The organism is Streptomyces marokkonensis, from assembly GCF_008312835.1.
GTDB classification, from domain to species: domain Bacteria; phylum Actinomycetota; class Actinomycetes; order Streptomycetales; family Streptomycetaceae; genus Streptomyces; species Streptomyces marokkonensis_A.
The window spans coordinates 114,255-171,002 of record NZ_VSKS01000017.1 but is presented as its reverse complement, the minus strand read 5'-3'; the positions used below and the strand labels follow the sequence as shown (position 1 = coordinate 171,002).

50 protein-coding genes and 5 pseudogenes (2 of these 55 running past the window's edge) are annotated in these 56,748 nt (G+C 70.5%); 33 read left to right on the top strand and 22 right to left on the bottom strand.

Annotated elements, in window-relative coordinates; genetic code table 11:
- A protein-coding gene (locus F1615_RS26360) for an Rrf2 family transcriptional regulator (protein WP_149551544.1) crosses the window boundary here: on the top strand, positions 1-230 show its 3' portion. Its footprint begins 205 nt before the window's first position; only the last 230 of its 435 coding nucleotides appear in the window; its start codon lies beyond the left edge, outside the window; its stop codon occupies positions 228-230.
- Positions 231-435: 205 nt separating this feature from the next.
- A complete protein-coding gene (locus tag F1615_RS26355; protein WP_425385660.1) occupies positions 436-1,068 on the top strand; it encodes a transposase in 633 nt (210 codons plus the stop codon).
- Positions 1,069-1,204: 136 nt separating this feature from the next.
- Here the strand turns inward: F1615_RS26355 and F1615_RS26350 are convergent, their stop codons facing one another.
- A complete protein-coding gene (locus F1615_RS26350; protein ID WP_149551542.1) occupies positions 1,205-2,269 on the bottom strand; it encodes a twin-arginine translocation signal domain-containing protein in 1,065 nt (354 codons plus the stop codon).
- Positions 2,270-2,938: 669 nt separating this feature from the next.
- Here F1615_RS26350 and F1615_RS36995 point away from each other — a divergent pair.
- Positions 2,939-3,095: pseudogene (locus F1615_RS36995) on the top strand (RidA family protein); the annotation flags it as partial.
- A 21-nt stretch (positions 3,096-3,116) separates the two neighbouring features.
- Here F1615_RS36995 and F1615_RS36990 read toward each other — a convergent pair.
- Positions 3,117-3,815, bottom strand: a complete 699-nt coding sequence (locus F1615_RS36990) for a DUF427 domain-containing protein (RefSeq protein ID WP_341873463.1) — start codon at positions 3,813-3,815, stop codon at positions 3,117-3,119.
- A 769-nt stretch (positions 3,816-4,584) separates the two neighbouring features.
- Between F1615_RS36990 and F1615_RS26330 the strand changes: the two genes are divergently transcribed.
- Together F1615_RS26330 and F1615_RS26325 are read left to right on the top strand one after the other, a co-directional pair.
- Positions 4,585-5,574 carry an aldo/keto reductase gene (locus F1615_RS26330; protein ID WP_149551540.1) on the top strand — a complete coding sequence of 330 codons (990 nt, stop codon included), beginning with the start codon at positions 4,585-4,587 and terminating at the stop codon, positions 5,572-5,574.
- 303 nt (positions 5,575-5,877) lie between these two features.
- A complete protein-coding gene (locus F1615_RS26325) occupies positions 5,878-6,534 on the top strand; it encodes a hypothetical protein (protein ID WP_149551539.1) in 657 nt (218 codons plus the stop codon).
- Positions 6,535-6,536: 2 nt separating this feature from the next.
- On the opposite strand, the pseudogene F1615_RS36480 reads toward F1615_RS26325, so the two are convergent.
- The 3 genes and pseudogenes from F1615_RS36480 to F1615_RS35720 form a co-directional block, all read right to left on the bottom strand.
- Positions 6,537-6,773 (bottom strand): annotated as a pseudogene (locus F1615_RS36480) (hypothetical protein); the annotation flags it as partial.
- 111 nt (positions 6,774-6,884) lie between these two features.
- Complete coding sequence (locus F1615_RS26315) at positions 6,885-7,502, bottom strand: dirigent protein (protein WP_149551538.1); 618 nt, start codon at positions 7,500-7,502, stop codon at positions 6,885-6,887.
- A 481-nt stretch (positions 7,503-7,983) separates the two neighbouring features.
- On the bottom strand, positions 7,984-8,151 hold the full coding sequence (locus F1615_RS35720) for a hypothetical protein (protein WP_167533858.1): 168 nt from the start codon (positions 8,149-8,151) through the stop codon (positions 7,984-7,986).
- Between the two features lie 244 nt (positions 8,152-8,395).
- Between F1615_RS35720 and F1615_RS37175 the strand changes: the two are divergent.
- Positions 8,396-8,551, top strand: a pseudogene (locus tag F1615_RS37175) (DUF6336 family protein); the annotation flags it as partial.
- Positions 8,552-8,644: 93 nt separating this feature from the next.
- Here F1615_RS37175 and F1615_RS26310 read toward each other — a convergent pair.
- Positions 8,645-9,643 (bottom strand): ArsR/SmtB family transcription factor, encoded by a 999-nt coding sequence (locus tag F1615_RS26310; RefSeq protein ID WP_149551537.1) that lies wholly within the window; start codon positions 9,641-9,643, stop codon positions 8,645-8,647.
- A 149-nt stretch (positions 9,644-9,792) separates the two neighbouring features.
- Between F1615_RS26310 and F1615_RS26305 the strand changes: the two genes are divergently transcribed.
- The 3 genes and pseudogenes from F1615_RS26305 to F1615_RS26295 form a co-directional block, all read left to right on the top strand.
- Entirely contained in the window at positions 9,793-10,176 is a 384-nt protein-coding gene (locus F1615_RS26305; RefSeq protein WP_167533857.1) for an SH3 domain-containing protein, read from the top strand.
- Between the two features lie 240 nt (positions 10,177-10,416).
- On the top strand, positions 10,417-10,818 hold the full coding sequence (locus F1615_RS37170; protein WP_149551536.1) for a peptidoglycan-binding domain-containing protein: 402 nt from the start codon (positions 10,417-10,419) through the stop codon (positions 10,816-10,818).
- A gap of 104 nt (positions 10,819-10,922) precedes the next feature.
- A pseudogene (locus tag F1615_RS26295) lies at positions 10,923-11,298 on the top strand (transposase); the annotation flags it as partial.
- A 72-nt stretch (positions 11,299-11,370) separates the two neighbouring features.
- Here the strand turns inward: F1615_RS26295 and F1615_RS26290 are convergent.
- A complete protein-coding gene (locus F1615_RS26290) occupies positions 11,371-12,477 on the bottom strand; it encodes a hypothetical protein (RefSeq protein WP_149551535.1) in 1,107 nt (368 codons plus the stop codon).
- Between the two features lie 386 nt (positions 12,478-12,863).
- Between F1615_RS26290 and F1615_RS26285 the strand changes: the two genes are divergently transcribed.
- A complete protein-coding gene (locus tag F1615_RS26285; RefSeq protein WP_244328856.1) occupies positions 12,864-13,466 on the top strand; it encodes a DUF6000 family protein in 603 nt (200 codons plus the stop codon).
- A gap of 62 nt (positions 13,467-13,528) precedes the next feature.
- Here the strand turns inward: F1615_RS26285 and F1615_RS36475 are convergent, their stop codons facing one another.
- From F1615_RS36475 to F1615_RS26245, 7 genes are all read right to left on the bottom strand, one after another.
- On the bottom strand, positions 13,529-13,828 hold the full coding sequence (locus tag F1615_RS36475; RefSeq protein ID WP_244328863.1) for a hypothetical protein: 300 nt from the start codon (positions 13,826-13,828) through the stop codon (positions 13,529-13,531).
- A 460-nt stretch (positions 13,829-14,288) separates the two neighbouring features.
- Positions 14,289-15,998 carry an amidohydrolase gene (locus F1615_RS26270; protein WP_149551534.1) on the bottom strand — a complete coding sequence of 570 codons (1,710 nt, stop codon included), beginning with the start codon at positions 15,996-15,998 and terminating at the stop codon, positions 14,289-14,291.
- Positions 15,999-16,344: 346 nt separating this feature from the next.
- Positions 16,345-17,322 carry an alpha/beta hydrolase gene (locus F1615_RS26265; protein ID WP_149551533.1) on the bottom strand — a complete coding sequence of 326 codons (978 nt, stop codon included), beginning with the start codon at positions 17,320-17,322 and terminating at the stop codon, positions 16,345-16,347.
- A gap of 46 nt (positions 17,323-17,368) precedes the next feature.
- The gene (locus tag F1615_RS26260) at positions 17,369-18,439 is read right to left on the bottom strand and encodes a phosphotriesterase family protein (protein WP_149551532.1); all 1,071 of its coding nucleotides are present in this window, start codon (positions 18,437-18,439) and stop codon (positions 17,369-17,371) included.
- Positions 18,436-19,554 carry a phosphotriesterase gene (locus F1615_RS26255; RefSeq protein WP_149551531.1) on the bottom strand — a complete coding sequence of 373 codons (1,119 nt, stop codon included), beginning with the start codon at positions 19,552-19,554 and terminating at the stop codon, positions 18,436-18,438. The genes F1615_RS26260 and F1615_RS26255 overlap by 4 nt, the downstream gene beginning before the upstream one ends.
- 93 nt (positions 19,555-19,647) lie before the next feature.
- Entirely contained in the window at positions 19,648-20,322 is a 675-nt protein-coding gene (locus tag F1615_RS26250; protein ID WP_149551530.1) for a GntR family transcriptional regulator, read from the bottom strand.
- A 61-nt stretch (positions 20,323-20,383) separates the two neighbouring features.
- Positions 20,384-21,124 carry an alpha/beta fold hydrolase gene (locus F1615_RS26245; protein ID WP_149551529.1) on the bottom strand — a complete coding sequence of 247 codons (741 nt, stop codon included), beginning with the start codon at positions 21,122-21,124 and terminating at the stop codon, positions 20,384-20,386.
- Positions 21,125-21,389: 265 nt separating this feature from the next.
- Between F1615_RS26245 and F1615_RS26240 the strand changes: the two genes are divergently transcribed.
- The 4 genes from F1615_RS26240 to hpaD all read left to right on the top strand — a co-directional run bounded on the left by F1615_RS26240 (position 21,390) and on the right by hpaD (position 26,393).
- On the top strand, positions 21,390-22,826 hold the full coding sequence (locus tag F1615_RS26240) for a fumarylacetoacetate hydrolase family protein (protein WP_149551528.1): 1,437 nt from the start codon (positions 21,390-21,392) through the stop codon (positions 22,824-22,826).
- A gap of 77 nt (positions 22,827-22,903) precedes the next feature.
- A complete protein-coding gene (gene dapA, locus F1615_RS26235; RefSeq protein ID WP_149551527.1) occupies positions 22,904-23,824 on the top strand; it encodes a 4-hydroxy-tetrahydrodipicolinate synthase in 921 nt (306 codons plus the stop codon).
- 23 nt (positions 23,825-23,847) lie between these two features.
- The gene (gene hpaE, locus F1615_RS26230; protein WP_149551526.1) at positions 23,848-25,347 is read left to right on the top strand and encodes a 5-carboxymethyl-2-hydroxymuconate semialdehyde dehydrogenase; all 1,500 of its coding nucleotides are present in this window, start codon (positions 23,848-23,850) and stop codon (positions 25,345-25,347) included.
- A 20-nt stretch (positions 25,348-25,367) separates the two neighbouring features.
- Entirely contained in the window at positions 25,368-26,393 is a 1,026-nt protein-coding gene (hpaD, locus tag F1615_RS26225) for a 3,4-dihydroxyphenylacetate 2,3-dioxygenase (protein ID WP_149551525.1), read from the top strand.
- Positions 26,394-26,861: 468 nt separating this feature from the next.
- Here the strand turns inward: hpaD and F1615_RS26220 are convergent, their stop codons facing one another.
- Genes F1615_RS26220 through F1615_RS26205 form a run of 4 tightly spaced genes read right to left on the bottom strand, consistent with a single transcriptional unit; the run spans position 26,862 to position 31,315 of the window.
- Positions 26,862-28,106 (bottom strand): multidrug effflux MFS transporter, encoded by a 1,245-nt coding sequence (locus tag F1615_RS26220; RefSeq protein WP_149551524.1) that lies wholly within the window; start codon positions 28,104-28,106, stop codon positions 26,862-26,864.
- 29 nt (positions 28,107-28,135) lie between these two features.
- A complete protein-coding gene (locus F1615_RS26215) occupies positions 28,136-29,173 on the bottom strand; it encodes an alpha/beta hydrolase (protein ID WP_149551523.1) in 1,038 nt (345 codons plus the stop codon).
- Positions 29,174-29,216: 43 nt separating this feature from the next.
- Positions 29,217-30,179: an aldo/keto reductase gene (locus F1615_RS26210; RefSeq protein WP_149551522.1), complete on the bottom strand. Its 963-nt coding sequence runs from the start codon at positions 30,177-30,179 to the stop codon at positions 29,217-29,219.
- Between the two features lie 26 nt (positions 30,180-30,205).
- Positions 30,206-31,315: a zinc-binding dehydrogenase gene (locus F1615_RS26205; protein ID WP_208818412.1), complete on the bottom strand. Its 1,110-nt coding sequence runs from the start codon at positions 31,313-31,315 to the stop codon at positions 30,206-30,208.
- Positions 31,316-31,415: 100 nt separating this feature from the next.
- Here F1615_RS26205 and F1615_RS26200 point away from each other — a divergent pair, with 100 nt between their 5' ends.
- Positions 31,416-32,819 carry an amidohydrolase gene (locus F1615_RS26200; protein WP_149551521.1) on the top strand — a complete coding sequence of 468 codons (1,404 nt, stop codon included), beginning with the start codon at positions 31,416-31,418 and terminating at the stop codon, positions 32,817-32,819.
- 104 nt (positions 32,820-32,923) lie between these two features.
- On the opposite strand, the gene F1615_RS26195 is transcribed toward F1615_RS26200, so the two are convergent.
- Complete coding sequence (locus F1615_RS26195; protein WP_244328855.1) at positions 32,924-33,667, bottom strand: SDR family NAD(P)-dependent oxidoreductase; 744 nt, start codon at positions 33,665-33,667, stop codon at positions 32,924-32,926.
- 87 nt (positions 33,668-33,754) lie between these two features.
- Between F1615_RS26195 and F1615_RS26190 the strand changes: the two genes are divergently transcribed.
- The 9 genes from F1615_RS26190 to F1615_RS26150 all read left to right on the top strand — a co-directional run bounded on the left by F1615_RS26190 (position 33,755) and on the right by F1615_RS26150 (position 43,834).
- Positions 33,755-34,723, top strand: coding sequence for an aldo/keto reductase (locus tag F1615_RS26190; protein WP_244328854.1), 969 nt, complete (start codon positions 33,755-33,757; stop codon positions 34,721-34,723).
- 58 nt (positions 34,724-34,781) lie between these two features.
- Positions 34,782-35,771, top strand: coding sequence for a methyltransferase (locus F1615_RS26185; protein ID WP_149551520.1), 990 nt, complete (start codon positions 34,782-34,784; stop codon positions 35,769-35,771).
- Positions 35,772-36,041: 270 nt separating this feature from the next.
- Entirely contained in the window at positions 36,042-37,553 is a 1,512-nt protein-coding gene (locus F1615_RS26180; protein WP_149551519.1) for an ABC transporter substrate-binding protein, read from the top strand.
- 54 nt (positions 37,554-37,607) lie between these two features.
- A complete protein-coding gene (locus F1615_RS26175; RefSeq protein ID WP_149551518.1) occupies positions 37,608-38,549 on the top strand; it encodes an ABC transporter permease in 942 nt (313 codons plus the stop codon).
- Positions 38,546-40,348, top strand: a complete 1,803-nt coding sequence (locus F1615_RS26170; RefSeq protein WP_149551517.1) for a dipeptide/oligopeptide/nickel ABC transporter permease/ATP-binding protein — start codon at positions 38,546-38,548, stop codon at positions 40,346-40,348. Before F1615_RS26175 ends, F1615_RS26170 begins: the two co-directional genes overlap by 4 nt.
- Positions 40,345-41,217, top strand: a complete 873-nt coding sequence (locus F1615_RS26165; RefSeq protein WP_149551516.1) for an ATP-binding cassette domain-containing protein — start codon at positions 40,345-40,347, stop codon at positions 41,215-41,217. The genes F1615_RS26170 and F1615_RS26165 overlap by 4 nt, the downstream gene beginning before the upstream one ends.
- Before the next feature lie 8 nt (positions 41,218-41,225).
- Entirely contained in the window at positions 41,226-41,816 is a 591-nt protein-coding gene (locus tag F1615_RS26160; RefSeq protein WP_149551515.1) for a TetR/AcrR family transcriptional regulator, read from the top strand.
- Between the two features lie 148 nt (positions 41,817-41,964).
- On the top strand, positions 41,965-43,413 hold the full coding sequence (locus F1615_RS26155) for an aldehyde dehydrogenase family protein (protein WP_208818411.1): 1,449 nt from the start codon (positions 41,965-41,967) through the stop codon (positions 43,411-43,413).
- Positions 43,414-43,450: 37 nt separating this feature from the next.
- Positions 43,451-43,834 carry a nuclear transport factor 2 family protein gene (locus F1615_RS26150; protein WP_149551514.1) on the top strand — a complete coding sequence of 128 codons (384 nt, stop codon included), beginning with the start codon at positions 43,451-43,453 and terminating at the stop codon, positions 43,832-43,834.
- Between the two features lie 139 nt (positions 43,835-43,973).
- Here the strand turns inward: F1615_RS26150 and F1615_RS26145 are convergent, their stop codons facing one another.
- Complete coding sequence (locus tag F1615_RS26145; protein WP_149551513.1) at positions 43,974-45,329, bottom strand: glutamine synthetase family protein; 1,356 nt, start codon at positions 45,327-45,329, stop codon at positions 43,974-43,976.
- A 621-nt stretch (positions 45,330-45,950) separates the two neighbouring features.
- On the opposite strand from F1615_RS26145, the gene F1615_RS26140 reads away from it, so the two are divergent.
- From F1615_RS26140 to F1615_RS26110, 7 genes are all read left to right on the top strand, one after another.
- Positions 45,951-46,757: an acetoacetate decarboxylase family protein gene (locus F1615_RS26140; protein WP_149551512.1), complete on the top strand. Its 807-nt coding sequence runs from the start codon at positions 45,951-45,953 to the stop codon at positions 46,755-46,757.
- Between the two features lie 43 nt (positions 46,758-46,800).
- A complete protein-coding gene (locus F1615_RS26135) occupies positions 46,801-48,264 on the top strand; it encodes an aldehyde dehydrogenase (protein ID WP_149551511.1) in 1,464 nt (487 codons plus the stop codon).
- Positions 48,257-49,183, top strand: coding sequence for a 3,4-dihydroxyphenylacetate 2,3-dioxygenase (locus F1615_RS26130; RefSeq protein ID WP_149551510.1), 927 nt, complete (start codon positions 48,257-48,259; stop codon positions 49,181-49,183). The genes F1615_RS26135 and F1615_RS26130 overlap by 8 nt, the downstream gene beginning before the upstream one ends.
- 11 nt (positions 49,184-49,194) lie before the next feature.
- A complete protein-coding gene (locus F1615_RS26125; protein WP_149551509.1) occupies positions 49,195-50,040 on the top strand; it encodes a fumarylacetoacetate hydrolase family protein in 846 nt (281 codons plus the stop codon).
- Between the two features lie 28 nt (positions 50,041-50,068).
- A complete protein-coding gene (locus F1615_RS26120) occupies positions 50,069-50,692 on the top strand; it encodes a TetR/AcrR family transcriptional regulator (RefSeq protein ID WP_149551508.1) in 624 nt (207 codons plus the stop codon).
- Positions 50,693-50,776: 84 nt separating this feature from the next.
- Positions 50,777-52,285 (top strand): aldehyde dehydrogenase, encoded by a 1,509-nt coding sequence (locus tag F1615_RS26115; RefSeq protein WP_149551507.1) that lies wholly within the window; start codon positions 50,777-50,779, stop codon positions 52,283-52,285.
- Entirely contained in the window at positions 52,282-53,013 is a 732-nt protein-coding gene (locus F1615_RS26110) for a gamma-glutamyl-gamma-aminobutyrate hydrolase family protein (protein WP_244328853.1), read from the top strand. Before F1615_RS26115 ends, F1615_RS26110 begins: the two co-directional genes overlap by 4 nt.
- Before the next feature lie 20 nt (positions 53,014-53,033).
- On the opposite strand, the gene F1615_RS26105 is transcribed toward F1615_RS26110, so the two are convergent.
- Positions 53,034-53,606, bottom strand: a complete 573-nt coding sequence (locus F1615_RS26105; protein ID WP_149551506.1) for a MarR family winged helix-turn-helix transcriptional regulator — start codon at positions 53,604-53,606, stop codon at positions 53,034-53,036.
- 166 nt (positions 53,607-53,772) lie between these two features.
- Positions 53,773-55,065: an MFS transporter gene (locus tag F1615_RS26100; protein WP_208818417.1), complete on the bottom strand. Its 1,293-nt coding sequence runs from the start codon at positions 55,063-55,065 to the stop codon at positions 53,773-53,775.
- Between the two features lie 476 nt (positions 55,066-55,541).
- Here F1615_RS26100 and F1615_RS26090 point away from each other — a divergent pair.
- Both F1615_RS26090 and F1615_RS26085 read left to right on the top strand, forming a co-directional pair.
- A pseudogene (locus F1615_RS26090) lies at positions 55,542-55,808 on the top strand (glycoside hydrolase family 3 protein); the annotation flags it as partial.
- A 698-nt stretch (positions 55,809-56,506) separates the two neighbouring features.
- Positions 56,507-56,748 carry the start of a lytic polysaccharide monooxygenase gene (locus F1615_RS26085; protein WP_149551505.1) on the top strand. 481 nt of this gene lie beyond the right edge of the window, so only the first 242 of its 723 coding nucleotides appear in the window; it begins with the start codon at positions 56,507-56,509; its stop codon lies beyond the right edge, outside the window.

The following is a 56,748-nucleotide window of genomic DNA, read 5'->3' as shown; positions in this document are numbered from 1 at the left end:
TGGCACGCGAGCTGGAGTCGATGACCCTGCTCGACGTGTACGAGGCAGTGGAACCCGGCCCGCTGTTCGCAATGCACCGCACCACCCCGGACCAGGGATGCGTGGTGGGTCACGGCATCCAGCCGGCAATGCAGAGCATCTACGAGGGCATCGAGGAGACCGTGAGACGCGAGCTGGCCCGCGTCACGCTCGCGAACGTACTCCGGGACGTACTCGCGGCACCTCGCTAGCCTCTCCGTTACGCCCTGACATCACCAGGATCCCCATCTAAGCCCAGGCCGGCGAACAGCCTGGCAACCAGTCACGCCGAAGACTTTGTTGCGGTATCAGACCGTGTCCTACGAGCTCGTAACTTGATCTTGTTGCAGTGCCCTGGTCCGGCGTGACCGATGTGACGATTCCGCCGTTCGGGAGGATGTGAGCACCCGGCCATGGATCGTGGACGACGACTTGTGGGCGCTGATCGAGCCGCTGCTGCCACCCTGGCCGGAGAAGTCGCCGGGCCCACGGCCGGTGGCGGACCGGCTGTGTCTGCAGGGCATCCTGTACGTCCTGCACAACGACACAGCCTGGCAACTCCTGCCGCTGGAGCTGGGATTCGGTTCCGGGCAGACCTGTTGGCGGCGCCTGGAGCGGTGGCAGCAGGCCGGGGTCTTCGACCAACTGCACCGCATCCTGCTCGCCGAGCTGAACGACGGACGCGGCACCCCGCTCAAGGTCATCACCACCGCGGCAAACGTCAACGACGTCACCCAGACCCTCGCCCTGGTCGACGGCATCCCGCCCGTGGCCGGACGGCGCGGGCACCCGCGCCGCCGCCCCGACTCGCTCCTCGGTGACAAGGGCTACGACTCCAACCCCAACCGCCGAGAGCTGCGCAAGCGGCGGATCTTGCCGGTCATCTCCCGCAAGGGCGCCCCGAACATCAAGGGCTTGGGCAAGCTCCGCTACGTCGTCGAGCAGACCTTCGCCCTGCTCCACCAGTTCAAACGCCTTGCCGTCCGTAGGGAACGCCGAACCGAACTCCACGATGCCTTCGTCTCGTTGGCCTGTAGCCTCATCTGCTAGAGAGACCCCTCAAGAAGGCCCGCCCATGATCGTGTTACGAGCTCTATGGAGCGCCTTGAGGGCCGGCATCGGGGTGTCGGGGTCACGCGTGGGCGGGGGTTGCGGGTGATGCGGAGGTTGGTCTCGAGGTGCGGTGTCAGACGAGGAGGTCCTTGTAGTAGAAGCTGGCCTTCTTGTCGGTTTCGGTCAGCGATTGCATGGAGCCGAAGCCGATGTGGAGGCGGGCGGCCGCGGGGTTCGTGATGTCGGGGATCTGGACGGCCAGTCCTTCGGGTTCGCGGTAGAAGAGGCTTTCGCCCGCCTTGCTGAGGCGTCGTTCGTAGACGGTGCCGGTGTTCCAGTCGACGGAGGTCAGGTAGGTGTTGCTGGTGCTGGTCCGGTTGCCGTTCGCGTCGTACGTGTAGGCGGTGCCGTCGAGGGTGTACAGGTACTGGCCCAGGCTGGTGTAGCCCTGGAAGGTGGGGCCGGTCAGGACGGCGGGCTGGGTGATGGTGGCCAGCGGGGTGAAGGTGCCGGTCTTGAAGGTGGCGAGGTCGTACAGGCTGTACTTCCAGGTGCCGCCGATGCGGTGCCGGACGGCCAGGCGGTTGTTGACGGGATCGATTGCGGCGGTGTTGTGGTCGGAGCCGGGGACCGGGTCGAATCGAGTGACTTGGAAGGAATCCGGCTGGAGCACGGCCCCGTTGGCGAACTTGAAGCGTGCGATCTTCGTTCCGTAGCCGGTGTTCTGGCTGTCGGGCACGGAGTCGGTCTCGGTCCACAGGTAGGCGCTGTTGCCGGAGGGCTCCACACCGATCGACACGCCGTGGCCGAAGCCCTTGAGGTACATGCGGCCGATGATGGATCCCCGCCAGTCCAGGCGGGTGATGCACAGGTCGCCGTTGGTGGACCGCTCGGTGCCGGTGTAGGCCCGGCTCTCCCCGGACAGGATGCGCCCGCCTTGCACCAACTGGGCCGTGTAGAGGTGTTTGTTGGTGTTGTCGAAGCCGAAGGACTGCAGGATCCGTGTCTCGCTCAGCAGGATCTCGCGGAACCACTGGTCCGAGTCGTCGGTGAGATCGAAGCGCTTGGAGGCGGGTACGGCGGCGGCCGCGGTGGCCGCTTGGCTGAGGACCAGGGATCCGGTCAGGGCACCGGCCGTCAGTGCACCGCCCCGTTTGAGTAGCTGCCGTCGGCTCAGGCCGAACGTCTCGCCCATCATGTGACTTCGGGACCTCTCCTCGGGCTACTGCGGACACGAATGTGTGCGCGCTGTGATGCAACGCAGGATTGAACCACTTCCTGCGCACTGCGCGCCACAGGGTGTCTGTGCAGGCCACACACCGTGTGCGGTCTGGCAGGCAAACGTGATGCATGCCACAGATGTAAGGAGGGTGTGAAGGCGGACCGTCATCCGTTTTGTAGGGCTGTTCGCCGGTCGCCGGCAGCCGGCGGGGGAGTGCCACGGCCTGTTCGTTGTACCGTTACGCCGGGGTAGGCCCCGGCCTCGCTCGGTGGGGGTGGTTCGTGCGTCTTACGCGCAGACATCGCAAGAGCGCTCCGTGGGCACTGGTCATGACCATGGCGGCCTCGTTGCTGGCCGGCCCGGTCGCTGAAGCGACGGCAGCGGTTGACGCGGCGAAGCCCAAGCCGCCCGTGGACGTCCCCGTCCAGCAGGCGGGGGCCTTCCCGCCGGCAATGAGGCGGAGCCGACGCAGACCAAGCCGGTGCGCCCGAAGTGGCCCAGGGCGGCGCAGGCGCGGATTGCCCTGTCGGGGCTGCAGCCCGGTACAGCGGCACCGGTTGTCGCGTCCGGCGGCGGTGACGTCGCCGTGCGCGTCGGCCCGGCCCCGGCGGCCTCCCTCGCCCAGGCCCAGTCGACGCTACTGACCCCCGCAAGATCGATGCGTTCGTGGCGGAGGTCGGGCAGGTGGCGGAGGATATCGGGCTGACGTTGCCGCATCCGCCCTCTTCACTGATCGGGGTCGACGACCCTGTTCGAGCCCGACGTCTTGGTCGAGGTGGAGGCGACCGCGATCCACGACTGAGCGGCTCTCACTGTCGCCGCCTCACCACAGTTGGGTGCCCGGGGCACCCTTGAACGGCCCCCGCACCTCCGCGGTGATCCAGCCGCCGTAGAAGTCCCCCTCCTGCGCCGTGACCTCCTCTCCGTCGACCGTGCAGCGGTCCATGCGGCTCGGGTAGAAGGCGAAGAAGTCGGCGAGGGGTGCGTAGCCGGGCTCGGGACGGGGATAGCTCCAAGCGGCACGAGCGCGCACGTCGTTTCCCACGATGACGTCCCAGTACCGGGCCGACCCCTTCCATTCGCACCAGGTCCGGCCCGCGACCGCCGGAAACAGAAGCTCCGTACGGACGTCCTGCGGAGGGATGTAGAACACGGGGGGATGGCTGGTCTCCAGTACCCGGACGGCCCTGCGTGTCTCGGCCACCACCTGTCCGCCGCACTCCACCCGCACGTCACGGTCGTCCTGCCGCATGACGGGCGGCCGCGGGTAGTCCCAGACCGACTCGGGCGTCCGCGGGGTGAAACGCGGCACGGGCTCTTCCAGCGGGTCCAGATACACCTCGTCCTCGTAGCACCAGGCCCATTCCCGGTCGCGTGCCAGGGTGCGTGCCACCGGGTGTGCACTGGAGTCGAAGTGGGCCGTGGCGTGAGCACCGCGAAAGCTGTCGCTGCAGCCCACGTGGCCGCAGGTCAGGCACAGCAGCAGGTCGGCCGGTGCGCGTTCGTGCGCCGCGCAGGACACACATGTCTCACTCAGCGGGGGTGGGTCCGCCGTCCAGGTGTGGGAGCAGGGATTCCCTGAGGGCCTTCCGCCATCCGGCCGGGGTGTCCATCTCGTCATCGGTGATCACCGGCCTTCGACATCACGCTTCTCGGCAGCACTGCGCCCCGGCTCACGCCCGTGTCGGTCACGCTCTCTCCTCTCCGGTCCTTGTTCTCCACACTGTTTCGCCCTGACACCGCGCAGGGGATGCAGGCCACCGCACTCCGTCCCCAGCGGCGGCCCTCCACGCCGGAGGCATGCGCCACCTGGAAGTGACCACGCTCAATATCGCCTGGGAGGGAACCAGCAGCCAGGCGGTCGATCCCGGGTGGGTGCCCACCCGTATGGGAGGGCGGGCGCACCGGACGATCTGACAGCCGGACACCGGACCCCAGACGTGGCCGGCGGTCGCCGGCGGCGTCGTCCCGCGCACGGGCGGCTGCTGGTACCACCGGGGTCCCCGGGCGCCGCATCCCGCACGCGAGGACCAACGGTTTCAGGCTCGTCTCCTCCAGGCCCTGGAGCGTCACACGGGTGTGGTGCCCGACCAGGAGCCCGGTCCTCCTCACATCTCACTTGCCATGGAGTGAGCTCGAAGTCATAGCGTCGAGGACACAACGGCGCACGAGGCCGTCTCAGCGCCCGTTCCTGCCAGGGATGCCGGGTGGTGGCATCTGTACCTGAACGGGCGGGTCATTTCGTGTCGCCCAAAGGGCGATCAAGCGTGCAGGGAAGGATGGAACACGACATGCAGAAGCGTAGTCTGCGGGAAGTGCAGGTATCGGCCATCGGCCTGGGGTGCATGGGCATGTCGTCCTTCTACGGAACCGCCGACGAGAAGGAGGGCATCGCGACGATCCGGCACGCCCTCGACCTCGGCGTGAACTTCCTCGACACCGCGCAGATGTACGGCCCGCTCACCAACGAGTCCCTCGTCGGCGAGGCGATCCGGGGGCGGCGCGACGAGTATGTGATCGCGACGAAGTTCAACTACCGGATGGACGACGCCGTACCGGGCGACATCAGCACGGTCGGCCCGCAGGACGGGTCGGCCGAACACGTCCGCAGCTCCGTCCACGGCTCCCTGCAGCGTCTGGGAACCGACCACATCGACCTGTACTACCAGCACCGGGTCGACCCGAACGTGCCCATCGAGGAGACGGTGGGCGCGCTGGGCGAACTGGTCGCCGAGGGCAAGGTGCGCTACATCGGTCTGAGCGAGGCGAGCGCCCGGACCATCCGGCGTGCGCACGCCGTGCACCCGGTCACGGCTGTGCAGAGCGAGTACTCGCTGTGGTCGCGGGACGTAGAGGCCGAGGTGCTGCCCGCCTGCCGGGAGCTGGGCATCGGCTTCGTACCGTACTCGCCCCTCGGCCGCGGCTTCCTCGCCGGGCGGTTCACCTCGCCCGACGACCTGGACGCCAGCGACTGGCGCCGCCAGAACCCGCGCTTCCAGGACGCCAATCTGGAGGCGAACTTGCGGTTGGCGGCGAAGGTGAAGGAGATCGCCACCGAGAAGGACGTGACGCCGGCTCAGCTGGCCATCGCGTGGGTGCTGGCCCAGGGCGAGGACCTGGTGCCGATCCCGGGCACCAAGCGCCGCACCTACCTGAAGCAGAACGCCGCCGCCGTCGACATCGACCTGACCAAGGACGACTTGGCCCGCATCGAGGCGGAGCTGCCCGAGGCGGCCGGTGAGCGCTACGACGAGGCAGGCATGCGGTCCGTCAACCGGTAGCTGGAGGGGACGCACACACCACACAAGGGCTCCGTTGGGAACGCGGGGGTGGTCGTCCATCTCATGAGCGCCGGACCGCACGCGGCGAGGCGCCGACCGCGGACCGGATCGGCCGACATCAGCGGGGCAGCCGCTGGAGAGCGACCCTGAGGGCTTTCTTGCGGCGATCGGCGGCGAGGGCGATGAGTCCACTGAGCCGGTCTGTACCTAGCTGGTGCTGTGACCGCGAACCTTCGCCGGGCTGCCCGGGCCGGTGATCAGAAAAGGACGGGTGCCGCCCTCCGGCCGCGGTACGGTTTTGCCATGTCCCGATCAGCCGAAATTGCCCTGTCTCAGCCCCCTGTCACCGCGGACGACCTCGACCTTGCCGTGCAAATCGCCGTGGCAGTCCTTCGCGAGGCGCCCCCAGCCGCGTGGGAAGGCAAGGCCGGTTCGCTGGAATGGGACTGCTGGGAAACCGTTGAGCACCTCAGCGACGACCTCTTCGCCTACGCTGCGCAACTGGGCCCCAAGACGCCGCCCTTGGATGGCGAGGTTCCCTTCGTATGGGAGAGTCGACGTCCCGGCGGCCCAGCGAACGCCATTCATGCGAACCGCAAGGCGGGGCCCGTCGGCCTGCTACAGGTCCTGGAAGCGAGCGGCGCGCTGCTGGTCGCCATGGTGCGCACGACGCCTTCGCAGACCCGCGCTCACCATGTCTTCGGCGTCTCGGACCCCGAGGGCTTTGCCGCGATGGGGATCGTGGAGACCCTGGTGCACACGCACGACCTGGCACAGGGTCTCGGTCTCGCGTGGAGCCCGCCTGCCGATCTGTGCTCTCGGGTGCTCGCTCGGCTGTTTCCGGACGCGCCGTCGTCCGCGGATCCCTGGCCCACCCTCTTGTGGGCCACCGGACGCGCCGAACTACCCGGACACCCCCGTCTCACCACATGGCGCTGGGACGGCGCACCCCGGGCATAGGCTCAGGCGTCTCCGCCACAGAGGAGAGGTTCGGTCGGGGTGCCTGGGCAGGCTGCTGCTGAGATCGGTCGGCCACCCCAGCGGATGCCTTTCTCGCTTCGGATGCGGACAGGTTCCTTGCGCTCGGCGGCCAGGACGTCGCGGCGACGGGCGTTGGCGTTGCGCCGGCGCTGGTAGGCGTGCAAGGCCCGGGTCTGCACGGTGTGGTTGGAGTTGGCGATGGTGAACTTCCTCAGCGGGAAGGACGACCAGGAAAGGCGTGTGACGGGACTGTCCGATGCCTGGTGCAGAGGTTGCAACGGTTGTTCCCGTCAGCACGTCGCGGGCGGCGTCGGGGCCACTCGACGCGGCTACTTGCCGGGGAAGGACGGACTCACGGGCGTCGGCGCCTCGGCCGGGCCGCGACCGTCCTCGGGCTTGTGAGGCCGCACGTCGGAGAGTTCGAACGTGAGTTGCCAGGTCGCCGGCGTCAACACCCGCTGCATCACCTGACCATGAGCCGTACGGAACTCCCCGGTGCCTCCGGTGATCGCGTTGACGACCGGAGCCGGTACGGGAATTCCGGCTTGCTCACCCTGAACGGTGATCTGACCTTCCGGCAGCACCGCGGTCGACGCGCACTGTCCCGCGTTGCGTTCGAGGTCTGTGATGACACAGAACCCACCGATGCGCCCGACGATGCGTTCCTCGCGTCCCTCGGTCGACGTCAGGTTCCCGCTGAAGACGAACTGGTCGCCGACACTGCGGCCCGTCGCCCCCAGATCGAGCTCTTCGCCGACGTGCAGCCGAGCTTCTACGTGGATGGTGCGGCTCTTCGCCGAGGAGCCGTCGTCAGGGCGGGGTGCCGCAGCCGGAGCGGTCTCCGAGGGGACCACGTCGGCCGACGCGGGCCCGATGAGGGTGAGCCCGGCAGAACAGCCGAGAACCGCAACGGCGAAGTATGTGAAGGGTCGGCCGGCGAAGCCCATGGTCGCCTCCGTGTTTGTGGGAATGAACAGGGTCAGTGCCGCCAGGCTTCGTCCGAAGTCGACGCAGCCGGACGGTGGCATGTTCGGTCGGTTGACGGGGGGAGGGACACCCGGGCGGTTCCCGGGGCCGTGGGCGAGAACGTACGAGAAGTCCCGCGGCATCACCGGGAATCCTCGTCACGCTCACCCTGCTGGTGACGCATCTCGTCCGAGTTCATTCATGACGGGCCCTCCGTCTGGCGGAAACGTTAATGGCGGCCGTGGCGACGTGCTCAGCAGAAGGACGGCAACGGGGCCATTGGGGTGCATTTCCCTGGGTGAAGGGGAGAGGCCTTGCGTGTGGCGGGTCCGTCGGGGCACGCGGACGAACACCGCCCTCGCCCGGGACCGGTGAGACCTCACAGGCTCGCCTCTGCCCTGCCCGGTGGAGCAGCTCCTCGTGCGCGTGACGAGGGACGGGTGACCTCCCAGGCCGCCTTGATCATCCGAGGACGTCGGCCACCGCGATATCCGGATCGGCCGCGTCCAAGTCCATCGCATGGGCTTCGGTCACGAACCTCGCGATGGCCCGGCAGGCCGTTGTGCTCCGCGGCAGGTCGAGATCGCCGACGATGGCCGTCGCCGGCGAATCCGCCTGGCGCAGCCTCATCGACTCCTCGTACTCCTGCAGGCCCGGCGCGCTCTGCGGGGGGCGAAGGCGCTGTTCGGTGTCAGCCCGGACGTTGGTGTGCGGCTTCGGTGGGTGGTTTCCTCGCCGGGGTCGGGTTTCGGGTTACAGGGGCAGTCCGGGGCGGTCGGAGGCGGTGTGATCCCGGCGCCATTGGCTGGGCTACGGTGCCGCGTATGCGCACCGAGGGCGCGATCATCCGACCCCTGCTTCGGATCGGGACCTGGTGGCGCGCGGGGCCCTCTATGGGCTGGTCGCCGTGCCCCTGCTCGGGGCGGCCGCCCGGTTCGTCGGCGACCACGACGACCGGACGACGTTCCTCGCCGTCGCTGGAGGGTTCGCCGCCGCCGTGGCCGTGGTCGGAATCCTCATCGGGCTCCTCTTCTGGCGGGCCTGGGGGAGACATCCGGCGCTGTCACGACTGGCGCACCGTCAGGGGCCAGGCCGGGCCCGTCGGCTCCTTGCCCCACCCCACCTATCGGCTCTTTGCCAGCCGGGATCCTTCGGGGGTTCGGCGGTAGAGCACGGATCGGCCGGCGCGGGTGCGGGTGACGAGGCCGGCCCGGTGCAGGACGCCGAGGTGGTACGAGACCGTGGCGGGGCTGAGGAAGTGACGTGCCGCCAGCTGTGCGGTGGAGGCCGGTTGCGTCAGTGCGGCGAGCAGTCCGGCGCGGGTGGGTCCGAGGAGTTGGGCCATCTCGGCGGAAGGCGCTACGGGGGTGATAGCGCCGCCGATGGCCTTGTCACGTACGGGATAGACGAGCATGGGGGGCCGGTCCTCGTCACGAGTGGGGTCCACGGCCACGCCCGGCCGAGGCATGACCACTGACGGCACGACAACGACCATGGACACCGGCAGCGCGATCCGCAACCGGCTCTCGACATGCAGAGTTCCCTCGGCCCACTTGATGTCGGGATGCAAGGAGTTGAAGAGTCTCCCTGCTCCGTGCCCGGTCAGCACTCCGGCGCACCGGCTGATCTCCGCATCGAGGACGGCCTTGGCGGCCTCCCAGTGCGGGGCGAAGGCCAGCTCCCAGTAACGCCGCATCTCCTGCGCCGCTTGCCGGGCCACGTGCGCACCGCCCCGCGCCATGGCCCGCCGCACCCCCTCCGGAAGCTCGGAACCAGAAAGGCCGTTGCACGGCCGTCCGACGCGTAACGCCTCCAGCTCGCTCAGAACGCGCTCGGGTGGGGTGCACCGGACCTGCTCCAGTTCCTCCTCCACGGTGGGTGAGGGTCCGGACGGATAGGGGTTGAGGAAGTCGGGCACGTATCCGGGCCCGTCCAGGGCCAGTTCGGACAGCAGCGGCAGCCGAGCCCGGCGCAGCACGCGTCGTGCACGGGCGACCCAGGGATCGGCGTCGGGGGCCGGTTGCAGGCCCCAGGGCAGCAGCGTGGCGACGACCTCGTGCAACGGCGAGATGGCGAAGCGTGAGTGGGCGAGCCCGGCGGCGTCGACGGTGAGCTCGATCATGACCCTCCCGCTGTCCGGTCGCGCCGGTCCCGTGGCCGTCCCTTCGAACCTGCTCGAATCGTGGCATGAAACGTCGCGCTGGTGGGCCTGATGGGCGCAGGCTGAGGCACGCAGTTCCGTGGTTGATGGAGTCGTCGAGGGGATGGGGCATGCGAGTAGCACGACGGGCGGTACTGGCGGCCTTGGCGGTCGGAGCGCTCATCGTTCCAGCGGGGCCGGCCGTGGGGACGGCGTCGGCCAATGCGGAGTCGGCGAGGGCGGCCTGTGGCGGGGCACCTCCCGACGAGGACAGCAGCAGCTGGCCGAGGATGCCGGCGGGCACCTCTGCGAACGAGCGCTACGGTCCCAGCACCCAGTGCGGCATCAAGGGCTGGGCGGACAACCAGGATCAGTTGGACTATCACTGCTGGGCGTCGGGCGAGAACGGGAGCTGGACGTACCTCAGGAACAACTCCGACGGTTCGACCGGGTGGGTGAAGGACACCCTGCTGCCCGGCGGCGGTGCTGTCTTTGCGGCTCAATGCTGGGCCTGACCAGGGCGTCACGGCGATCGGATGACGTAACAAGGGGGTGCTCCCGTCGCCTGACGGGGGCCTGTTTCTGAACCGTTCATCAGCAGGTCAGAGGGCGCCAGTCAGAAACAGGGCGCTGCGGGGGAGTCAGAAACGACCCAGGAGTCTTAGCTGAAAAGCCAACCGCAAGGTAGAGGTCTCTTGCGGCTGGCGCGTTTCAAGTGTCATGCGCATGAAGAGTTCTATTTCCATGGAGGTAGCATGAAGATACGCGGCACGGTTCAGAGCCTGGTCCTCGTCGCTGCGTTGGCGGCCACGGGTGTTGCCGTTCCTGCGGGTACGGCTTCTGCAGCACCGCATTGTTCGAAGTGGTACTACGCTTACAACATCATCTTGCCGGCGGCGTCAACCAACTCGCTCGACTGCACCATGGGACGCGGCTCATACAGTAACGCGGTCCGGGCCCTGCAATCCAACCTGAACTTGTGTTACAACGCGGGTCTCAAAGTAGATGGGGACTTCGGAGGAGCCACTGAGACCGCCCTGAAGGCTGCGCAGCGGAAGGACGGTACGGCTGCCGATGGAGTGTACGGGCCTGCCACTCGCAGGGCGATGACCTGGTTCAGGGACAGCGCGGGGTGTGTAGAGGACTTCTTCCGCTGAGCCGCTCCGGCTATTGAGCGTCTTCTCCGCCGGGTGGGGGACCGCTCTCAGCGTCTTCATGGCCACGGACCGACTCCCAAGAGAACTCGCTCACCACTGACCACCGCACCAACCACCAGGTCGTCATCGACGCCGACACCCGACTCGTCGTCGCGGTCGGCGGACCCCTGCCCGGGAACCGCAACGACTGCAAGGCGTGGGAGGAATCCGGCGCCGAGGTCGCCATCGGTAAGACCACATCGCCGACGGTGGCTATCCCGGTACCGGACTTGTCATGCCCCACAGGCGGCGCAAGGGCGAAGCCCTGCCCGGCTGGAAGGAAGCCCCAACATGTCCCACAAGCAAGTCCGCGCCCGAGTCGAGCACGGCTTCGCCCGGAGGAAAACCTGGAAGATCCTCCGCGACTGTCGCTTCAAAGGTGACGGCGTCCACTACGCCATGCTCGGCATCGCGCGTGTGCACAACCTTGCCCTCGTCGGGAAGGCGGGCGGTGGGCGGCCAGCAACGAACAGCCACGCCAAGCCGACCCAAGAACCGTTTGCGGGCCGGCCCTTAGAAAGGGCCGGCCGAGGTGCTCTGTGTGAGGTTCTCGAGGGTCGTGCGCAGCCACGGGCTGCGCACGGCTGGTAGCCGGACCAGGGTGTGTTGGAATGTTCCCCAGTCGGCCCGGAACAGGTCGTTGGGGAGCAGGGGGAGCGGGTCGTCGCGGAGTATGTCTTGGGCCATGCGGCCTGACGGGGGAAGCGGCAAGTTCGGTTCGGGAGAGACCAGCCACAGCCACACCCCCAGCGGCAGCGGCACCAGGTATGCCGGCGCGGTCGGGCCGGCGGGGGTCCAGGTCTGGCCTGTCTGGGGATGGACTGGTACGAGGAGGATGTCGGCGCTCGCGTCCGGGGAGGGGTGTCCCGGTCCGGCCAGGACGGCGCGCCGCTTCGGGGTGCCTGCGGGCAGCAGGACGTCGAGCGCGCGTTGGAACACGTCCGCGGCCAGACCGTCGGGGGCCTGCACCGGCTGTCCTTGGGAGGCGACCAGCAAGTGGGCGAGCGCCTGGCCGGCCGCGGCCTCCCACTGCGGACTCCACGACCAGTAGTGGTTCGCCCCCAGCCATCCTCCCCACGTGGCAATCGGCTCGAACGGGGGCGTTTTCTCCGCCTTCTCCGCCAGCTCCACCCAGGAGAGGGGCGCAGGATGGATACCGTCGACGGGGACGCGGTGCACCGCGCCCGGGCTGAGTCGCACTGCCTGCCAGAGCGAGCAGTCGTCGATCCTGGTCGCCACGGGGAGGTCGCATGCCTCACAAGCCATGTTGGGCCCGTCGGCCCCGTCGAGGCCGCAGCAGGCACCGCCGCGCTTCTCAGGGATCAGCCGGGTTCCGCGGATATCGCCGGGCGCCATGACACTTGCCCCGGGCGTGCTGTCCGACAGGGCGTAGACCGGCGCGTAGATGCCGCGTGCCTCCGCCTCGCCCGGATTGAGTTCATCCCACATCCGCCACGGCCCTCCCCAGGGGTCCGGGTCCACGGCAAACGTCCCGGACTCCATGAGCACCGGAAGCTGGGCCCCGTTTCCGTACTTCTGGCGGGCATGGACCGGCAGTGAGACCCGGGACAGCGAGGTGGTCAACTCGGCGCCGCACCCCGCACACACGAAAACGAACAAATGTCCTCCGATGGGGAAACAGGGGCATCTTCGCAGCTCGCCGGCAGCCGGCCAGCCTGTTTTCTCATTCGTTGCGGGAGCGGCACCTGTCACCGTCGTGGAGCATCAACGCGCCGCGAGCAAGTACCGGCGGTCGCCTCCGACCGCGGCAAGCGACTCACTCAGTGGTCGAATGTCCGGTGTGCCGTGGCGCCCCCCGAAACGGTGAACATAGGCTGCCCATTCTTCGGCTCTGGCTCAACTTCTGTGGAGCAGTAACGCTGCGTGCTTCCGAAACCCCGCTCACCCGACCCGGATCCCAGGTGGCGTCCTCCCGTCCTGGGATCACCGCAGGCGCATTCCGCCCCACGCCCTCAGCTGCGTGCTTGTTGCGAGAGGATGGAGTGGTGATCCGCCACGACCCCGAGATGCAGGCCCTCTTCCGCCGGTATTGCGCCCCCGCGCGCCGCTACCTGAAGCTCGGCGGAGCGGTACTTCATATGCCGCGCGAGGAGTACGAGCCGTTCGTTCATGCCCTGGCCGCTGATGCGAAGGCTGCTTCCGACGCCGAGCTCACCGTCCTCTTCGAAGGCAGCTGGCGAGAGCGGCGGACCGCGGCGTGGCTGGCGGCCGTCTCGCGCCGTGACCACTTCCGCGAGCGTCTGGGAGCGCTGTTGCTGGAGAGCGAGGTCTGCTGCGCGGGTGGGGCCTACTGCGTGGCGCTGGCGAGTTTCGGCACCGCACGGGACGCCGACTTGCTCGCCGCTTACCTGGATCGCTACCTGCGTCGGCCCGACCTCGCCTACGACCAGCCGATAGCCATGGGTGCCCTGGCGTACACGGACTCCGTCCTGCACGGCGACCGGGCCGGCCACTTCCTCCAGGAGGGCGGCCTGTGGCCGCAGTGGTTCCAGGGCGCGCCCCACATGCACGGCGATGACGGCATCTCCAGCTACCTGGGCGGCATTCGCCTCGCCTGCGCCGTCATCGACGAATGCGCCGACACCTGACCTCACTGGCTTTGTTCACTTCGAAGGCTCTGGCTGAACGTCTGTGACGTGGCCACCCTCCGTCACGCCAGTGGGACGCGCCTGCCGAGAAGTTGGAAACCTGCCCGCCCGAGCATCTGGCGCTTGAGCATCTTGATCCGGTTGACATGACCTTCGACCACGCCCGAGCTCCAGGGCAGGGTCAATCCTGCGGTGACGGCGTCGAGCCAAGCCGGGAGGCGCTCGCCCTGGCGCGGTCGGTGAGCATGGTCGCGAAGGCCGGACGTGTCGGGTGAGGGCGTCGAGTTCGGGCACTGGTTGCGGACGGTCTTGAGACGGAGCTGTTCGGGCTCGGTGAGGGTTTCCGGCGGCTGAAGATCCACCCGGAGACCGTTCCGGAGGGCATGGCACTGACCGACCAGGAGAACACCGTGCGCACCGCGCCGCTCTTGGTCCCGTTCGTCATTCAGCGCGAGGGGGAGGATGCCGCCCCTGACAACCTGCTGCTGACCCCGATCGGAGGGCCGGGCCCGCTGCCGGTTGCGCTACGCCGACGAGGACCCCCGCGACCGCGGCCTGCGCGGCGTGCTGTGGGCCCGCTGCTCCTTCGGCGCGGTCGACGACTGCGGCAAGCCCACGGGCAAACCGCGGTGGCGAATGACGCATCCCCTTCGGCAGCTGGGAGCGATGCAGGCGATGGGCCGCCAGGTCTGCGCCGGCCGCGTGCGGACGCCGCTCGGTACATCTTCCTCTCAGACCCGGACACGGTGGACCCCGTTGGGCCGGAGCGATCGAAACCGGCGCCATACCGCCGCGCGTACGGCAGGCCCGCGGCGCGGCAGGTCACCGGGAGACGCCGTCGCGTTGGAACACGATGTGCCCGTCGAAGACGGTGAGGTCGATGGGCAGGTCGGGGATGTCGTGCGGGTCGGTGGCGCGCAGGTCGCCGCCGAGGACGCACAGGTCGGCGACCTTGCCCGGTTCGATGGTGCCTTTCCACGCCTCGGCGAAGTCCTGCCGGGCGGGGTTGGCCGTGTAGGCGCGCAGTGCCGTCTCCAGCGGGACACGCTGGTCGGGTCCGCTCACCCGGCCGGTGGCCTTGGACTCGCGCAGCATCATGGCGGCGACGCCCTGACGCCAGTTGGGTGCGGTGATCGGTGCGTCGGAGCCGACGCAGACCGCGATGCCCGCCTCGGCCGCGGAACGCACCGGCCACTGGTAGTCCGACCGCTCGCTGCCGACCACGGCGTCCATCAGGTCCGCGATGGTCCACTTGATGGCCGGGTTCATGTTGATGCCGTATCCGTGCGCGGCGAGCTTCGCGAGGCTCTGCGCGGAGGCGAAGTCACCGTGGATGACGTAGTGGCGGGCGTCCGGACGCGGGTGCGCACGGTCGGCGGCGACGAAGGCGTCGACCACGGCGTCGATCGCCCGGTCGCCGGTGACGTGCACCCCCAGCTGGTAACCGGCCGTGTGGGCCACTCGTATCATCTCGGTGAGTTCGGCCTGCTTCAGGCGGGCGTCGGCCCCGTGCACGCAGAGCGCTCCGTGACCGCCGCCCGGGTACGGGTCGTGCATCCAGGCGGTCTCGTTCGGGGGTACACCGTCGGCGAACACCTTGACACCGATGACGGCCAGTCTCCTGGCATCCACGTCGTCCGGTACGGCGAGTCCCTCCAGGCCGGCGGTCACATCGGCTGCCGAGCCGCCCATCGGAGCGGGCAGCAACAACACACGTACCCGCGACGCCAGTTGGTCCGCGCGGGCCAGCTCGATGTAGGCGTGGAGCGTTCCGGTGTCGAGTCCCCCGCCGAGGATCTCGGCACCACCGGGGCCGAGTCCCGGCTCCGTGTAGCTGGTGATGCCTTCCGCGTGCAGCGCCGCCACGGCCGTTCGGATCGCCTCTTTGCGCTGGGCCACGGTCGCGGGCGCGACGAGTCCTTGCACGAGCGCCTGTGCCGTCTCCTTCAGGATGCCGGTGGGTTCGCCTGCGGTGTCGGTCTCGATCACTCCGCCCGCCGGGGACTCGGTGCCGCGCGCGATTCCGGCGAGCTCGAGGGCCCTGGAGTTCGCCCACACCATGTGGCCGGAGAAGTCGGTCAGGCAGACCGGGTGATCGGGGGAGGCGGTGTCCAGGTCGCTCCGGTGCGGACGGCGGGCCGGATCGGCCAGGCATTCTGCCAGGTAGCCGACGTCCCACCCGAGACCGGTGATCCATTCCCCGCGGGGTGTCCCGGCCGCGGTCCGTCGAACCGCTTCGGCGATGTCGGCGATGGACCGCACGGCCGGGTGACCGATGTCCAGCGCGAACGGCGGTCTGGTCAGCGCCCATGCCGCGGCGTGCAGATGGGAGTCGTTGATTCCGGGCAGCACGGTCCGGCCGGCCAGGTCGATCAGCTGTGTGTCCGGTCCCGCAAGTGCCGTGATCTCCGCGTCGCTGCCCACGGCGATGATCCGGCCGGCCCGCACGGCGACCGCCTGGGCGACGGTGAACGCGTCGTCGACGGTCAGTACGTCGCCGCCGGTCAGGATGAGGTCCGCTGTCTTCGGCATGGATGACCTTTCTGGCTGGTGAACGGCAGGAATGGGATGGTGGGAGGGCGTGCCCGGCATGGGGGGAGCCGGAGCGGCACGGCCGTGGTGGTTTCCGGGGCCGTGTCCGGCCGCACGCCCTCCGATCGCCGTGATGGGTGATCGCTGGACATGGCAGGGGAGGGCGGAGGCCCGGTGGTGGTCCGGGCGCGTCCCACTCGGGGCCGAACTGTGTGTTCAGGCGGCCGGCCCGACGACGGGTTCCGTGTCGCGGTGCGGCGCCGACCCGGACACGGGACGAAGGGGACCCGTCTGTCGGAACGGTGGCGCTGCCCCCTGCCAAGGGTGGCAGGGGCGGCGTGCGCGGTCAGAGACCGAGGACGCGGCGGAGCCAGGACAGGCGGGCCGCCAGAGCGGCCCGTGTCACCTCGTGGTCCGGGGCGAAGACGTCGAAGCCGTGGAAGGCCCCTTGCCAGATATGCAGTTCGGCCTGCCCGCCCGCCGCCCAGACACGGGACGCGTAGTCCACGTCCTCGTCGCGGAACAGCTCGGCGCTGCCCGCTTCGACGAACGCGGGCGGAAGGCCCGACAGATCACGCGCCCGCGCGGGGGCGGCGTAGGCGGACACATCGGCCGTGGGGTCGCCCGCCTTCTCCCCGAGCAGCGCCCGCCACGCGAGGAGATTCGTCGCCCGCTGCCAGGTGCCGCTGCCGTCGTACTGATGGCTCGAGACCGTGGTGTTGCCGTCGTCGAGCATCGGGCACAGCAGCAGCTGCCCGGCCAGGAACGGTGCCCCCCGGTCACGTGCCATCAGTGCGACTCCTGCCGAGAGACCGCCCCCGGCGCTGCCTCCCATGACGACGATGCGGCGGGGATCGACACCGAGCTCGGCGGCGTTGTCCGCCATCCACCGCACACCGGCGTAGCAGTCCTCCACCGGTGCGGGATCGGGGTTCTCGGGGGCTAGGCGGTACTCGACATTGACGGCCACGACACCGAGTTCCTCGACGAGATCGGCGAGGCGAGGCGTGTCCTGGTGGCGGTGACCGCTGATCATGCCGCCGCCGTGAATGTTGTAGAGCCCGGGAACCGGCGCCTTCTGGTGCCGTGGGCGCAGCACCGTGATGTCGAGGTCCGGGGCGCCGGCGGGGCCGGGAATCGTACGTTCCTCGGCGTCGATCGCACGGTCGCCGATGACGCCGGCGACCGGGGGGAGGGGGATGAGCGCCGCGGAGTCGCGTATCGCCGCGATGGACTCGAGGGAGGGCTCGGACTCCTCACCGCGGGGCATGGCGCCGAGCACCGCGCTCAGTGCCGGATCGAAGGGGACGGGGGTGACGCGCATGGTTCTCCCTCATGGGGGGATCGGACGAGTGCGGACGGGCCGGTGATCATTGCGGTGCGGCGAAGGCGAGCGCTCGCGCGGGATTGTCGATCATGATCGTGTGGAGGGCCTCCTCGCTCACCCCGAGACGGCGCAGGGCGGGCAGGAAGTACCGCGGGATGTAGTCGTATCCCTGGCCGCCGTACCGCTTGAGCTGGATCTTCTGGCACACGTCGTGGCCGAGCAGGATCTGGTGCGCGTGACCCCGCTCGATCAGTTCCGCGATGCCCCGGGCGATCTTGTGGTCGCTGGTGAGGACGAGGTGACCCCATGGACTCCCGGGAGAGGCGAGGAAGTCGAACTCCACGAAGACACCGCGCGCGAGGACACGTGCGCCGAACGACGGATTCGCGAGGACGTCCATGCCGTGGCCCAGCACGACGTTGGACGCGGCGACGCCTTCCTCCGCGAGGATGTCCAGCACCCGGAACTTCTCCTCGCCGACCCCGCCGACGTGGAAGGTGACCGGGGCACCCGTCACCCTGCTCGCGCGCCCGCTCGCGCGTACGCTCTTGAGCTCGTTGTCGGTCAACGGCACTGTCTCCGCGCCGACTTCACCGATGACGCCCGAACGGATCCCGGTGCCGTCCGCCCCGACCACGACGTCGCGCACGATGACGTCGGCGAGTTCGTCGACGGTGCGCTCGTCCATGTCCGCCGGGTGGAAGGCCGGGGTGTACCAGCCGCCGCCCATCACGATGTTGAGCCCGGCGGCGCGGGAGAGCCGGAGGAGCGCCTCGGGATCCCTGCCCAGGCCGATGGGGGAGACCTCGACCATCGTGCGCCCCCCGCTGTGGACGAAGGCCAGCACCTCCGCGAGCATTTCGTCGAAGTCGCCCATCACGTCGTTCTCGGCGTTCGGACGCCCATGGCGGGTGTGCGCGAGGGAGGCGAGGGTGAGTGGATCGGTGGCCTCGGGGGAGTCCTCGCCGGGACGGTGGAATCCCGGTGGGCGCCTCAGGTCGACGAAGATGTGCTCGTGCATGACCGTCGTGCCGAGCGTCGAGGGGGCCACGGGACCCGCGACGGTGAGCACCTGACCGGCGAGGTTCGGGATCTCGAAGGGATAGCGGCTCACGAGTCGGCCCTCCGGTTCGCGAGGGTGAGCAGTCGTCGGGGGTTGTGCACGGTGAGGGATTCCACGAGGGCGTCGTCGGCCCCGAGCATCCTCAGGTACGGGACGAACTGCTGAAGGACGAAGCCGTAGCCTCCCCCTCCGTAGGCGAGCAGCTGCGCCTTGGCATGGACGTCCTGGGACAGCAGGATCCGCCCGGCGTGACCCCGGCGGGCGAGCTCCAGCACGGCCGCGGCGACATCCTGGTCGTCGCTGACGCTGAGCACCGAGGGCAGCCGGCCGAGCTGGTCGAACTGCACGAACACCCCGCGCGCGAGGAGCGCTTCGAGGTCGTCGGGGCGCGGGGAGAGCGCGTCGCAGTGCCCGACGGCGACGCGCGTGAGGTCCGCGCCCTCCTCGGCGAGCAGGTCGAGCACCCGTTGCTGGGTGGCGGCGTCGCCGGAGCGGTTGAGCGAGATCGCGGAGCCCGTGGCCGCCGAGGCGCGTGCCGCCGCGACGAGGACGGCGCGCTCGGCGGGCTCCTCCGTGTCAAGTGCCGCGAGTTCGCCGATGATGCCCGCCCGTACCCCGTCCACCCCCTCGGTGAAGTCCCGGACGATCTCTTCAGCGAGGTTGTCGGCAGTGAGACCGGCGCGTTCCCCGGTCCACGCGGGGTGGTACCGGCCCGAGCCCATGACGACGTGGAGGCCGGTCGCCTCGGAGATCCGCCGCAGACCGGCCGGGTGCCGGCCGAGGCCGACGGTCGTGACGTCCACCAGGGTGGCGCCGCCGGCGCATTGGAACGCGGCGGCCTCGGTGGTGGCGAGTACCTCGTCCCCGAGCAGCCAGTTGTCCCTGTTGGGCGCGCCCATGCCGATCTCGCCGAGGACGTCCATCGTCAGGGGCGCACGGTACAGCCGGAGCCGGCTCGCGGCCGTGGGACGCGTACGCCCCACGGCCGCCCAGGATTCGGCTGTGTCGCCTGGGGTGGCGAAATCACTCAGAAGGTGTTCGTGGGGGAGTACCGCGCCGAGCGCGTCCGGCGGGATCTCGCCGGTGACGGTGACGACCGTCCCCCCGGACATCTGCGCGGTCGCCGGCACTCCGGCCGCGCCCGCAGTTGGGTCGGTGCTGGACATGCGGGCCACGGTAACAGATGAGATACCTCATCGTATACGATAAAGCGGTTCGTTGTCGGTGCCGGACCGTCGGTTCGGCGTTCCGGAGCCGTCCTAGTGGGCGCCCTGCGCCTCGCGCAGGGCGTCGGCGGTCGCGATCTTGTGTGCGCAGGCGACCTGTTCGATCTCCTGCGCCTGTGCGCGCGCTTCGATCAGTTCCAGCAGCCGCTCGTGCTCCGCGACCGACCGGCGGGCCCGGCCCGGGACATGGCTGAAGGTCGAACGGCGCATGTGGTCCAGCCGCGCCCACTCCGCTTCCAGGAGGGAGACCAGGTGCCGGTCCGGGCAGTGCTCGTAGACGGAGAAGTGGAACTCCCGGTTGAGGGCGGTGAAGGCCGCGGGGTCGAAGTCCTCGAGCGCCCTGGTCATACGGGCGTTGATCTCCCGCGACCGCTCGATGTGCCGCGCCGTCATGAGGGGCGCGGAGATCGCGGTCGCGTACCCCTCAAGGCGGGCAAGGACCTGGAGGGAGTGCTCCACCTGGGTGGCGTCGAATGCCGCCACCCGTGCGCCGATGTTGCGGACGACCTCGACCAGTCCGTCGGACTGCAGTCTGCGCAGCGCTTCGCGCAGCGGGATCGTGCTGACGCCGGTCTCCCTCGCGAGCTGACTGAGGACCAGCCGGTATCCCGGTCCGTAGGTCCCGTCGAGGATGCGTGAGCGCAGCAGCTCGTAGCTGACCTCCGCCTTCGACCGCTTGGCGCGGGTCTGTTTCTCCGTAGTGCTCATCGGTGTTCCCCTACCCTGGGCCGGCCTGCCGCAATGCGGCTCCGGTCGTGTACTCGAACGCTCACCGCGCAAGGACTTCCAGGACTGTACGGCGGAACTCGGCCCCGGCGAGAACCTCGTGGTGATCGCCCGGAACCGTGGCCAGCTCCGCCCCGTCGACGAGGCCGACCACCTGCTCGATCCCGCGGGTCATCATGTCGTCCTTCCCGACGACGAAGACGGGCGGCGTGTCTCCCGCCCAGGACCGCGGCGCGAAGGGCGTGTCGCGCAGCCCCTCGACACACAGGGCCAGACCGGCGGCCCGTGCCCCGTGCGCGCTCACCATGCCGGCGATCACCCCGGTGAACGGATCCGCCGGCTCGGTGCCGTCCGCGACCGCGCGGTGGAGTGCCTCCACGTCCACCGCCTCGAACGGTTCGACGGGGCTCAGCCCGCCGAGGACGGCCCGGCGCACCCGGCCGGGCGCGGCCCCGGGCAGCTCCCAGGCGAGCCGGGCGCCCATGGAGTACCCGACCACGTCGAACGCCGTGGCGCCCGCCTCGTCCAGCACCGTGACCAGGTCCGTGACGTGCCTCGGCACACCGGCCTCGCCGGCCGTCGACGGGGCGGGGCTGTCCCCGTGTCCCCGCAGGTCGGGCACGATCACCTCACGGCCGGCCTCGGTCAGCGCCCCGGCGATCCCGGTCTCGACCCAGTCCCGGTGGCCGTCGGAGCCGAAGCCGTGCACGAGCAGTACGGGCGGTCTCCCGGAGGTGCGGGCGGGAGCGAAGGTACGGACGGTCAGACCGGTTCGGCTCTGCATCTCGCGAACCCCTCACATCGAGTTTCATATACGATTTGCGATCCTACCCGTTCGCTGCCCACTGGCTCGCGATGTCGGATGACCGCCCTTCTCTTCTAAATCATGCATGATAACGTATACGATTAGTGAGTCGGGTTAGCCCGGCCCCTTCATCAGGACGGGCTGTCGCCGTCCGCGCCCCGAGCCCTGTGGCCGCGCCGGCGCGGACAGGCCCCGCTCCTCCTCGACAAGCGCCTGATGTCGCACACGCCCAGGGAGAACTCCCATGCCGCATCCGCTGGGAACCCAGCCGTCGAAGATCGTCGCAGTTCACCTCAACTACCGCTGCCGGGCCAAGGAGCGCGGACGCACCCCCGACCAGCCCTCCTACTTCCTCAAGCCGCCTTCCTCCCTCTCCGGGACCGGCGACGCTCTCGTCCGGCCCCGGGGCTGCGAACTCATGTCCTTCGAGGGGGAGATCGCGCTGGTCATCGGCCGCCGAGCGCGCCGGGTCGCACCGGAGCGGGGCTGGGACCACGTCGCCTGGGTGGCGGCGGCCAACGACGCCGGCGCGTACGACCTGCGACATGCCGACCGCGGCTCCAATCTGCGCTCGAAGGGCGCCGACGGCTTCACCCCGATCGGCCCCCGGCTCTTGGACGCCACCGGGCTCGACCCCGCCGCACTGCGGCTGCGTACCTGGGTGAACGGCGAACTGGTCCAGGACGCCGACACCTCCACACTGCTCTTCCCGTTCGGTGCCCTGATCGCCGACCTGTCGCGCCTGGTCACGCTGGAACCCGGCGATGTCATCCTCACCGGGACCCCGGCCGGCGCCTCGGTGGTGTCGCCCGGTGACGTGGTGGAGGTGGAGGTCAGCGCCCCGGACCGGCAGATCTCCGGTGGCCGGCTGCGCAACACGGTGACGGACGCCGACCACGACCTTGCGGCCTGGGGCGCCATGCCCCGCGTCGACGCCGCACTGCGGGCCGACGCCTGGGGCCCGGCCCGCGCGGACGAGCCCGCGCTGAACGAGGACGTCGCCGAAGCGCTGCGGGGCCTGGCCACCGCCACGCTCAGCTCCCAGCTGCGCAAGCGTGGCCTGCAGCACATGACGATCGACGGGATCCGCCCGGCCGACCCCGGTGCCAAACTGGTCGGGACCGCTCACACCCTGCGCTACCTGCCGCTGCGGGAAGATCTCTTCGCGAAGTTCGGCAACGGCATGAACGCGCAGAAGCGTGCCGTGGAAGAGCTGCGCCCCGGCCAGGTGCTCGTCATGGACGCCCGCCGCGACCCCACCTCCGGCACCATCGGCGACATCCTGGCGCTGCGGGCGAAGAAGCGGGGCGCGGCCGGCATCGTCACCGACGGCGGGCTGCGGGACAGCGCGGCGGTGGCCGCCCTGGGCCTGCCGACGTACTACGCCGCCGAGCACCCCGCCGTCCTCGGGCGCCGCCACGTCCCCTGGGACACCGGCGCCCCGATCGCCTGCGGCGGAGCGCTCGTCCAGCCCGGAGACATCCTCGTCGGCGACGCCGACGGCGTCGTCGTCGTTCCCCCGGACCTGGCCGGAGAACTCATCGCGGACAGCACCGAACAGGAGCTGCAGGAGCGGTTCATCGCCGAACAGGTGTCGGCGGGCGAACCGATCCAGGGCCTGTACCCGCTCGGACCCGTCTGGCAGGCCGCCTACGAGCAGTGGCGCGGCGACCAGTCCTGAGGGCCCCCGCCGGCAGCCGCGGCGGCGCCGCGCCCGCCCATGACCTTGCCCGCACCCATCCACCCACGGAGCAGTCCATGAAGTTCCGCACCGACCCCGCCACCATCCGCGGGTCCATCGCCCCCGTCGTCACGCCGTTCACCGAGGACGGCGCGGTCGACCACGACAGCCTCCGCGGCCTGATCCGCTGGCAGCTGGAATCCGGCTCGCACGGCATCTCGCTGGGCGGTTCCACCGGCGAGCCGTCGGCGCAGACCGCCGCCGAACGCATCGCCGCCATGCGCACCGCCTCGGACGAGATCGGCGACCGGGTGCCGTTCCTGCCCGGCACCGGCTCGCACAAGCTGGACGAGACCCTCGAGATCACCGCCGCCGCCCGGGAACTGGGCGCGGACGCCGCCCTGGTCATCACCCCGTACTACGCCCGGCCCACCCAGGAAGCGCTGTACCGGTGGTATGCCACGGTGGCCCGCGAGTTCCCCGACCTGCCCATCGTCGCCTACAACGTACCGTCCCGCACCGCCGTGGACATCGCGCCGGAGACGGTCAGGCGACTGTTCACCGACTTCGACAACTTCGTCGGCGTCAAGGAGACCACCAAGGACTTCGAACACTTCTCCCGTGTGCTGCACGCCTGCGGCCGTGAGCTGCTGGTGTGGTCCGGGATCGAGCTGCTGTGCCTCCCGCTGCTCGCGCTGGGCGGGGCCGGCTTCGTCTCCGCGGTGGCCAACCTCGCGCCGACCGCGGTGGCCCGGATGTACGAGCTGTGGGAGGCCGGCGACTTCGACGCCGCACGGGACCTGCACTACCGACTGCACCCGCTGGTCGACCTGCTGTTCGTCGAGACCAACCCCGCCCCCGCCAAGTGGGTGCTGGAGCAGCAGGGCCGGATCACCTCGGGACATGTGCGTCCGCCGCTCACGTCGCCCACCGAGAACGGCCTGGCCCGCATCCGCGCCCTCCTCGCCGAGGGCGGCGACCTCACCCAGCAGCTCTGACCCCCGGAACGAAGAGAGACGCCATGTCCACGAACCTGGCCGCGCATCGCCCGGCCGACCTGCCCGCCGAGATCCGCCACTGGATCGGCGGCGAACTCCTCGACAGCGCCGACGGCCGTACGTTCCCCGTCTGCGATCCCGTCTCCAACTCCCCCTACGCCACCGCCGCCGCCGGCGGCCGTGACGACGTGGACCGTGCCGTCACCGCGGCCGCCACGGCCTTCCCCGCCTGGTCGAAGCTGGGAAACCGGGAACGCGCCCGCATCCTGTACCGGATCGCCGACGCCGTCGAGTCACGCGAGGAGCGCCTGGCCGCCCTCGAGACCTTCGACTCCGGTCTGCCCATCACCCAGGCCAGGGGGCAGGCCCGGCGGGCCGCCGAGAACTTCCGCTACTTCGCCGATGTCATCGTCGCTCTCGGTGAGGAGGCGTTCCGGGCCGGCGACCAGCAGATCAACTATGTCGTCCGCAACCCCATCGGTGTCGCGGGACTGATCACCCCCTGGAACACGCCGTTCATGCTGGAGAGCTGGAAGCTGGCCCCGGCGCTGGCATCCGGCTGCACCCTCGTCCTCAAGCCCGCCGAATGGACCCCCCTGTCCGCGAGCCTGTGGCCGGAGATCCTCGACGAGGCCGGCGTGCCGTCCGGCGTGGTCAACATCGTGCACGGCATAGGTGAGGAGGCCGGCCAGGCCCTGGTGGACCACCCCGGTGTGCCGCTGATCTCCTTCACCGGCTCCACCGACACCGGCAGACACATCGTCCGCAGCTCCGCGACGCACCTGAAGACCACGTCGATGGAGCTGGGCGGCAAGTCCCCGGTCGTGCTCTTCGCCGACGCCGACCTCGACACCGCACTGGACTCGGTCGTCTTCGGTGTCTTCTCCCTCAACGGCGAACGGTGCACCGCGGGGTCCCGCGTCCTGGTGGAGCGCCCGGTGTACGAGGAGTTCACCCGGCGCCTGGCCGAGCGTGCCGAGCGGGTGAAGGTCGGTCTGCCCGCCGACCCGGCCACCGAGGTCGGGGCGCTGGTGCACCCCGAGCACTACGCGCGCGTACTGAAGTACGTCGAGATCGGACGGCAGGAGGCGAGACTGGTGGCCGGCGGCGCCCGCCCCGCGCATCTGCCGGAGGGCAACTACCTCCAGCCCACCGTCTTCGCCGACGTCCCCCGCGACGCCCGCATCTTCCAGGAGGAGATCTTCGGCCCGGTCGTGGCCGTCGCCCCGTTCGACGACGAGGCCGAGGCCGTGGAACTGGCCAACGCCACCGAGTACGGCCTCGCGGCCTACGTGTGGACGTCCGACCTGAAGCGCGGACATCGCGTCGCACATGCGGTCGAATCCGGTATGGTCTGGATCAACTCCCACAATGTCCGCGACCTGCGGACCCCCTTCGGCGGCGTGAAGTCCTCCGGCCTGGGCCGGGAGGGCGGTGCGCACAGCATCGACTTCTACACCGAGTCGAAGATCGTCCACGTGATGCTGGGCGAGGCCCACACCCCCCGCTTCGGCGCGTCCTGACCGTCAAGGAGACGTTTCCCATGACCACAGCTCCCGACGTCGTCCGCTCCGCCTACGCCCAGCTGGTCGTCACCGACCTGGACAGGGCCCGCTGGTTCTGGGGCGACATGCTCGGCTTCCACGTCCAGTACGACGACAACTCCCTGCTCTGCCTGCGCGGGACCGACGAACTCACCCACCACTCCCTCGTGCTGCGCAAGGGGGAGACCGCGGCGCTCGACCACATCTCCTACCGGGTCCGCACCCCCGAGGACGTCGACCGCGCCGAGCGGTACTTCACCGCGCTCGGCCTTCCCGTCCGCCGCGTCCCCAAGGACTCCGGCACCCCGGGAGTCGGCGACGCCGTCCGCGTCATCGACCCGCTCGGCTTCCCCGTGGAGTTCTTCCACGACATCGAGCGCGCCGAGCGCCTCATCCAGCGCTACGACCTGCGCCGCGGCGCCGAGATCGCCCGCCTGGACCACTTCAACATCTGCACCCCCGACATCCCCGCCGCCTACGACCACTACAAGGCGCTCGGATTCGGCTGCTCGGAGACCATCGAGGGCGACGAGCACGAGCTGTACGCGGCCTGGATGTACCGCAAGCAGACCGTCCACGACGTGGCCTTCACCGCCGGCGCCGGGCCCCAGTTGCACCACGTGGGTGTGGCCACCCACGAGTCGCACCAGGTTCTGCGCACCGCCGACCTTTTCGGGTCACTGCGCCATGAGCACCACATCGAGCGGGGTCCCGGCCGGCACGGCGTCTCGAACGCCTTCTACCTCTACCTGCGCGACCCCGACGGCCACCGCGTGGAGATCTACACCTCCGACTACTACACCGGCGACCCCGACCACGAGACCTACCGGTGGAACGTCCACGACGACCGCCGCCGCGACTTCTGGGGCAACGCCGTCATCGAGTCCTGGTACAAGGAGGCGTCCCCGGTCCTCGACCTCGACGGCCGCCCACAGCCCGTCACCGGACCCGTGCTGGACGAGTCCGCCGTGCAGGTGGGCGCCGACGGTCTGGGGATCGTCGATCCGGGCAGGCAGGACGGCTGACTCACCTCCGGGCGGCGGCCGCGGCCGCCGCCCCGGGGCAGGAGCCGGACCGCACGCGGTCCGGCTCTTCGGCATGCCCGCCGTCCCCGGGCTCCGCCCCGACCCGTACGGGGGACCGCCGTCGCAGGTGGGCGGGCGGCCCGGCGACCGAGGGCGTCGCGCGGGCCGGGACAGGCGCGGAAGGCGGTGGCCCCCCGACCGGCATACCGGATTACGGCCGCTGTGCTCCCGGGTGCCGTTGCCGGCGGGCCCGCCGCGCCGCCACCGTCGTGCACGTGCCCGTGCGCATCCCGTGACAGCGGTGCCGCCGCCGGCCCGTATCACTCCGGGCGGCCGGCCCGCCGCCACACCGCGGGGGCCGGCGGGACGGGAAGGAGCGCGGACGACCACCGGCCGACCGCATGCGGACGCCGCCGTCGGCGAGGGACGCCGACGGCGGTGGACGAACGGTGAGCGCGGCCCGGGTGATCAGTGCGAAGCGCCGTGGTGCTCCCCGGCATCGTCGGCGCGGTGCTCGACGGTGGGTGGATCCCGACGGGCCCGGCGGAGCCGGGGCAGCACAGCGGTCCACACGAGTACGCAGGCGAGGACGGTGGCGACGGCCATGGTGAGGGCCATGGTCAGGTCGGCCGCCCCGCCGAGCGCGACGACGGGCGCGACGATCGGGCCGACGGCGAAGGTCGACATGCCGAGCAGGGCAGCCGCGGTTCCGGCGCGTTCGCCGTGACCCGCGAGCGCGAGGGCCGAGCTGTTCGGACTGATGACGCCGTAGCAGAACAGCACCAGCGCGAGGAGGACGAGCAGGACGGTCAGGCCGAATCCGGCGACGACCGTGCCGAGCAGGGCCAGCGCGGCGACCGCCGTCGCCGTCGTGCCCACGACGTACATGCGGGCGGGACCGGCCCGGCGTACGACGGCCCGGTTGGACAGTGAACCGAGCATCGCGACGACCGCGTTCATCGCGAAGACGGCACTGAAGGCCTGGGGGGTGAGGTGGAAGCCGTCCTGCAGCACGAAGCTGATGGACGCCAGGTAGGTGAAGAACGCCGTGCCGGTACACGCTCCCACCAGCAGGTAGCAGATGAACAGACGGTCGCGCAGAACCGTGCCGAACCGCCGGCCGGTCGCGGCGAACCCGCCCCGGTGCCGCAGCCCGGCCGACAGGGTCTCGGGCAGCAGGGTGCCGGCGACGATCAGCAGGAGAGCGCCCACGCCGGCGAGGACGACGAAGAGACCCCGCCAGTCCATGACGGCAGCGAGCTGCCCGCCGGCCACCGGCGCCAGGATGGGGGCCAGCGCTCCGACGAGCCCGAGCAGGCTGAGCAGCCGGGCGAGCTCGATACCGCTCGCGATGTCCCGGGCGGCGGCGAGCGCGATGACGACGCCCGCCGAGCCGGTGACACCCTGCAGGAACCGGGTCACGAGCAGGATCTCGATGGTGGGGGCGACCGCGCACAGCAGCGAGAACACGGTGAAGAGCGCGATGCCCCACAGCAGCGGCCGCCGCCTGCCCATGCGGTCGCTGAGCGGGCCCGCCACGAGCTGGCCGAACGCGAGTCCGAGCATGCACACCGACATCGACGCCTGAGCGAGGCTGCCACTTGTGTGCAGGTCCTTGGCGAGCTGCGGCAGCAGCGGCATGGACAGGTCCATCGACAGCGGTCCGAACACCTCGAGCGACCCCAGGACGAACGCCGCGCGGCGCGCGCTCATGACACGCGCACCGCGCGGCGTGGACGTCGTCACCGGGACCGGCCGGTGATGCCGAGAACGCGCCGCATCCACGACTCCCGGGCGGCCACGGCGGCTCGGGACACCTCGGCGTCCGGGGAGAACCCCGTGAAGCCGTGATAGCCGCCGGACCAGACGTGCAGTTCGGCCTGGCCGCCGGTGGCCCAGATCCGGGTGGCGTAGTCGACCGCCTCGTCGCGGAACACTTCGGCCGCGCCGACCGCGATGTAGGCGGGAGGCAGTCCGGACAGGTCGCCGGCGCGCGAGGGCGCCGCGTAGGGCGACACGGCGTCGGTACCCCGGTCCGCGCCCAGCAGCGCGTTCCAGCCGGTGTCGTTGTTGTTGCGGTCCCAGATGCCGATGCCGTCGTACTGCCGGCTGGACACCGTGGTGTTGCGGTCGTCGATCATCGGGCAGTCCAGCATCTGTCCGGCCAGGGCGGGGCCGCCGCGGTCGCGGGCCATCAGGGCGACCGCCGCGCTCAGGCCGCCGCCCGCGCTCGCCCCGCCGACGAGGATGCGGGCGGGGTCCACGCCGAGGGCCGCGGCGTTCTCGGCGAACCAGACCAGGCCCGCGTAGCAGTCCTCCGCGGCGTCGGGCGCGGGATGCTCGGGGGCGAGCCGGTACTCGACGCTCACGGCGACGGCGCCGAACGTCAGGACCTCCTCGACGAGACCGGCGATGCCGAAGAACCGGTTGCCGAGCACCATGCCGCCACCGTGGATGCCGTAGATGCCCGGCGCGTCGCGGACACCGCCGCGGGGGCGCAGAACCGTCAGCTCCACGTCCGGCGCGCCCGCCGGGCCCGCCACGGTGACGTGCTCGAACTCCACCGGGCGCTCGCCGATCGCCTCTGTGACGGGGGGCACGATGGTGGCGAAGTACGCGCGGTTGGCGAGGATCGTGTCGGCCCGCAGCGGGATCCGCTCGATGAGATCGCGGCAGGCGGCGAGGCCCGGTTCCAGCTGGGGGTCGTAGGGGACGGGCCGCGGGCGCGGCACGCCCGTCACGGCGCCGGAAGCCGGGGAGTGGTGGGGTGCGGTCGTCATCGGTTGCCCCTGCTGATGTCGGATACGGAGGGAGTGGTCACCGTCAGGGGCCTTCCGGGTCGACGATGCCGCGGTCGCACCAGAAGGGTTCGACGAGAGCCCGCAGTTCCTCGGCCCCGACGCGCTCCACCAGCTCCAGGGCGCCGATGTTCTGCCGGACCTGCTCCAGCCGGGTGGCGCCGACGAGCGTCGTGGTGTTGGCGGGATGGGTGAGCGTGAACGCGATCGCGAGCTGGGCGGGCGTGGTGCCGAGCTTGCCGGCGAGTTCGGTGATGCCCGGGACGGTCGCCACGATCGCGTCGCGGATCGAGCCGGGGTCGCGGCCGATCTCCCGCTCGGGCGAGGTGCGTCCGGCGAGGATGCCGCCCTCCAGCACATCGGACGCCTGCATGCTGAATCCTTCGGCGAACAGCTGGGCGAACGGCTCCCCGTCGGGAATCGAGCGCCGCGCCACGCTGTACTTCAGTTGCGCGATCTGCGGTCCGGGCACTCCCTGTTCGGCGGCGATCCGGCGCAGGGCGTGGATGTTCGCCGCGGACCAGTTGTTCACACCCCAGGCCCGGATCAGTCCGGCGTCCGTCAGGGCGGCGAGGTCGCCGACGAGGTCCTCCAGGCGCACGTCGTCGCGCCGCAGGTCTCCCAGGATCACCAGGTCCGCGTGGTCGAGCCCGGTCCGCAGGAACGCGTTCTTCAGCTGGGGGGCGAAACCCTCCGCGCCGAAGCCCTCGATCCACAGCTTCACCGAGGCCAGGTACGTGTCCCGGGGGGTCCCGGTGGCCCGCATGATCGCGCCCCACAGTACGTCGGTGAAGACGGGAGGCATGCCGGGCATGCCGTAGACACCGACGTCGAACAGGTTGACGCCCTCGTCGAGCGCGTGGCGGACCATGGTGACGGCGTCCGCGAAGTCCATCCGGTCGAAGGTGTGCCACGAGCCGAGGGACAGCACCGACGCCTCGAGTTCGCTGGTGCCGATCCGGCGCCGGGGGAGCGGGTTGGTGGTCACGTGTGTGAGTCCTTTCTCCGGTTCGCTCAGACGAGCCGGGGATCGATGACGGCCTTGATCTCCTCATGCCTGCTCATCGCGGCGATGCGGGCGGAGGCCTCCGACAGGCCGACGGGCTCGCCGAACAGCCGGTCCCAGGGCATGCGGTCGGCGAAGGAGGTGAAGAAGCCGATCGCGTCGTGGTAGTCGGCGATGTCGCCGTTGAGGGAACCGACGATGTTGAGTTCCTTGCCCATCACCGTGCCCAGCGCGAGCGGTTCGGCGACCGGACCGGTGCTGCCCACGACCACGACGCGTCCGCGCTGCGCGGCCATTTCCACGGCCTCCCGGCCGACCGACGGGGCACCGGCGAAGTCGAGCACCAGATCGGCACCGCGGCCGTCGGTGAGCTTCAGCACCTGGGCGACGACGGCTTCGGAGCCGTGGGTGATGTCCACCGTCTCGTCGGCGCCGAACTCGTGGGCCAGGGCCAGTCGCGACGGTGGAGCGCCGACGGTGATCACACTGCCCGCGCCGCTGAGATACGCCACCGCGGTCGCGAAGAGACCGAGCGCCCCCGAACCCTGGATGACGACGCGGGAGCCGGGGCGTACCCCGCCGGCCCGGGAGAACGCCCTCAGCACCGTCTTCGCCGCGCAGCCCGCCATCGCGGCCCAGGTGTCGGGGACCGCGTCGGGCAGCAGCAGTTTGGCCGCCCCGGGCACCACATAGGCGTACTCGCACAGACCCGCCGTGGCGTGGGGAGGGACGTCGGAGCGCTGCAGGAACCCGTAACCCCGCCGCGAACAGGCGACCGGTTCGCGCAGCACCGTGCAGCCGTGGCACGCGCCGCAGGTCGACTCGGACCAGCCGATGCGGTCGCCGACGGAGAGCTCGCGGCCCAGCGCGTCCCGGGTGCCCTCGCCGAGCGCGACGATCTCGCCGACCATCTCGTGGCCGAGCACCATGGGCAGCATCCCGGGGAAGGTCATCCTGCCCGACCAGATCTCGATGTCGGTGCCGCAGAGAGTCGTGCAGACGACGCGTACGAGGGCGGCGCCCGGTTCCGGTTTCGCCGGAAGCGGCAGGTCGGTGAGGTCCAACGCGGCGCCGTGGGTCGTCAGTACGGCGGCTCGTGTCGAGGAGGGAATATCCATCACAACTCCTTCGGATCGAGCGGATCAAGAGCTCGACGATGCGTTAGTCTACGGCTGTCGACTCAAATGTCGAGCCCCCTGAGAGCGACGAGGAGCACCCGTGCGCACAGCCGACAGAGACGCCCGCAATGCACCGGCCGACCTGATCCTGCGAGGCGGTGTCGTGCACACCCTGGCGCCGGGCGGCGGGGGAGGGACCGCCACCGCCGTCGCCCTGCGCGACGGTCTCGTCGCCCGTGTCGGCGACGACCGCGAGGTGCTGACGCTCGCCGGCGCCTCGACCGAGGTCGTCGACCTGGCCGGACGTGCCGTCCTGCCCGGCATCAACGACGCACATCTGCACGCCACCTGGCTGGGAGCCATGTGGCCCGACACCCTCTTCGGCGAGCACGTCGTCCCCGGACCGCCTCCGGAGCGTCCCCTCTCCGACGACGCACAGCGCCGCCGGGCGATCCTGCGCGCCGGGGAACTCGCCGCCTCGCTCGGCATCACCAGCTACACGGAACCGGGCCTCGGCCCGGGTGAGGACCATGGAGCGACCGGCGCCTTCGGCACCTCCGTCGCCGAGCTGTACCGCGAACTCGCCGCCGAGCGGCGGCTGCGGGCCAGGGTCACCGTCCTGTGGCTCTACGGTGAGCTCGACGGACCGAGCGACCTGGAGAACTTCCTGGCCGGCCTCGCCGCCACCGACGGTGCGACGAGCGACCCGCGGTGGCTCCGCTTCGCCGGGGTCAAGATATTCGCCGACGGCATCCCGCCGATGCGGTCGGCCTACACGCACCACTGCTACGCCGACGGAGTCAGGCCCGCGCTTCTCGTGGCGGGCGCCGACGACGCCGAGCGTGAGGCGAACCTGGCCCGGATGATCGTTGCCGCGCACCGTGCGGGCCGGCAGGTGGGGGTGCACGCCACCGGGGACCGCTCCATCGACGTCACGCTCGACGCGATCGAGCAGGCCAGGGCCGAGTACGACGCCGACCTGGGGCACTACATCATCCACGGCGACCTCGTCACCGGGCCGCAGCTGCGCCGGATGGCCGCGCTCGGAGTGGGCCTCGACACCCAGCCGGAGATCGCGCTGCGCACCCGCTCCCTGGTGGACGACGCGCTCGGTCCGGGCTCGGCGGCGGCCGCGTGGCCGTTGCAGGCGGCGTTCGACGCGGGCGTGTCCATGTGCCTGACTTCGGACGCGCCGGTGCTCTCACCGGACTGGCGGCGCCAGATCGCGGCCGCCGACGCGTGGATGGGGCCGGCGGCCGATCCGCGCCCGCGGATGGACCGGCTGCTGCGCTGCTACACGGTGGAGCCCGCCCGTCAGGACCACGCCGCGTCGTGGAAGGGGACGCTCGCCCCGGGGATGGCCGCCGATCTGTGCGTGCTGGCGGCCGATCCGCTTGCCCTGGCTCCCGCCGAACTGCCGGACGTGGACGTGGAACTCACCGTGGTGGACGGCGAGATCGTCTACGAGCGCGAGGCACGGGTGGCGACGGCGGAGACCGCCTGACCCGGCCGGGCGCCGAGAGATTCCAGGGCCTGTGCCGGGGTTCCCGCCATCCCCCCGGAGGGCGGGAACCCCGGGACAGGCCCCGGACGGGCGGCCGGCCGCGGTCAGGTGAGCAGCTGGCCGCCGTCGACCGGCAGGCTGATGCCGGTGATGTGCGCGGCGGTGTCGCCGGCGAGGAAGACGGCCGCCGCGGCGACGTCGTCCACCGCCGCGAGCCTGCGCAGCGGAATGCGGCCTTCCCACGCCTGGCGCTGGGGTGAACCCTCCGGCATGCCGACGGCGATCATCTCGGTGAGGACCGGACCGGGTGCCACGGCGTTGACGCGGATGCCGTGCTCGGCCAGCTCGATCGCGGCCCAGCGGGTGAGGGCGTCCACGGCGGCCTTGCTGCTCTCGTAGCCGCCCATGCCCGGCGTGGGCTGCCTGCCGCCGATCGAGGAGATGTTGACGATCGCCCCGGCGACGCCGGCGTCGACCATCCGGCGGGCCACCTGCTGGGTCATCCGGAACGTGCCGACCACGTTGGTGCGCAGGATGGTGTCCAGGTCGTCGCCGGGCAGGTCCAGGAGTGCGCCGTGGACCGTGAGCAGGCCCGCGTTGTTCACCAGTACCTCGATCGGACCGAACTCCGCCTGTGCCGAGTCGAGTTCGCGGTTGACGGAGGCCGCGTCGGTGATGTCGAGAACCCGGCTGTGGACGCCGAGGGCCTCGGCCGTCTCCCCGACGCGCTGTGCGTCCCGGTCGGCGATCACCACGGTTTCGCCCGCCGCCGCGAAGGCCGCGGCCACCGCCCGGCCGATCCCGCCCGCCCCGCCGGTGACGAGGACGGTGCGTGTGCGCTTCATCATTTCTCCCCTCGCGCCGAGACCTTTGTCACGGCGTCCGCTTTATAGTATACAAGCGTAGACAAAAAAGCCGAGGCTTCGGGAGGAGCTTTGAGCGCTGAACAGTCCGTGCCCCGCCGTCGATTGGGGTCCGGTGGCCCCGAGGTACCGGTGCTGGCACTGGGGTCCTGGAACACCTGGGACCGGATGGATTTCGACGACGCGGTGTCACTGGTCGCGCGGGCCGCCGAGCTCGGCTGCGCCTTCTTCGACGTCGCGCACTACAACATGGGCCCGCACGCGGAGAACGCCCGCACCGACCTGATCTTCGGCCGCGCCGTGCGGGAGGCCGGTCTGGCGCGTGCCGACTGGCAGCTCTGCGGCAAGCTCTGGCTCTGGGACTACCCGGCCACCGGCTTCACCCAGCAGATGGAGACGTCACTGGAGCGGGTCGGAGTCGAGCGCGCCGACATGGTTGTCGTCGGCGACTACTTCGGCGACCTCGATGTCGAGCGGGTCGTCACCGACGTCGCCGAGCAGATCGACGCGGGCCGGTTCACCACCTGGGGCGTGAACAACTGGCGGTACCCCGACCTGCGCGCGGCGATCGACATCGCGCGCGAGCGGAACCTTGTGCCGCCGGCCTTCGCTCAGCTCAAGTACGGCCTGGTCCGCAGGTCGATGGCCGAAGGCCGCTACTACGCCCCGCTCTTCGACTCCGGCGAGCTCGCCCTCCAGGCGTCCGACGTCTTCGAGGGCGGCATCCTGGTCGGCAACCTCCGCCCGGACCGCAAGATCGGTGCCGATGTCGGCGGCATCCGGGAGCGCATCGCCGAGTCCTACGCCGAGGTGCGACGGCTTGCCGACCAGTTCGGCACCACACCCGCGCGGCTGGGCATCGCCTTCTGCCTGGCCAACCCCGCGACCGCGAACGTCCTGGTCGGCGTGTCCAGGCAGGCGCAACTGGAGGACAACGCCGGAGCGGTTGGCCTGCTCGACCGGGTGGGAGCGGCCACGCTACGGCAGGCCGTGACGGACCTGTGGCTCGACCGCGACGTCGCCGCGGACGGCACCTGGTGACCGGGCCGACGCCCGCCACCCCGCTCAACAGTCGTACGACATCACTCAGGAGGACCTCATGACCGTATCCAGCACGTCCGCCACGCCCGACCGGATCGTCGACATCGCGATCGGGTACATGGGCGCCAAGCAGCTCTTCGCCGCCGCGCGCACCGGTGTCTTCCGTGCCCTCGCCGAAGGCGAGCGCGACGTGGCCGGGCTGGCCACGGCGACCGGCCTCAGCGAGCGGATGGCCCGGATCCTCGCCGACGCCATGAACGGACTGGGACTGCTGGAGCGCCGCGACGGCCGCTACCGGCTCGCGCCGGACGCCGCCGCCCACCTGACGGGCGAGGGCGATCTCGATCTGCACCCCTTCCTCGCCTTCCTGAACGAGATCAGTTACGGCCACTGGCTGCAGTTCGACACCACCGTCGACACCACCAAGCCCGGTGAGCTGGACATGAACGAGGAGCGGTGGGGGACGTTCATGGCCGGAGTCATGCGCTACAACGCGCTGCACGCCGCCATGCTCGCCCGGTCCTTCGACTTCGGGCCCTACCGCGACATGCTCGACCTCGGCGGACTCTCGCCGGACTTCGCCATCGCCGCCCTGCGGGCCAGCCCCGGCCTCTCGGCCCGCTTCGTCTTCGACCCGGCCTCCACGGAGTCCGTGGCCGGGGCGCTGGCGGCGGCAGGCCTCACGGACCGGGCCCGGATCGACCCCGCACCGACGGACACGGCCCAGCCGGGCGGCGACCACGACCTCGTCATGGTCAACCACGTGATCCACCGCTTCACCGCCGAGCAGAACCGCGCCATTCTCGCCAACGCCCGCGCCGCGGCCCGCCCCGGCGCGACGCTGCTCCTGCTGGACTTCCTGCTGGACGACGACGACCGGCAGCGACCGATCGACGCACTGCACGCCGGTGAGTACTTCGTCATCGACGGCACGGTCGTCTACCCGGAGTCCGAGGTCACCGCGTGGCTGGAGGCGTCGGGCTGGCGCCGGCGCGAGGTGATCGCGCTCCCGGGAAGCCCTCGGGTCGTGGTTGCCGAGGCGGTCTGACGGACCCTTCTCCGCGCCGGCCGGACCCTTCGGCAGGCCCCGCCGGGACCCTTGGCCCTGCCGCTCGTCAATTGGCTGCGGCGGGGCCATTGCGTTTTTCGCCGACGATCGTAGACTAACGGCCACGACGCGTGAGGTGGCGTGTAGGGAAACTCTTTCCCGCACTCGCTCTCAACCCGTGGGCCGAGGGCTGCGACGGCGAGGCGACAGGCCATTGTCCCCTCGCCGGATCGATCCGGCACCAGCCCCTCTTACTCGAGAGAAGATTCCATGAAGAGAATCTGGCGAGCCAGCCTTGTCGCGGTCGTCGCGCTGGCGATGGCCGCTTGCACGAACACCGCTTCCACTTCAGACAGCGACACCCCCGAGGATATCAAGATCGGTACGCTCCTCGACGTCACCTCCTGGGACCCGGCCCAGGCCGACATCGGCTTCGACGGCCCCTACCTGTCGGCCCTCTACGACCCGCTGATCGCGCTGGACGAGATGTCCCAGCCCGTTCCCGCTCTCGCCGAGTCGTGGACGTACTCCGAGGACCGCCGGACGCTCACCATGGAGCTGCGCTCCGGGGTGAAGTTCAGCGACGGTGAGGTCTTCGACGCCGACGCCGCGGTGCAGAACCTCGAGCACCTCAAGGCCGGAGTCCGGTCCGGGCAGACGTACGCGAACGTCACCGGTATCAAGAAGGTCGACGAGGACACCGTCACCCTCGAGCTCAAGAAGAAGGACGACGCCCTCCTCTACTACATGGGGCTGGGCCGCAGCTGGATGTCCTCGCCGGCCGCGATCAAGGCGAAGTCGCTCGCCACCGAACCCGTCGGCTCGGGTCCCTACACCTACGACAAGGGCAAGTCGTCGCCGGGGTCGGAGTACGTCTTCACCAAGAAGGCCGAGCACTGGGACACGAGGACCTACCCGTTCGGCGCCGTGCATGTGCTGCCGATCGCCGACCCGACCGCGAGCTTCAACGCGATGCTCTCCGGCCAGCTCGACATCGCCTACGCCAACGCCACGGACATCCCCCGGGCCAAGGAGCAGGGCTGGAACGTCGCCTCCGACGTCGCCACCTGGGTGGGCATCCAGTTCACCGACCGCACCGGCAAGGAGCTCGAGCCCCTGGGCGACATCAGGGTGCGGCGGGCCATCAACCACGCCTTCGACGGCGCGGCCATGCTGAAGTCCGTGGGCCAGGGCGCCGGATCGGCGACCAACCAGGTGTTCCCCGTCGGCCGGGGGGTCTACGACCAGTCACTCGACGACCGGTACGCGTTCGACATGGACAAGGCCAGGAAGCTCATGGCCGAGGCCGGCTACCCCGACGGTTTCAAGGTCACGATGCCGATGTCGTCGATCTTCCAGCCGTGGCAGCCGTCCGTCCAGCAGACCCTGGGCAAGCTCGGCATCAAGGTGACGTGGAAGAACCTGTCTCCGGCCGACTACCAGAAGAACGCCGCCACCTACCCCATGTTCGTCGCCGTCCTGGCCATGGACTCCAACCCGGCGGCGTCGGTGGACAGCCAGATCACGTCGCAGCAGTGGTTCAACCCGAACCCCTCGGTCGAGGACTTCCCCACGGTCAAGGAGCTCGTCGGCAAGGTCGCGGCGGCGACGGGCGAGGCGCAGGTCCCCCCGATCCGTGACCTCAACGAAGAAATCATCGAGCAGGCCTGGAACAACGTCTGGTACCAGGCGAACAACACCTACTTCAGCGTCAAGGGCATCGAGGTGACCCCGATCACCGGAATGATGTTCCCGACCCTTCGGTTCATTCAGGCCGGCTAGTACCGGCGGGGCCGCCCGGCAGCCGGGCGGCCCCGCTCCCAGAGGGGCCCTTACATGATCAGATTCACCATCCGGCGACTGTTGTCGGGGATAGTCCTGCTGCTCGTCGTCACCTCCGCCACCTTCTTCCTGGCACACGCGGCCATCGGCGATCCCACCGCCGGCCTGCTCGGCAACAACGCCACCCCGGCTCAGCGGGCGGCGCTGCACGAACGGCTCGGCCTGGACCGGCCGCTCCTCGCGCAGTACTGGGACTGGTTCTCCCACGCGCTCAGCGGCGACTTCGGTACCTCGTGGCGCAACTTCCAGCCGGTCTCGGACCAGATCGCCCTGCGCGTACCGGTCACCCTGTCGGTCGTGGTGAGCGCCACGCTCCTGGCGGCCGTGGCCGGGACCGCCGTCGGTATCGCCACCGGGCTGCGTCCGGGCGGACACCTCGCCCGCGTGCTGAAGCTCGCGTCGGTGGTCCTGTTCGCCCTCCCGGGATTCTGGGTCAGCCTCGTCCTCGTCATGACGTTCGCGGTCCGGCTCAAGTGGTTCCCCGCGGTCGGCTACGTCCCTCTGACCCAGTCCCCCTCCGCGTGGCTGAGCTCCATCACCCTGCCGTCGGTCGCCCTGGCGCTGGCCGCGATCGTGATGATCGCCGAACAGCTCCGCAACGGATTCGTCGAGGTCAACCGACAGGACTTCGTCCGTACCCTCCGGGCCCGCGGGCTGTCCTCGCGCCGCGTGACCCTGCATGTGCTGCGCAACGCCTCGCCCGCCGCGCTTACCGTGCTCGCGGTGATGTTCGTCGGACTGCTCGGCGGTGCGATCGTCGTCGAGATCATCTTCAACCTCCCGGGCATCGGCAGCCTCACCCAGTCGGCCTCCCAGATCGGTGACATCCCCATCCTGCTCGGGCTGACCGCCGTGACGGTCGTCTTCGTCGTCCTCATCAACTTCCTGCTCGACCTCGTGCTCGGGTGGATCAACCCGAAGGTGCGTGAGATATGACCGACGCCGCTCTCCGTGCGCCGGGCGGTCCCGTCCGGGCCGAGCGCGCCCTGTGGCGGCGCTTCCTGCGCCGTCCGCTCGGCGTCACCGCCCTGGCGGTGTTCCTCCTCGTCGTCCTCGTGGGCCTGTTCGCCCCGCTCCTCGCCCCGCACGACCCCAACTTCGTCGACTTCACCCTGACCCAGGCCCCGCCCAGCGCGGAGCACCTGATGGGTGGCGACTCCGCCGGCCGGGACATCGTCAGCCGGCTGCTGTACGGCGCGCGCACGACGGTGTACGGCGCCGCCATCGCCTGCCTGGTGGGGGTCGGGATCGGGGTGCCCGCGGGCGTGGCCGCCGGGTACTTCGGCGGAGCGGCCGACCGGATCTGCTCGTGGATCAGCGACGCCGTCCAGTCCGTGCCCGGCATGATCGTCCTGCTCATCGTCGCCGCGGGCACCGGGGCCGACTTCACGGTGCTCATGGTGACGGTCGGCGCGTTCATGACGCCGGGCTACTACCGGATCTCCCGCTCCCGGGCACTCGCCGTGCGCAGAGAGCCCTACGTCGACGCCGCCCGTGTCGCCGGGCTCACGCACGCCCGGATCCTGCACGCGCACATGCTGCGCGCCGTCCACGCGCCCGTCATCATCCAGTCCGCGCTCACCGCGGGCGTCGCGATGGGCATGCAGACCGGCCTGCAGTTCCTCGGTGTGGGCACCGCGTCGGCCCCCGACTGGGGGCAGATGATGAACGACGGGTTCCGCACCATGGGGACGCACCCGCTGATCCTCCTGTGGCCCTCGCTCGCGCTGGGCATCACCATCGCCGCGCTCGCCTTCATAGGATCGACCCTCGCCGATCTGGTGAGCGTGCGCACCGAGCCGGCCCGCCGACGCCGTACCGCTCCGGCCGGCGGGCATGCGGCGGACGCCGAGACGCCCGCGAGCAGCGGCGCACTGGTCCACACCGTCGAGCAGAGCGTGCTGCGGATCGACAACCTCCGCGTCACCTACGCCACCGCGCACGGCGACAAGGAGGTCGTGCGCGGCGTCTGCCTGGACGTCGCACCCGGTGAAGTGCTCGGCATCGTGGGTGAATCGGGGTCCGGCAAGTCACAGACCATGTTCTCGGCGCTGGACCTGCTCTCGGGGGACGGCCGTACGAGCGCCGACGGCATCTGGATCGGCGGCCGGGAGGCCGGCCGTCTCCCGCGCGCCGAACGGCACGCCCTGCTGGGCACCCGGGTCGGCTACGTGCCCCAGGAGCCGATGAGCAACCTCGACCCCTGCTACACGATCGGCCACCAGCTCGTCGAACCCCTTCGCGCGGTGCACAGGCTGACCAAGGCGCAGGCCCGGGACCGGGCACGCGAGGTTCTCCTGCGGGTCGGCATCACCGACCCCGACCGGGTGATGGCCTCCTACCCGCACCAGGTCTCCGGCGGCATGGCGCAGCGGGTCCTCATCGCGGGCGCGGTGGCGGGCAAGCCGGACCTGCTGGTCGCCGACGAGCCGACCACGGCACTGGACGTCACGGTCCAGGCCGAGGTGCTGGAACTGCTGCGTGAACTGCAGCAGGAGTACGGCATGGCGCTCGTCATCGTCACGCACAACTTCGGTGTGGTCGCCGACATCTGCGACCGGGTCGTGGTCATGAAGGACGGCCGGATCATCGAGTCCGGTACGGTCGGGCAGATCTTCGCCGACCCCGCGGACCCGTACACCGCGGAACTCATCCACGCCTCGCAGGACGACAGCGAGAGCCGCGACGATCTGGACGCGGCGTGGCACGAGGCCGGACAGAAGGTGCACACATGAACAAGGAATCCGCACACGTGACAACGGACTCGCAGGCCGCACCGCTGCTCGAAGTGGCCGACGTCGTGGTGGACTACCGGCGCGGCCGCACCACCTTCCGCGCGCTCAAGGGCGTCTCGATGACCATCGGGGCGGGCGAATGCGTAGGACTCGTCGGGGAGAGCGGATCGGGCAAATCGACGCTCGGCAAGGCCATCCTCGGGCTGGCCGAGGTCGCCTCCGGCAGGATCCGCTTCGCCGGCCGCGACATCACCCACCTCAAGGGAACTGCCCGGCGCCGCCTGGCGGCCGACCTCCAGGTGGTCTTCCAGGACCCCTACGGTTCGCTCGACCCGACGATGACCGTCGGGCAGATCCTCGCCGAGCCCCTTACCGCCTCGGGCACCGGCCGGGCCCAGGCGCGGACGACGGTGGCCGAGATGCTCGACCACGTCCGCCTCCCCGCGGACACCGTGAGGCGCTACCCCAGCGAGTTCTCCGGCGGCCAGCGCCAGCGCATCGCCATCGCCCGCGCGCTGGTGCGCCGCCCACGCCTCATCGTCTGCGACGAACCGGTCAGCGCGCTGGACCTGACCACGCAGGCGGCGGTGATCGACCTGTTCATCGACATCCAGCGGGAGACCGGTGTCTCTTATCTCTTCGTGTCGCACGACCTGGGCGTGGTACGCCGCATCTGCCACCGTGTCTCGGTGATGTACCAGGGAGAATGTGTCGAGACCGGACCGAACGAGACGGTCACGCGCAACCCCGAACACCCTTACACCCAGCGGCTGCTCCTCGCCTCCCCGGTCGCCGACCCGGCCCGGCAGGCCGTGCGCAGACGGAGCTGGCTCGCTCTTCGTGCACCGGCCACAACGCCAGTACCGTAGGGAAGACTATGCCGAAGATTATCGACCACGACCAGCGGCGGCGGGAGATCGTCGCGGTCGCGAAGAAGCTCATCATCCAGGGTGGCTTCGAGGCCGCGACCATGCGCAGCATCGTCGCCGAGGCGGGTTTCGCCAACGGCGCGCTGAAGCGTTACTTCCCCAGCAAGGACAGCATCGTGGCCGCCACGTTCCAGAGCGTGCTCGCGGAGATGAACGAGCAGATGGGTGCGGACGTTCCGTCACGCGACCCGAGGGAAGTGCTGCGCCACGAGCTCGAGGCGACGCTGCCGCTGGACCAGTACCGCATCGACTCCGCCCGTGTGCTGCTCGCACTGTGGGAGCACTCGGTGGCCAACGAGGAACTCGCGACGCTGTACCGCGAGCACCTCCACGACTGGCGCCGGCGGCTCGCCGAACGGCTCGCCGCTGCGCGCGGCAGGGGAGAAGGCGCCGACGCGCCGGCGGTGATCGAGCTCGCGGGGGAGATCATCAGCGTGTCCATCGGGGCCAATGTCACCTCCCTGATGTTCCCGGACGGCGCGCTGATCCCGGAGTACCGCGCCTACGTCGACCGGGTGATGCGGAACCTCGACGACTGATCCGTTTCACCGGGCAGTCCCCGGGGCGTGCCCGCGTGGCCGCGCCCCTTTCACCCATGCCCGTCCGGGCCGTCGACCCATGCCTGTTCCGGGTCCCTGACCATGTCCGTTCCGGGCCATGACGAAGATTCGAAAGAAGGATCCTCCCATGCATGTGCGAGGCCGGCTTTTCATCGGAGGTGAGTGGACCGACGCCGCGGACGGGGCGGAGTTCACCACCCGTGACCCCGCCACCGGGGAGGTCCTCGGGATCTGTGTCCAGGCCGGACAGGCGGAGGCCGACGCCGCGGTCGACGCGGCACGGCGGGCGCTGCGCGACCCTGCGTGGGCCGGGCTGCCCGCGGCGGAGCGTGCCCGGCTGCTGTGGCGGGTCGCCGACCTGATCGAGCGCGACGCCGCGGAACTCGCGGAGCTGGAGACCCGTGACCAGGGGCAGCCTCACGAGGTGGCCCGCGGGGTCAGTGTCGCGGGGGCCGCGGAGCACTTTCGCTACTACGCGGGCTGGGTCACGAAGATCGAGGGAGCGGTCAGCCCGGTCTCCTTCCCCGGCACGCTGCACTTCACCCGCCGTGAACCGGTGGGGGTGTGCGCGCTCATCACCCCCTGGAACTTCCCGCTGATGATCGCGGCGTGGAAACTGGCCCCGGCCCTGGCCTGCGGCAACACCGTGGTAGTCAAGCCGGCCGAGCAGACTCCGCTGACCACCTGGCACCTCGTGCGGCTGTGCGAGGAAGCCGGCTTCCCCCCGGGTGTGGTCAACCTGCTCACCGGCGGGCCCGCGACCGGCCGGGCCCTCGTGGAACACCCGCGGGTGGACAAGGTCTCCTTCACCGGTTCCACCGAGGTGGGACAGCAGATCGTCCGGGCGTCGTCGAACGATCTGAAGCGGGTCACCCTGGAACTGGGCGGCAAGGCACCCAGCATCATCGCCCGGGACGCCGACATCGATGCCGCCGTTGAGGGCAATGTGCGGGGAGCGCTGCTCAACAGCGGGCAGGTCTGCGCCGCCTACTCCCGCTTCTACGTGGACCGCCACCGGGCGGAGGAGTTCACCGAGAAGCTCGCGGCCGCGGTCGCCGCCCTGCGCCTGGGCCCCGGCCTGTCCCCGGACACCCAGATGGGGCCGCTGGTGACCGACGAGCACCTGCGTCGGGTGGACGCCCTGGTGAAGCAGGGCACCGCCGAGGGAGCCCAGCTGGTCACCGGAGGAGCGCGCGCCGACGGCCCTCTGCAACACGGGAACTTCTACCGGCCCACCGTCTTCTCCGGCGTGCGTGACGACATGACCATCGCCCGGCAGGAGGTCTTCGGTCCCGTGCTGCCCGTGCTCACCTACGAGGACGAGGACGAACTGGCGGCGCGGGCCAACGACACCCGGTACGGTCTGGCCGCCGCGGTCTGGACCCGGGACCTGTCCACCGCCCACCGGCTCGCGGCGGACATCCGCGCGGGCGCGGTGTTCGTCAACATGCCGCCGGTCCCCGACCCGGCGGCGCCCTGGGGAGGGTTCGGGGCCAGCGGCTGGGGGCGGGAGATGGGCTCCTACGCGCTGGACGTGTTCACCGAGACCAAGGGCGTGTGGATACACCACGGGTGACACGCCCCGCCCCGAAACGACCTGAGAGGAAACGCAGATGAGTGAGCGCATCGCAGCACACGACGGCGTTCGATCCGCTGTGGAAGCCTATGTGGCGGCGGTGAGTGCCGGAAACCCGGAGGCCGTCCGCGCCGCCTTCCGTCCGGACGCGCACATGTGGGGCTACCTCGGACGGCAGTTCGTCTCCGCGCCGATCGAGGCGTTCTGCGACGTGGTCGCGGCCGATTCCCGCACGGACGAGTGGACCCCGGCGTACACGTACACCATCCGCTCGGTCGAGGTGAGCGGCGAGGTCGCGGTCGCCGTGCTCGACGAGTCGGGCTATCAGGGCCATGACTTCACCAACCACTTCTCCCTGGTCCGGGAGGACGGAGTGTGGCGGATCGCCGGCAAGACGTTCTTCCGCCGGGACCCGGACTGAGCCCTTGCCGCACGGCCGGCGAGTACGCCCCCGGTCCCCGCCGTACGACCGGCAGGGAGCGGGGGCGTCAGTGGCTGTTCGCTTACGGCGCCGGTTCACGGACCTGGCGGCCGTGGCCGGGGGGCGGGTCTGTCCGGAGTCACAGGTGGTACGCGTACTCGGTGAACTCCCAGTCGGTGACGTGCCGGTGGAAGCGTGCGACCTCGTCGCGCTTGTACGTGAGGTAGGAAGTGGTGAAGTCCTTGCCGAGCACCTCGGTCAGTGCCGTGTCCGCCTCCAGCTCGTCGAGGGCGGTGGGCAGAGACATCGGCAGCACGGCCGCCTTCGCGGCGTCGTAGCCGTACCCCTCCAGCGGAGCGGATGGCTCCGCGCCGGCCAGTACGCCCAGCAGTGCCGCCGCGACCGTTCCGGCGATCAGCAGGTAGGGGTTGGAGCTCGCGTCGCCCAGGCGCAGTTCGAAGCGGGTGCCGGAGCCGCGCTCGGGAGGGATCCGGACCATCGCACTGCGGTTGTCCAGACCCCAGTCGATCAGCCAGGGCGCGAGGCTGTCGGGGCCGAACCGCTTGTAGGAGTTGACCGTGGGATTGGCCAGCGCGGTGAGCGCCGGCGCGTGGGCGAGGACACCGGCCAGCGCATGGCGTGCGGTGGCGGACAGGCCGTACGGCGCCGCGGTGTCGGCGAAGGCGTTGCCGCCGTCGTCGTCCAGGCAGGACAGGTGGAGGTGGAAGCCGGATCCGCCCGCGTCGTTGAAGGGCTTGGCCATGAAGGTGGCCAGGCGGCCCTCCTTGCGGGCCAGTTCCTTGACCGCCGCCTTGAAGCGGAAGGCGCGGTCGGCGGCCTTCATGGCGTCCGAGTGGGTCAGGTTGATCTCGAACTGGGAGCCGTCGAACTCGTGATTGCCGCTGCTGACGCCGATGTTCAGGTCGCGCAGGTGGCGCAGGGTGCGCAGGAGGTGGTTGTCGCCGTCCGCGCGCAGGCCGGCGGTGTACACGACGCCTTCGGCGTCGCTGTAGCGGCGCCAGCCCTGCGGGCTGTCGGGGGCCGCGTCGCACAGGAAGTACTCCAGCTCCGGGCCCACCACGGGACTCAGGCCGTGCTCGCGGCACCGGTCGAGGACGGCGCGCAGCAGGTCGCGGGGGGACTCCGGGGCGGGCAGTCCGGTGGCCGGGTCGGTGACGTCACCCAGGCAGGTGGCGACTCCGGGCTCCCACGGCAGGGCGGTCAGGGTGTCGAGGTCGGGGGTGACACGGATGTCGGGCATGCCGGCGTCGAGGCCGCCGGGGACGGGCACGGTGTCGCCCTGGGGGCTGGTGTGGTACACGGCGCGGCAGAAGGCGAGGCCGTGGTCGCAGGCCGCGGGCAGGTGCTCCAGCAGGACGTCCCGGGCCCGATCGGTGCCGATGAGGTCGGGATAGGTCACCCGGACCACGTCGATGCCCTCGGAGGCCAGCCGCTCCATCTGGCGGCGAACGGGTGGGGTGGTGGATGCGCTCACCGGTGTCTCCTCAGGGGAAGGGGCGCGTCCCAGGGCTCAGGAGGGCGCTGGGGGAGAGGGAGAAAGGCGGCTTCGGACTGCGAGAGAGCAGGAGGCGCGCACTTGTCTCGGTCAAACCGTAGGGATGGCCGCCGACTTCCCGCAAGGGGCCCGTGCAAGAAATTTATCCATCCGGATAGCTATTGACCGGACGTCCACCGCTTCCTATGTTGTTTGGAGTCAAACGAGTTGGTCCGGTGTCAGCCGTACCCCTTCGGCCGGGCCCTGCCCCAGCGACGCCGTCGGTCAGGGGCTTGCTCCCTTCTTCCCTCTCCGACGCTCCCCCAGTACCAGAAGGAACGGCCGTGAAGGTCGCCGTCGACATGTACAAGTGCCAGAATCCCGGAGCCATTTCGGCCGACGTCGTGTTCACCGGCCGTCTTACCGGTATCAAGGCCGATCCCGCGGCGTTCGCGCCGCTGCCGACTGCCCGGAGCGACCGGCACGACGTCCCGCTCCGGTCCTTCGGCGTCCCCGTCCTCGGTGAGGAGGCCGCGCGTCCTGGCCGGCCACCGCACCGAACCGCGCAGGCGGTTCGACCCGCCCCCCGACCGCTCCGTGCAACCGCCTAAGGAACCTCCAGTGACCACTGTCCGCGGATACTTCCACCCGAAAACGGCGACGGGTGCCTCGTCGCTGATCCCCTCGCCGCCATGGCGCTACTCCGGCGACCTGCTCACCATCGAGTACCGCACCGACCCGGCCCGCGTGCGCGAGCTGCTGCCCGAGCCGCTTCAGCTCGCCGACGAGGACCCCGGCGCGGTCGCGCTGATCTGGGCGGACTGGCAGTCCTGCTCCGCCTCGGGAGAGGAACTGCTCGACCCGGTGCTCGCCCAGTACAAGGAGGCCTTCGCGGTCGTCCGCTGCAAGTACCGGGAACAGACCTACACCCGATGCGTCCACATCTGGGTCGACAAGGACTTCGCCATCGCCCGCGGACTGCACCAGGGCTACCCGAAGAAGCTCGGCTCCATCCACCAGACGCGCCCGCACCCCTACGGGCCCGCGCCGCGCATCGAGGCCCGCGCCCGCTTCGGCGCCACCCTCGCCGCCGCCGACCGGCGCCTCGCCCAGGCCGTCGTCACCCTGCGGGAGCCCTCGCAGACCAACGGCTTCGTCAACGGCCACCCCATGGCCCACCACCGCTGGCTGCCCTCCATCGAGAAGGGCAAGGGCCTGGCGCTCGACGAACTGATCGAGTCCGGCGCCGCCTCGTTCGAGGGCGGCCGGCCCTGGGTGGGCGACGCCGAACTGGAGCTGTTCGAGGCACCCACGGAGGAACTGGCCCGGCTGGAGGTCCGCGAGCCGATCGCCGCCTACTACCGGCAGGTCGGCGTGGTGTGGGACGGCGGCCGGCTGCTGGAGTCGAACACCTCCGGTGCCCAGTGACCGCGCCGCACCGTGCCGCACCGACCGTCAGGAGCCAGAGGACATGAGCGAACACCTCACCACCGTCGCCGGAGTCACCATCGACACCCGGCACTTCATCGGCGGCGAACGCGTCGCCTCCACCGAAACCTTCACCGACGTGTCACCCATCGACGGCAGCAGCCTCGGTGAGATCTCCCGGGGAACCGCGATGGAGGGCGCCGCGGCCGTCGCCGCCGCCAAGGCCGCCTTCCCCGGCTGGGCCGCCACCCCACCCGCCGAGCGTGCCCGCATCCTGCGCGCCGTCGCCGACGGCGTCGACGAACGCGCCGAAGAACTCGCCATCGTCGAGACCAACGACAACGGCGCCCTCCTGCGCTCGCACCGCCGCGGCATCATGCCCCGCGTCGCGCACAACTTCCGCTTCTTCGCCGACTGGCTGCTGAAACTGGACCACGAGGACTTCACCACCCGCGGCCACACCAACCATGTCTCCTGGGACCCGGCCGGCCCCTGCGTGCTGATCACCCCCTGGAACGCCCCCCTGATGCTCGCGACCTGGAAGGTCGCCCCGGCGCTCGCCGCCGGCAACACCGTCGTCCTCAAGCCCGCCGAGTGGTCACCGCTGACCGCCTCGCTGCTCGCCGACATAGCCGCCGGGGCCGGACTCCCCGCCGGCGTTCTCAACGTCGTCCAGGGCTACGGCTCCGAGATCGGCGACGCCCTCACCGCACACCCCGACGTGCGCCGTATCAGCTTCACCGGGTCCGTGCCCACCGCCCGCCACATCGCCGCGTCCGCCGCCGCCCACCTCACCCCGCTCAGCCTCGAACTCGGCGGGAAGTCCCCGCTGCTGGTCTTCGCCGACGCGGACCTGGATCTCGCCGTCGACCTCGCCGTCGAGCAGTACGACAACGCCGGACAGGTGTGCCTGGCGGCCACGCGCATCCTTGTGGAGGAGACCGTCGCCGCTGAGTTCACCCGCCGGTTCACCGACAAGGCGTCCCGGCTCCGGCAGGGTGACCCGCGCGACGAGGCCACCGACATCGGTCCCACCATCCATCCCCGTCAGCTGGAGAAGATCGACGGGTTCGTGCAGCGGGCGCTCGCGGCCGGTGCCCGCGCGGTCGTCGGCGGTCGTCGCGGCGAGGGCCACTACTACGCTCCCACGCTGCTCACCGACGTCGCCCAGGACTCCGAGATCGTTCAGGAGGAGGTCTTCGGTCCTGTTCTGACACTCCAGACATTCACGGACGAGGACGAGGCCGTCCGCCTCGCCAACGGCACCCGTTTCGGCCTGGCCGCCACCGTCGCCACCGGTGACCCCGAGCGCGCCGAACGTGTCACCGCGCGGCTGGTCGCGGGCACCGTCTGGGTCAACTGCTTCTTCGTCCGCGACCTCCAGGCTCCGTTCGGCGGCTCCCGCCAGTCCGGCGTCGGACGCGAGGGCGGCAACTGGAGCTTCGACTTCTACTGCGACGTCAAGAACACCGTCACCGCGCCGAAGGGATGGAAGGTCCATGGGTGAGATTGTCGGGGCGGGCCTGCTCGCCCACGTCCCCACCATCGTGCTCCCCGAGAACACCCGGCTGGAGCTCAACGACGGCAAGGAGATCACCCTCGTCACCGGCCTCCGCCGGCTGCGCCAGGACGTCTTCGAACGCGACGACTACGACACCGTTGTCGTCCTGGACTCCCACTGGGCCACCACCGTCGAGTTCGTCGTCACCGCGCAGGACCGCCGGGCCGGCCTGTTCACCTCCGAGGAACTGCCGCGCGGCATGTGCCGCATGCCCTACGACTTCCCCGGCGACCCGGAACTCGCCCACAGCATCGCCGCGTTCGCCGACCGGCACGGCACTTGGATCACCCCCATCGACGACGCGTACCTGCCGGTCTACTACGCCACCACCAACCTGTGGACGTATCTCGGCCAGGGCCTGCCCGACAAACGCTGGGTCACCATCGGCGTCTGCCAGACCGGCGACATGGAGGACCACCTGCGCCTCGGCCGGGCCCTCGCCGACGGCATCGCCGCCACCCCCGGCCGCCGCGTCCTGCTGATCGCCTCCGGTGCCCTGTCGCACACCTTCTGGCCGCTGCGCGAACTGCGCGACCACGAGGCCAGCGACCCGGTGCACATCTTCACCCCCGAGGCACGGGCGGCCGACGAGGAGCGCATCGCCTGGTTCAAGGAGGGCCGCCACGACCGGGTCCTCGACACCATGGACGAGTTCTGGACGTACAAGCCCGAGGCGAAGTTCTTCCACTACCTGATGATGGCCGGAGCCCTCGGCGAGCGGGCGTGCACCGCGAAGGGCCGCCAGTACGGGGAGTACGAGAACTCCGTCGGCACCGGCCAGGTGCTGCTCTGGTTCGACCGCCCCGCCGACGGCTGGACCGGCACCGGCCTGCCCACACCCAGTACCCCGCACAGCCACGTCTGAGGAGTTCCGACATGCCCGAATACCGCCGCATCCTCCTCGACGGCGCCGCCGTGCAGGTCGTCGTCGACGGAGACGAACTCGTCGCCGGGGACGGGCGCCGCGTGAGGTCCGAGGACGCGTCGCACCTTCCGCCGGTGGTCCCCTCGAAGGTGATCGCCGTCCACCTCAACCACCGCAGCCGCGTCGACGAGTTCCGGATCGGCCTCCCGGACACCCCCACCTACTTCCACAAGCCCACCTCGGCCCTGAACGCGCACAAGGGCGCCATCGTCCGGCCCGAGGGCTGCAAGTGGCTCAACTACGAGGGGGAGGTCGCCATCGTCATCGGGAAGACGGCGCGCAACATCTCCCCGGCCCGGGCGGGGGAGTACATCGCCGGCTACACCGTGGCCAACGACTACGGCCTGCACGACTTCCGGGACACCGACGCCGGGTCCATGCTCCGCGTCAAGGGCTCCGACACCCTCTGCCCGCTCGGTCCCGGTCTGGTCACCGACTGGGAATTCCACGGCAAACGGCTGCGGACCTACGTCAACGGCGAGGTCGTTCAGGACGGCTCCACCGACGAGATGACCTGGGACATGCACTACCTCGTCGCCGACATCGCCCGCACCATCACCCTGTTTCCCGGAGACGTCCTGCTGTCCGGCACCCCGGCCAACTCCCGGCCCGTCCGGCCCGGCGACGTCGTCGAGGTCGAGGTCGAGGGCCTCGGTCGGCTCACCAACCACATCGTCACCGGCCCCACCGCCATCCGTACCGACGTCGGAGCCCAGCCGACCGAGTCCGAGGAGGTGCTCTCCACCGCCCTCGGCGGCGACTGGGAGTTCCGTGGCATCAGACCACCGAGGCGCTGACCCGGACGCCGCGGGTAGGCTCGACGGCATGACCGATCCCGCCGATCCCGCCGGCGAGCGCGGCACCCGCAAGCGCGTCACGAACTACGGGACGGGGCGGGTCGCCCTGCTGGATGCCGCCGTACGCGTGGTGGCCCGGGGCGGTCTGCGCAAGCTGACCTACCGGGCCGTCGCCGAGGAGGCCGGAGTCACCCATGGCCTGGTCGTTCACCACTTCGGATCCCGCGACACGCTCATCGCCGAAGCTGTCGACCATGCCGTCCGCTCCTCGCTCCGTGTCAACGCGCTCGACACCGGCACGGACACGGTCGACGGCTTCGCCGCCGGCCTGGGGGAGATGGTGGAGACCGGACCGGATCTCCAGGCGTTCCAGTACGAACTGCTCCTGGAGGCCCGGCGCAGGCCGGAACTGATGCCCCACCTGCGCGCCCTGTACGAGGAGTACTTCGACTCCGCACGGCGCCGGCTCTCCCAGGTTCTCTCCCGGCCCGTCGACCGCGGGCTGTCCCGGCTGGTCTTCGCCGCGCTGGAGGGTCTCGTACTGCACCAGCTCGTCTTCGGTGAGCGAGAAGTGACCGAGGAGGCGCTGTCGGAGCTCCGGGCGCTGCTGGAGGGGCTGAGCGAGGACGCGGGCGACTCGGCCGGGAGCTGACCGCCTCGTCGTGCCGTCGCCCGAGGGCAACCGGTGACCCCGCTCCCGCATCTCCGCTCCCGACCCGACCGCACATCTCGCCCCATGACGAAACGAGGACTGACGGTGGATGCCACCCAAGACGACTGGATCCGCCGGGCCAAGACGCTCGCGTTTCCCGGCGCGCACATCATCGACGGTGCCGACCACCACGGGGGAGGCGGCACCTTCGCCGTGGTCTCGCCGCGGGACAGCCAGGTGCTGGCCGACGTGGCCGACGGTGGCGCGGCCGAGGTCGACCTGGCGGTGGCGGCGGCCCGCCGTGCCTTCGACGACGGGCCCTGGCCGCGGCTCGCGCCCGCCGAACGCGGCCGGGTCCTGCTGCGCATCGCCGACCTGATCGAGGAGCGGCGGGCTGACCTCGCCCTGACCGTGAGCCTGGAGATGGGCAAGCCGATCAGTGACGCCCACGACATCGAGCTGCGCGCCCTGACCAACACCTTCCGCTGGTACGGGCAACTGGCCGACAAACTCACCGACGAGTCCCCGCACACCGCACCGGACGCCCTCGCACTCGTCACGCGGGAACCGGCCGGCGTCGTGGGCGCCGTCGTGCCGTGGAACTTCCCCCTCACGCTCGCGGGGTGGAAGGTCGCCCCCGCACTCGCGGCCGGCTGCACGGTCGTCCTCAAACCGTCGGAGAACTCGCCCCTGTCCGCCCTGCACCTCGGCCGAATAGCCACCGAGGCCGGACTGCCACCAGGTACCCTCAACGTCGTCAGCGGCAACGGACCGGTGGCCGGGAAGGCCCTGGGCCTCCATCCCGACGTCGACGTGCTGGCCTTCACCGGCTCCACCGCCGTCGGCCGGCACTTCCTGCGCTACTCCGCCGACTCCAACCTCAAGCGCGTCTGGCTCGAGCTGGGCGGCAAGTCGCCCAACATCATCCTTCCCGACGCCCCCGACCTGGAGAAGGCCGCCGCCACGGCCGCCTGGGGCATCTTCTTCAACCAGGGAGAGATGTGCACCGCCCCCTCCCGGCTGCTCGTCCACTCCTCCGTCGCCGAACAGGTCACCGAGGCGGTCGTCGAGCGGGCCCGCGCACTGCGCGTCGGTGACCCCCTCGACCCGGCCACCGAGATGGGCCCGCTGGTCGGCCCGGACCACCACGACCGGGTGCTCGGCCACATCCACGCCGGCGTGGACGCCGGCGCCCGGCTCCGCACCGGGGGAGACCGTGTTCTGCCCGAAACCGGGGGCGTGTACCTTTCGCCCACCGTCTTCGACCGCGTCGACGCGTACAGCGCGCTGGCGCGTGAGGAGATCTTCGGCCCTGTCCTGTCCGTCCTCACCTTCGACGACCTCGACGAGGCGGTGGCCCTCGCGAACGCCACGGAGTACGGACTCGCCGCCGGCCTGTGGACCTCCGACCTGTCCACCGCCCACCGGGTCTCGCGCGCCCTGAAGGCCGGCACGGTCTGGGTCAACTGCTACGAGGAAGGCGACCTGACGGTGCCCTTCGGAGGCATGAAGCAGTCGGGCAACGGACGCGACAAGTCCGCCCATGCCCTGGAGAAGTACACCGAACTGAAGACCACGTGGATCCAGCTGTGATCCGTACCCACCGCCCCCTCATCGCCGTCCCTGCCCGCTTCTCCGCCACCGCCTCGGCCCTGCGGTACGCGGCCGAGGTCAACGCCCGAGCCCTGGTCGAGGCGGTCTGGCGGGCCGGCGGCGAACCCGTCACCATCCATCCGCACGCTCCCGGCGGCACCTGCGACCCGGCGGAGACCGCCGCCCGCCTCGCCCGCTTCGACGGCGTCCTGCTCCCCGGCGGCGGCGACCTCGCCCCCCACCGCTACGGGGCCGACGAGGCACACGAGGCGGTCTACGACGTGGACGACGAACAGGACGCCTTCGACCTGGAGACGGCCCGGCAGGCACTCGCGCTGCGACTGCCGCTGCTGGCGATCTGCCGCGGCCTGCAGGTCGTCAACACGGCTCTGGGCGGCACCCTGAACCAGGACATGGGCGGCCCGGGGCAGGAGCACCGGCACGTCAGACACCTGGTGTCCCTCACCCCCGGGTCCGTCGTGGCGGGTGCCACCGGGACCGACAAGGCGGAGGCATCCTGCTATCACCACCAGCACGTCGACCGGCTGGGAGACGGGCTCGCCGTCACCGCGCGGGCCGCCGACGGCACGATCGAGGCCGTGGAAGCGGTCGAAGCCGGCGGCTGGTTCGTGGCCGTGCAGTGGCATCCGGAGGACACGGCACGCCAGGACCCTGCTCAGCAGCGCCTGTTCGACGCGCTGGTCGGGGCCGCGCGCGGCCCCCGCTGAGCCGGCCGCAACAGCGCAGTTCAGCCCTTGGCACGCCGCCCGCTGCTACGGGGCGCGGGCTCCGCCCCGTTCAGCAGCGACTTGCGGCGGTCCTCGCCGTGCTGCTCCACCTGAAGGACCACACGACGCAGCCCGTCCGCGAGCCCGCGGCACTCCTCGTCGCTCAACTGCGAGGTCACGAAAGCCTCCTCCGCGTTGAAATCGGGGAACACCCGGCGCATGAAATCCTCGCCCTGCTCGGTGAGGCGCAGCAGCACGAGCCGGCCGTCGGTGGGGTGACCGGTGCGGCGGAGCAGCCCGCGTGACTCCAGTGTGCGGGAGACACCGGTCAGCGTGCCCTTCGAGACGCCCGCCTCCTCCGCGACGTGCCGGGTCTCCGACTCGCCCCACACCCAGACCACCCACAGGACGACGAACGCGGTCCAGGTCAGGTCCGAACCGCGCAGCACGGAGTTCTCCAGGTGGTGCCGCACCGCGGAGGCGGCCCGGTGGATGTTGGCCACGGCCGCCATCTGCTCCCGCCGGACGGGTGTGCCGCCCAGCTTGGCCTCCACGAGCTTCTCCGCTTCAATGATGGACCGCTGGCCGGGCAAGAGTGCTCCCTGAGTCTCCTGGACGGAACCGGACGGCCTGCCGGTCCGTCCGGTCGTTCGCCACCGAATTGTACGGGCGCGGGCGTGGCCGACGCGGATGGAGCCCTGTCGGCCGGACAGTCCGGGGGGCTGCACCCGCCAGGTCGTACAGAAAGGTCGGTGCGGCTCAGGCGCTGCGGGCTCGGGCAGCGAGCAGGGTGGCCAGGGCACACGGTGCGAGCAGCAGTCCGAAGGCGGCGCCGTAGCCGACTGCGTCGGTCGAACCGACGGCGAGGCAGGCGTTGAACAGGGCGGAGGAGAGGCCCAGCACTGTTATCTGGCCAAGGTTCTGCGTGGTCTGCATCGCGCTGCTGGCATAGCCCTGCCGACCGGGCGGGCTGTGGGTGAGTGACAGCACGGTGAGGGAAGGGGCGTACATACCCATGCCGACGGCCGCGACGACCATCGCCGATGCGGCGGTATACGCAGGTGTCGCGGGACGTGTCCCGGCAACCGCGAGCGCGACTGCCGCCGCCTGCACCAATGCCCCCGCCACGACCAATCGGTGGCGGGGGCAGTGCTCCAGCAGGCGGCCCTGCACCCAGGAGGAGCCGGCCCAGGCCAAGGCGGCACCTGTGAAGGCCAGGCCGATCACCACGGGGGGTGCGTCCCGACCGGTGATCAGCAGCAGGGGAACATAGGCCTCCAGCGTGAAGAACACGCCTGAGCCCAGCCCGCACAGCAGCACCGTGGCCGGCAGGCCACGCGCGGCACGCCAGGTACCCGGCGGCAGCAACCTGGAGGCGAACGTCACCAGCAGGGCGAAGCCGCCCGCTGCGAAAAGCAGGTGGCGCATGTCCCAGCCCGAGACGCCGTACTGCCCCAACGCCGCACCCAGGCTTACCGCTGTCGCGACCATCAGCGCCGGGCGCGGCGGCCCGTCTCCCGACCGTGCGGGCGCGGCCGCCCAGGGGGAGCCGCGCAGCACGGCCACCACCACCAGCGCGGGCAGCACGGTGAGAGTGGCCAGACCGAAGAACACCGCGCGCCAGGACCACCACTCGACCACCAGCCCCGCCAGCGGAGGACCGACCAGAGACGGGACGATCCAACAGGCGCTCATCAGCGCCAGCACGCGCGGGCGCAGCCGGTCGGGGTAGGCCCGGCCGATGGCGGTGTTGATCGACACCGCAACCATCCCGCCCGCCAGCCCGTCCAGGAAGCGCCCGGCCGCCAGCTGCCAGATCGACGTGCTGGCGCCCGAGACCAACAAGGTGACCACCGCCAGCACCATGCCCGCCGTCAGCGGACGCTGTGCCCCGGCGCGGTCTGCCCAATGACCACCCAGCACCCCACCGAGCAGACTCGCAGCCACGAAGCATCCCGCCACCAGCGGGTAGAGCGACACCCCATCCAGGTCCCGCGCGGCCGTCGGCAATGTGGGGACCACTGCCAGCGCGGCAAGCCCGGTCAGGAACATCACCGCGGCGAAACTGGAGGTGGCGGCCGCGTACCGCCCGGAGAACAATCCCTCGGTGCTTCCGGGTTGCGCCGGTGGACTGTCGGCCACCGTTGTCGGCTCGTCGGGGACCGTCACGGCCGGCTCCGGGAATGTCGCGGGCGAGCTACTCGGCAAGCGCTTCGGATGACCAGTCACGGGCGCAAGGTAGGCGGAGGCTACGACTGCCTGCCACCTGTTTTCTTCGAGCGGCCTGGCACCTCGCGGCTGCGCGCAGGACACGGCCGTCCCGCCGACGCTCGATGACACGCTTGGCCTCGCCCTGGCCGAGCGTCGGAGCCAGGCCGACGAGCACGGCCCGCCGGGGAACGGGGCGTGAAGCCCTCGGCCGCACAGGTGCTGACGATGGCTTTGCAGAGGTTCTCCGCCCGGATCGGGTGGGCCGGATTCGAGAAGGGCCCCTCGCGGGCCTTGCGGGAAGACATGAGAAACAGAACGGCGACGACCGTGTGCCCGTCCTCGCTCTCAAGGCCGGCGCCGGCCAACTGCTGTTCCCGCCGGACATCGACGTCGCCTGCAACGGCGTCCTGGCCGCCGTCCGCAGCGGGGAGATCACCGAGGACCGACTCGACGAGTCGGTGCTGCGCGTCCTGCGGGTCAAGAAGAAGGTCGGCCTGCTCAGCGGCAGCCCACTCGTCTTCCCGGAGGAGGTCGACCGGGTCGTCGGCGCCCGCAGGCACCGGCTCGCCGCCGCCCGGCTCGCCGCCGCCCGGCTCGCCGGGCAGGTGGGACCGGGCCTTGTGGGCACGGACGGTGAGAGTCACCGTGCCATTGGGCCTGGGCGCGGTGGGGCTGTACGCGGTCCTGCACCGTGCGCTCGTGTCCGTGGTCCTTAGGGCACGAACAATTCGTACATCGCGTACGCGGTGGGCGTCCTCGCTCCCCTCGCGGGTGGCCGGGCTGCCGACGGCGGCCCTGGCTCTGCCCGTGGCCCACACGGCGTTCTCCCTGCTCTACGAGTGTGTCTGCCTCGACGGAAGACACACGGCGGAGAATGGACGGCGACCACCACCACGGTGTGACGCGAGGCGGCCCTCGGCCGGTCTGCGGACGAGGCCAGGCCGTACCGGCGCCGCCGGTCCGCCGTTGCGCGATGGGAGCCGAAGTCTGCGGCCTCTTGACAGTTCACCTTGCTCAACCCCTTGACCGAATCCGGTCCGCCGCTAAGGTCTAGACCTGTGCGTGCAGGTCTAGACCTGAGATCGGTCGGCGCTTGAGTGCTGGTGTCGTACGCGTGAAGGCGTGGTGCTCGCACGGCGGCGCCCCCCGCGACAGCGACGCCCCGCACGTCCTGACCCGACCGAAGAGGCGGCACGACCGCACAGCGCCTGCACCGCGACTCATCGGCACCGCGCCCGGCCCGTGGCGACTGCCTTGACGACACCGAAGGAAGTGGAATGGCATGAACACGAAAAGACGAGCGGCTCTGGCCATCGGCGCGCTGATGGCTCCCTTGCTCGCCGTCAGCCTTCCGGCGAGCACGGCCAGCGCCCACGGCTGGGTGACCTCGCCCGCGAGCCGGCAGGACCAGTGCGCCGCCGGAGTCGTCGACTGCGGCCAGATCAAGTACGAGCCGCAGAGCGTCGAGGGCCCGAAGGGCCTGCGCAGCTGCAGTGGCGGCAACGCCCAGTTCGCCGAGCTCGA

What these genes read in the sequence shown, in the direction of transcription:
- F1615_RS26350 (WP_149551542.1), bottom strand. Translation starts at nt 2,269, where the DNA reads ATGATGGGCGAGACGTTCGGCCTGAGCCGACGGCAGCTACTCAAACGG.
- F1615_RS26330 (WP_149551540.1), top strand. Translation starts at nt 4,585, where the DNA reads ATGCAGAAGCGTAGTCTGCGGGAAGTGCAGGTATCGGCCATCGGCCTG.
- F1615_RS26325 (WP_149551539.1), top strand. Translation starts at nt 5,878, where the DNA reads ATGTCCCGATCAGCCGAAATTGCCCTGTCTCAGCCCCCTGTCACCGCG.
- F1615_RS26315 (WP_149551538.1), bottom strand. Translation starts at nt 7,502, where the DNA reads ATGGGCTTCGCCGGCCGACCCTTCACATACTTCGCCGTTGCGGTTCTC.
- F1615_RS35720 (WP_167533858.1), bottom strand. Translation starts at nt 8,151, where the DNA reads ATGAGGCTGCGCCAGGCGGATTCGCCGGCGACGGCCATCGTCGGCGAT.
- F1615_RS26310 (WP_149551537.1), bottom strand. Translation starts at nt 9,643, where the DNA reads ATGATCGAGCTCACCGTCGACGCCGCCGGGCTCGCCCACTCACGCTTC.
- F1615_RS26305 (WP_167533857.1), top strand. Translation starts at nt 9,793, where the DNA reads ATGCGAGTAGCACGACGGGCGGTACTGGCGGCCTTGGCGGTCGGAGCG.
- F1615_RS37170 (WP_149551536.1), top strand. Translation starts at nt 10,417, where the DNA reads ATGAAGATACGCGGCACGGTTCAGAGCCTGGTCCTCGTCGCTGCGTTG.
- F1615_RS26270 (WP_149551534.1), bottom strand. Translation starts at nt 15,998, where the DNA reads ATGCCGAAGACAGCGGACCTCATCCTGACCGGCGGCGACGTACTGACC.
- F1615_RS26265 (WP_149551533.1), bottom strand. Translation starts at nt 17,322, where the DNA reads ATGCGCGTCACCCCCGTCCCCTTCGATCCGGCACTGAGCGCGGTGCTC.
- F1615_RS26255 (WP_149551531.1), bottom strand. Translation starts at nt 19,554, where the DNA reads ATGTCCAGCACCGACCCAACTGCGGGCGCGGCCGGAGTGCCGGCGACC.
- F1615_RS26250 (WP_149551530.1), bottom strand. Translation starts at nt 20,322, where the DNA reads ATGAGCACTACGGAGAAACAGACCCGCGCCAAGCGGTCGAAGGCGGAG.
- F1615_RS26245 (WP_149551529.1), bottom strand. Translation starts at nt 21,124, where the DNA reads ATGCAGAGCCGAACCGGTCTGACCGTCCGTACCTTCGCTCCCGCCCGC.
- F1615_RS26240 (WP_149551528.1), top strand. Translation starts at nt 21,390, where the DNA reads ATGCCGCATCCGCTGGGAACCCAGCCGTCGAAGATCGTCGCAGTTCAC.
- dapA (WP_149551527.1), top strand. Translation starts at nt 22,904, where the DNA reads ATGAAGTTCCGCACCGACCCCGCCACCATCCGCGGGTCCATCGCCCCC.
- hpaE (WP_149551526.1), top strand. Translation starts at nt 23,848, where the DNA reads ATGTCCACGAACCTGGCCGCGCATCGCCCGGCCGACCTGCCCGCCGAG.
- hpaD (WP_149551525.1), top strand. Translation starts at nt 25,368, where the DNA reads ATGACCACAGCTCCCGACGTCGTCCGCTCCGCCTACGCCCAGCTGGTC.
- F1615_RS26220 (WP_149551524.1), bottom strand. Translation starts at nt 28,106, where the DNA reads ATGAGCGCGCGCCGCGCGGCGTTCGTCCTGGGGTCGCTCGAGGTGTTC.
- F1615_RS26215 (WP_149551523.1), bottom strand. Translation starts at nt 29,173, where the DNA reads ATGACGACCGCACCCCACCACTCCCCGGCTTCCGGCGCCGTGACGGGC.
- F1615_RS26205 (WP_208818412.1), bottom strand. Translation starts at nt 31,315, where the DNA reads ATGGATATTCCCTCCTCGACACGAGCCGCCGTACTGACGACCCACGGC.
- F1615_RS26195 (WP_244328855.1), bottom strand. Translation starts at nt 33,667, where the DNA reads ATGATGAAGCGCACACGCACCGTCCTCGTCACCGGCGGGGCGGGCGGG.
- F1615_RS26185 (WP_149551520.1), top strand. Translation starts at nt 34,782, where the DNA reads ATGACCGTATCCAGCACGTCCGCCACGCCCGACCGGATCGTCGACATC.
- F1615_RS26180 (WP_149551519.1), top strand. Translation starts at nt 36,042, where the DNA reads ATGAAGAGAATCTGGCGAGCCAGCCTTGTCGCGGTCGTCGCGCTGGCG.
- F1615_RS26175 (WP_149551518.1), top strand. Translation starts at nt 37,608, where the DNA reads ATGATCAGATTCACCATCCGGCGACTGTTGTCGGGGATAGTCCTGCTG.
- F1615_RS26170 (WP_149551517.1), top strand. Translation starts at nt 38,546, where the DNA reads ATGACCGACGCCGCTCTCCGTGCGCCGGGCGGTCCCGTCCGGGCCGAG.
- F1615_RS26165 (WP_149551516.1), top strand. Translation starts at nt 40,345, where the DNA reads ATGAACAAGGAATCCGCACACGTGACAACGGACTCGCAGGCCGCACCG.
- F1615_RS26160 (WP_149551515.1), top strand. Translation starts at nt 41,226, where the DNA reads ATGCCGAAGATTATCGACCACGACCAGCGGCGGCGGGAGATCGTCGCG.
- F1615_RS26155 (WP_208818411.1), top strand. Translation starts at nt 41,965, where the DNA reads ATGCATGTGCGAGGCCGGCTTTTCATCGGAGGTGAGTGGACCGACGCC.
- F1615_RS26150 (WP_149551514.1), top strand. Translation starts at nt 43,451, where the DNA reads ATGAGTGAGCGCATCGCAGCACACGACGGCGTTCGATCCGCTGTGGAA.
- F1615_RS26135 (WP_149551511.1), top strand. Translation starts at nt 46,801, where the DNA reads ATGAGCGAACACCTCACCACCGTCGCCGGAGTCACCATCGACACCCGG.
- F1615_RS26130 (WP_149551510.1), top strand. Translation starts at nt 48,257, where the DNA reads ATGGGTGAGATTGTCGGGGCGGGCCTGCTCGCCCACGTCCCCACCATC.
- F1615_RS26125 (WP_149551509.1), top strand. Translation starts at nt 49,195, where the DNA reads ATGCCCGAATACCGCCGCATCCTCCTCGACGGCGCCGCCGTGCAGGTC.
- F1615_RS26120 (WP_149551508.1), top strand. Translation starts at nt 50,069, where the DNA reads ATGACCGATCCCGCCGATCCCGCCGGCGAGCGCGGCACCCGCAAGCGC.
- F1615_RS26115 (WP_149551507.1), top strand. Translation starts at nt 50,777, where the DNA reads ATGACGAAACGAGGACTGACGGTGGATGCCACCCAAGACGACTGGATC.
- F1615_RS26100 (WP_208818417.1), bottom strand. Translation starts at nt 55,065, where the DNA reads ATGTTCCTGACCGGGCTTGCCGCGCTGGCAGTGGTCCCCACATTGCCG.